This window comes from Gemmatimonadaceae bacterium (genome assembly GCA_035633115.1).
Classification (GTDB): Bacteria; Gemmatimonadota; Gemmatimonadetes; order Gemmatimonadales; family Gemmatimonadaceae; genus UBA4720.
On record DASQFN010000073.1, the window covers coordinates 1 to 57,671 of the forward strand.

Consider the following 57,671-nt stretch of genomic DNA (forward strand, 5'->3'; position numbering starts at 1 on the left):
GACGAAGTGACCTGGATACTCGAGGGTCGGCATCCGCGATGGATAAAGGCGCGGCGATTCGGTGTAGTGTGATGCCGGCGTCTCCTGATTCAGCCTCTCGTGAGGACGGACGTCGTTGTATTCCTGACGGAATGAATCGAAGACCCTCTGCTGCGCGCAACAGTCTTCTTCACCGGGTGGACGGCCTGACGCTTCAGTGTGCGGTGCATTCGCTCGTGAGCGCCGTTCTGGTCGGGTCGTCCAGGCAGGATGCGCTGATGCTGAATGCCAAGACGCATCCACCACACGTTGAGATACGATAATCCGTGAATGGCCTGAGTTGCGAAAGGCACGCCATTGTCGGTGCGGATTGCGAGCGGTAGCCCATAGTCACGGAAGGCTCTTTCGAACACCGGCCGTGCGGTAACTGTCTGAGTTGATAGTAGACCGTGACAGGTGAGCAGAAACCGCGTGTGCTGGTCTGCGATGGTGAGCGGATAGCAGTAAATCCCATTGCCAGTTTTGAACTCGCCCTTGAAGTCTGCAGTCCAGAGATCGTTGGGAGCTCGAGTCGTGGGAGGTACAACTCCCGGATGTTGATGCGGCCGGCGGCGCCGCCGCTTCGCAACCAGACCGTGGCGGGCGAGCAAATCCGCGGTCGTACTCGGTGCCGGCCAGTTCTTCACTCTGGGATTCCTGGTAGCGAGAACACGCAGAAGCTTTCGCGCTCCCCAGAAGGGATGCTGACGCCGAAACTCGCAGATGATATCTGCGAGCTCACCATCGATGCGGTGCGGACAGTGGTGAGGAGCTCGGCTTCGATCGCCAAGCCCCCGTCGTCCTTCCTCTTCGTACCGCGCCAGCCACTTGTAGCCGATCCGGCGGCTGATGCCGTACCGAGCACAGAGCTCCGACATCGTGAAGCGATCGCTGAGTGCATCGCCAATAAACTGTATTCGCTCTTCCACAGGTGACGTCTCCAACCAAGGCATCGCTATCCTCGCAGAACAAGGCTTAGCCATGCAGTTTAGAAGGAGTGTTACCTATGTTCCCGGACTAGTCTGTTACCGATGTACCCGGTCTGTACCGTGCCGCCGCCTAACACTCGTTGAAGCTGACAAGCGATTTGCGGAAACGCGCTGCGCGCGCAATTGTGTGATTCGCTTGCAGCCGGTGTCGTTGCCGAGGTGCGGCGGTGCCCGTCTTGCTTGACACGCTGGGCGATTTCCTCGCGGTGCTCGCCGGGCCGGTGACAGGTGCGATGGAAGCGACGCTCTACTGGCAGCGGCTGCACGATCGCGCAAAGAATGGACGCGTTTTTATTCTTGACCAGCCGCGGTGAGATGTAGACGGAGACACCGTCGCCCGCCCTCCAAGCCTTTGCGGGAGCGTCGACGCGATCCGTCAAGACATTGACGAATCTGGACGCCGCAAGATAAAGTACTCGCACCACACCTCGACCCTCCTTCCGCGAGCCGCCATGCGCATTCGTGCCGTCGCTACCGCTCTCCTCTTCGTTACACCTGCGCCTCTATCACTAGGCGCGCAGCAGCCCTCCGTCGAAACACGGCTTCAGGGCTTCGACGGCTACATGGAGAAGATTCTCAAGGACTGGAATGTTCCTGGCATCGGCGTCGGGGTAGTCGTGAAGGACCGGCTCGTCTTCGCGAAGGGCTACGGCTATCGCGATTACGGAAAGAAGATCCCGTTCACACCGACGACGACGATGCCGATCGCGTCAAATACCAAACTGTTCACATCCATAGCTGCCGGGCTGCTTGTGGACGAAGGGAAGCTGGATTGGGACAAACCCATTCGTAAGTACGTACCGAGCATCGAGTTTTACAACGACGATCTGAATCGAACTGTGACGATTCGCGACATGCTGGCGCACCGTACCGGCATCACACGTCACGACAACATCTGGTACAAATCGGACTTCGGTCAGAAGGATTTATTCCAGCGGATCAAGTATCTCGAACCGACCGAGCCCATGCGCCAGACGTTCATCTACAACAACATGATGTACGTCGGCGCGGGATACGCGACCGAGCTGCTGAGCGGCAAGCCCTGGGACGTATTCGTGCGGGAGCGGCTGCTCATCCCACTCGGCATGACGAGCACAATCTTCAGCATCGCCGAGATGCGGAAGCAGCCTGATCACGGCGTTCCGTACACCGAGAGGCGCGACAACTTCGAACTGTATGCGGCGCCGTATTACGAGGAAGACGTCGGCGTTGCACCGGCTGGCGCGATGATCTCCAACATCCGCGATGTATCGCGCTGGCTCATCGCGCTCATGAACGGCGGGAAGCTGGAGGGCAAGCAGGTGATCCCCGCGAGCGTCATCAAGGCAACGCTCATGCCGTCGATCGCGTTGCCGAATACAGGACTCGAGGTGCGCGGCTGGGGCGAGTTGCTCAACGCGGCCTATGGGATGGGGCGCTGGATGACGTCGTATCGCGGCCATTTGCTCGCCAATCACGGCGGCGATCTGCCGGGCTTCCATTCGCAAGTCTCAATGATGCCCCAGGACAGCATTGGGGTCGTCGTGTTCGTGATTGGAGACCACGCCGCGCCGCTGTACAATGTCGTCTCATACAACGTGTACGAGCGCCTCCTTGGGATGAGTCTCACGCCGTGGAGTGAGCGACAGCTCGCGATTCGGCTGAAGAACAAGGAGGCCGGGAAGCTCGCGCGCACGAAGGCTGGCGGCGGCCGTGCCCTTGGTACGAAACCGTCGCACAAGATCACCGATTACGTCGGTGAGTTCGAGCATCCCGCCTACGGCGTCCTAACCGTGACGATGGCCGATACCTCGCTCATGTACGACTTCCACAAGGTCAGGCTGCCGTTGAGCCATTTCCACTATGACCGGTTTGATACGCCGGACGACGAGCGCGAGGGCAAGTCATCGGTGAATTTTCTGACGAACCCACAGGGTGAGATCGACAGGGCTGAGATGTCGCTCGACCAGGCAGCAGTCGTATTCACCCGTCGTGTTCCAGCGTCTCTGGCGAGCGCAGCGACATTGCGGCAGTATCTCGGGTCCTACGAAACGCCAAGCGGCAACAAGTTCGACGTGGTGCTGCGCACCGACGGCACGCTTGCCATTCAGTACGCGAACGGCTCCTTCCAGAACCTCATCCCGTGGCAGCCGCACCGCTTCCGAATCAAAGAATTCCCGGATGTCATCTTCGAGTTTGTCGTCGCTAACGGACGCGCAACAGCCTTGAAGCAGTCTGACCCGTCAGGAGAGTTCACCTTCGTTCGAAAGGGATCATAACGACCGCGTTAGACCGGCTGAAGGCAAGGCATACGGCGTACGGCAACGAGGTGACTCTTCCCCTCAACACAACTGAGGAAGCGAATGCAGTCGACACAATACGATGCGATCGTCGTCGGATCCGGAATCTCCGGCGGCTGGGCCGCCAAGGAGCTCGCCGAGAAGGGGCTTCGCGTGCTGATGCTCGAGCGCGGCCGCAACGTCGAGCACGTCAAGGACTACGTCAACGCGACGAAGGGCGCATGGGAGTACGCTCATCGCGGCGGCCGCACTCAGTCGATGGAAGAGCTGTATCCGGTGCTCAAGCGTGACTACCCGCTGAACGAGACGAACCTCGCATTCTGGGCTTCCGACAAGGACTCACCGTACACGGAAGTGAAGCGCTTCGACTGGTATCGCGGCTACCAGGTAGGCGGCCGCTCGCTTATGTGGGGACGCCAGAGCTACCGGCACGGTGACCTCGACTTTGCTGCCAACGCGCGCGAAGGAATCGCCATCGACTGGCCGATTCGCTACGCCGAGATCGCGCCGTGGTACGACCTTGTCGAGAAACACGCCGGCATCTCGGGATCAACTGAAGGTTTGCCGCAATTGCCGGACGGACAATTCCAGCCGGCAATGCCTCTCAACTGCGGCGAGGAATTGGTGGCCGGACGTTTGTCGAAATTGTACAACGGACGCCGCCGCATCATCCCTGGACGGTGCGCCAACCTCAGCCAGGCACTTCCCGGACGTGCAGCATGCCAGTACAGGAACGCGTGCTGGCTCGGCTGTCCATACGGCGCCTATTTCAGCACACAGTCCTCTACGCTTCCCGCAGCGGCGAAGACGGGACGTATGACACTCAAGCCGTGGGCGATCGTCAGCGAGGTGCTCTACGACCGCGACAAGAAACGCTCGACGGGTGTGCGGGTCCTCGACGCCGTCAGCGAACAGACGACCGACTACACGGCGCGCGTCGTTTTCCTTTGCGCTTCGACGCTCAACTCCACCTGGCTCCTCATGCGCTCTGCAACCGACGTCTGGCCCGGCGGACTCGGCAGCAGCTCAGGCGAGCTGGGCCACAATCTCATGGACCACCATTTCCGATGCGGTGCGTCGGGAAAGCTCGACGGCTTGGAGGACAAATATTACTACGGCCGCCGCCCCACCGGGTTCTACATTCCACGATACCGCAATCTGTTTGGCGACAAGCGCGACTACCTCCGGGGGTTTGGGTATCAGGGCAGCGCTGGGCGAGCGGGCTGGTCACGCGCGGTCGCGGAGCTTGGCGTTGGCGGCGGATTCAAGGACGCGATGTCGGAGCCCGGCCGGTGGGATATTGGCGCGACAGCGTTCGGCGAGATGCTTCCAAGTCACGGCAATCAGATCGCGCTCGATCAGGCGAAGAAGGACAAATGGGGACTTCCGGTTCTCAAGATCGACTGCGCCACCGGTGAGAATGAGCGCCTCATGCGCAAAGACATGATCAACGACATGGCGGACATGCTCGAGCAGTGCGGCGTGAAGAACGTGAACGCATACGACAACGAGTACTTCCCGGGCATGGGCATCCATGAGATGGGCACGGCACGCATGGGGAGTGATCCGAAGTCGTCGGTCCTCAACAAGTGGAACCAGGTTTGGGATGCACCAAACGTCTTTGTCACCGACGGCTCAGGCATGGTATCCGGCTCGTGCGTGAATCCTTCACTGACTTACATGGCGCTAACCGCCCGCGCGGCAGACCACGCGGTGAGCGAGCTGAATCGCCGCAACCTCTGATCGGAGATTCATCGATGGCCCAGTATCAGGACGAAAGCGATCGTCTCGGAGGGATTGCGTTGATCGACCGGCGCGAGGCAATTCGGCGCGTCGCGCTATTCCTCGGAGGCACCACACTCGTGGGCGGCAGCGCGCTTCTTACTGCATGCGAGCGAGAGCGTCCGCAGGCTCCGGCGACAGGTCCCGTTGGTGAGTTTACTTCCGCCGACATCGCATATCTCGACGAGATTGCAGAGACGATTCTTCCGGAGACGAAAACTCCGGGCGCCAAGGCTGCGAAGACTGGCGCATTCATGGCTCTCATGGTCACGGACAGCTACAGCGCGCCCGACCAGAAGATCTTCCGTGACGGCATGCTCAAGCTGGACGAAGCGAGCCGTAAGGAGACCAACGCGACGTTCATGGCCGCGACGCCGGAACAGCGGCTCGCGGTGCTATCGAAGCTCGATCGCGAGCAGAGGATCCAAAGTGACTCGAGAGCCGCTGCGAGTCGTAAGGCGCGCGGTCTCCCGCCCGCGAAACAAGAGGAACAGGCGGAACAGGCGGAGCCCGAGAAGCATCTTCCCGACCAGCGTCGGGAGCTCGCTCCGGGCTCGGACGTCGGCGCAGCAACGGCGATCACTGCAGACACGCCGTCGCACTACTTCCGGATGATGAAAGAGCTCGCGCTGCTCGGCTACTTCACGTCGGAGATCGGCTGCACGCAAGCGCAGCGGTACATGGAGTCGCCGGGCCGCTTCGATCCGTGCACCGAGTATCGTCCCGGGGAGAAGGCCTGGGCGCCGCACGCCTGACCTGACTCATCGAAGGCCGCAACACCGCAGCGTCAGCTGGTGATTAGATGCAAGTCGCCGAACTCGTGCCACAGATAGTGGTGATGTAACGCCGCTTCGTACGCGAGAGCGAGATGCTCGCTTCCCGCCAGCGCCTCCAGCATCGAGAGATGCGAAGCTTTTGGCTCGTGCAGCCCCGTGAGAATCGCATCGACCACGAGAAGTCCGCGTTCAGGAGTGATGACGAGATCGGTCCAGCCTTGACCGCTCTTCAGGCGACCGTCGGCATCGGCAACAGTCTCCAGCGCTCGCACGACGGTCGTTCCAACGGCGACGACTCGCGCGCCACGTGAGCGCGCCGAGTTGATCGCCAACGCCGTCGAATTCGGCACACGATAGCGTTCGGGATACGGCGGCTCGTCCACTTCGAGGCTCGACACGCCAGTGTGCAGCACGAGCGGCGCAATTCGCACTCCTTTCCGAGCAAGGCGCTCGACGATCTCGTGGGTGAATCCTCGCCCGGCCGATGGCATTTCGGCGCTTCCGGATTCCGCCGAGAAGATCGTCTGGTAATACGATAGCGGCCACGACTTTCGCACATATGAGTACCGGATCGGCATCCCGTACTGCGCAGTGTATGTAGTTGAATGGTCAGGCAGGGTCAGCTCAGCGATCCAGAGTCTCACCCGCCCAGCTGGATACGCATCGGGATCAGCCAGATACGGAGCGACGAGCCTGGCCGTCGCGCCGGCGGGAAGATGAACGAGCTCACCAGGCTCGGCATCGAAGAGCGGAGTCGTTCCCTTCTCCGCGTGCTGCCGCAATTCCACGACCCACCGGTTTTCAGAGAGCGGTGTTGAAAGATGCAGCACGATGTCTCTCGTGCGTCCGTCGCCCGCCGCGCGCTCCGCGTCAAGCGCTGCGTTGATGGTCGCGCTCGCGTTGACCACGACCACATCGCCCGAGTTCATGAAATCCGGGAAGTCGAAGAAGCGCGTGTGAGTGATGGCGTCGTCACTCGTGCGCGATACCATCAGGCGCACCTGATCGCGCGCCAGCCCGCGCACTTCCGGTGGCTCGCGCGCCGCGAGCTCATCGGAGACCTGAAACTCGAGGCGCGCCTCCAGCGCGATCACGCTGCTACCGCATCAGCGGCACCGAGCGCCGCCGCAAGGTACCGCCCGCTCGGCAGGTTGCCCTCAAGAAGCGTGATGAACGCCGGCACACGCGCCTCGGGAAGCGGACGATCGCTGATGTCCTCGCCGGGAAACGCAGCCTGCTGCATGTCGGTGCGCAAATCGCCGGGATCGACCCAGTAGACTTTTACCGAGGGGTTTTCCGCGGCGAGCACGGCGGACAGCTGCTCCAGTGCGGCCTTGCTCGAGCCATACCCTCCCCAACCGGGGTAGGCGTTGACTCCGGCGTCGCTCGTCACGTTGATGACACGAGCGTCCGGCTTGAGCGCGTTCCGCACCGCCTGCAGGATGCCAAGCGGGGCGACGACATTGGCTTCGAATACAGCGGTGAGCACGTCGAGTGGATAATCGAGCAGCTCCGGCTGAGGACTGGGACCCAATGCGCCAGCGTTGTTGATGACCGCATCGAGCCCGGCGTGTCCGCGGGCGAGAACTGCGAGCGCCTCTCGGTGCGCCGGCTCGGTGACGTCACCGGCGAGCGCGGCGACGTGCGTTCGTGCCGCGAGCTCGTCACGCACGGAGCGAAGGCGTTCGGTGTCGCGCGCCGTAAGGATGAGATTCCAGCCGCGGGTCGCGAGGCCGCGAGCGAGCGCGAGTCCGAGGCCTCGCGACGCGCCGGTGATCAGTGCGGTCTTTTCTCTGGAGCGGTCTTTCACGGTGTCTCCCTGCAGAAGTTGGTGGTAGAGAGGCAATCTACAAGTTCAAGTGAACTTGAAGTCAAGACCCTGCAGGCATAGATTGTCACGAATGGACGATCTTCTTCTGATTGGCGAGGTCGCGCGCCGCAGCGGCGTTGCAGCTTCGGCGCTCCGCTTCTACGAGGAGCGAGGGCTCATCACATCAGACCGCACCATCGGCGGACAACGGCGCTATCAGCGGGCAGTCCTGCGACGGATTGCATTCATTGTCTTTGCGCAGCGAGTGGGACTCACGCTGGAGGAGATCCGCACGGAGCTCGCGAAGCTTCCGCCGCATCGCGCGCCAACGGGCCGCGACTGGTCCCGACTCTCAAAAACGTGGACATCGCGAATCGATGAGCGCATCGAAGAGCTCGAGCGCCTCAGAGCCGGACTCACTCAATGCATCGGCTGCGGCTGTCTTTCACTCGACCGTTGCCAGCTCTCGAACCCCGGCGACTGGGCCGGTCGCCTTGGACCGGGTCCACGCTACTGGATCGGGGACCGGCCGAGTCGATGAGGTAGACCTTACGCCCCGCCTTCTCGTTTTCTTTGCGATCACGTTTGCGGCGTCGTGGCTCTGCTGGATCGCTTTCCTTGCAATATCCGGTGGAACCCCGGCGAGCAACCCAGCTGTTGCGGTGGCCGCTACGGCAATATTCCTTCTTGGCGTTTTCGCGCCCGGGCTGACCGCCATCGCTCTAACCGCACGAAATGAGGGACGCGCCGCAGTCGAAGCTCTGCTCGGCCGGATTCTCAAGTGGGACGTCGGCGCGCGATGGTACGTCTTCGCGATCGGCTACATCCCAGTGATCAAGCTTCTGGCCGCAGCGGTGCATCGCGTGGCGACCGGTCAATGGCCGCGCTTCGGTCAGGAGCCGCTTTACCTGATGCTGGCTGCGATTCTGATCTCGACGTGGGTACAGGCCGGCGAAGAAATCGGATGGCGAGGCTATGCCCTTCCCCGCCTGTCCGAGCACTTCGGTCTTCCGATCTCCAGCATCACCCTTGGCATCATCTGGGCGACGTGGCACCTGCCGCTGTTTTTCTTTCCCGAGAGCAGCACTCTGGGCCAGTCGTTCCCGCTCTATCTGCTGCAGGTGACCGCCATCTCCGTCACAATGGCCTGGCTCTACTGGCGCACCGGCGGAAGTCTGCTTCTTGTCATGCTATTCCATGCAGCCGCGAACAACCTCAAGGATATCGTTCCATCTACTGCACCTGCTGCGGCCGGTATTTTCGCCTTCAGCGGCTCGCTCGTTGGCTGGCTGACCGTCACGTTCCTGTGGATTGGAGCAGCGTTCTTTCTCATTCAGATGTCCGGAACTGCGAGCCTCAGAAGCTTATCCAAGTGAAATTCGGGCCGTAATTTTATGCTTCAACCTCAGAGACAGGCATCGCATGCTACTCGGTCTGCGCACAGTGATCTACAAGGTCTCCGACCTCGACCGCGCGAAGGAATGGTACAGTGCCACCTTCGGCGTCGCCCCCTACTTCGACGAGTCCTTTTACGTGGGATTCAATATTGGCGGCTTCGAACTGGGGTTGGATCCCAGCATCGCGAAACAGGGACCGGGCCCGGGCGGTGCATTGGCCTACTGGGGTGTGCGTGACCTGAAGGGTCTGCTCGCCGATTTGACAGCGAAGGGCGTGAGGGTTCGCGGCAAGCTCCAGAACGTGGGTGACGGGATTCTGGTGGCGAGCATAGAAGATCCATTCGGCAACCTCATAGGTCTCATCGAGAATCCCCACTTCACACTCGCACAGGAATCACACGATGCCTGAGATCAAGACGCGCGATTGGCGTGTGACGGCGCATGACAATTCATGCGACTGGAAACGTTCGGCGCGAGCCCGATTCCGCGGACGGGTGATTCGAGTTCGAGCGAAAAACCCGGGATGGAATAGGTGATGCGTCGGGACGGCAGGCATGTCGATCCTGCCCGAGGTTTTTCTCACGGCCGAGTGGTGTTACCTGGCCCTTCTGAACTACCGGGTGAATCCCGAGCTTCTCGCGGAGCACGTACCCTCCGGAACTGAGCTCGATGAGTGGCGCGGCGGTACCTACGTGAGCCTCGTGGGATTTCATTTCAGAAACACGCGCATCTTTGGAATTCCCGTTCCGCTGCACCAGGCGTTCGAGGAAGTGAACCTTCGCCTGTATGTACGCCGCCGTGTGGGTGCGGAATTGCGCCGCGGTGTCAGGTTCATCAAGGAGATGGTGCCGGTGCCCGTGGTGACGGCCGCTGCGCGACTCTCCTACAACGAGCCGTATGAAACACGCGCGATGCGCCACCGTATCGAAGCTCCGCACGGCTCGGCTCCGCTGATGGCCGAGTATTCGTGGCAGCAGAAGGATGGTTGGAGCAAGCTTATGGTGATCGGAAAGGGCGAAGCCGAGCATGCAGCGCCGAGCTCCGAGGAAGAGTTCTTCACTGATCGCCCGTGGGGCTACGGCACACACCGGGACGGGAGCACGATCGAGTACCGAGTAGAGCATCCGAGGTGGCGCATCTGGCAGGCGGAAAGTCATCTGCTGGAGAGCGAGCCGGCTGAGCTATTCGGCTCGGCTCTCGGTGAGATACTGAAGAGACCGCCGGCGTCGGCGTTCCTCGCTGACGGATCATCGGTGAAGGTTCATCTGCCGGCGCGACTGGCTTCTCCGACATGAACTAAGCGCGAGTAAAAACAACCGCCGCATGATCGCGGCGGGCCTTTTTTTTCAACACGCTCGAGCTGGATGGACAGCTCCTGACACTTGTCTATTGGTAGATTTCCCCGGTTGCGAGGATTATAGAGGTCACGACCGACCCATAGGGGTTTTCGCAGAAATCTGCGCGGGGGGAGTTGTTCAGTCCGAGTTTTACCAGCTCCGACGCACCGCCATCAAGGACATCTCGGCGTACTGCGCCTTCCTCCTCGGGTTCATCGGCTCCGCCCCTTTCGCGTGGCAGTTTCTGAGCGCGCAGCTCGAGAGCGGCGAATTCGTGCGCGGGCTCTGGTACTTCTTTGCGCTCGTTACGGTGACAGGCCTGCTCTGCGGGAGTATCGGGCTCGCCCTCGGTGTGATTGCCGGGTGGCTCTGGGAGCAAAATCACAGACGTCGGCGCCGTCGCAACCAGGCGCGGCCAGCTCGAGCGGCGCTTCCGGGATCGCCCGAGGGTGACGAGCCAGCGGCACCGCCGGCATACAAAACCCGCCCGAAAACAGAGGATCCCGCTGACGCGCCCGGCCTTCGCCTGGTTCCGGAGGATGCGCCTTCGACTCCTGATTTGTCCGGGAGAAAACTGGCGTCGATACGATTTCTCTCGGACCGGGTCGAGCTTGATTTCGGCGGAGTGACCATACAGACGACCGATAGTCCGGTCATCGTAAGCGGCCTGCAGCGTTATCGCTATCCGGATTCGGGATCTCGCGATGCTCTGTGCGGTCTGATCGGCGCATCGGTCGAAGCGATGCGTGCAGTATCGGGTGAGAAGATCGAGATTCGATTCAGCGCGGAGCGCCAGCTGTTCATGTCCCGCGTGCGCACCCACGATTGACAACGATTCGCAACCGCTCTTGACGCCGCGTCGGTTTACCGTAGCATCTGTTCGACCTCAGTCTTCGCTCCTGCACCCTGGCTTCCTGTCCCGGTGGCGAGCGCAGCTCGGGCTTCGCTACTTGTTCAACTAGTCTGCGCGGTCGCTGATACAGTAAACGGGCGCCGAACTCCGGCGCCCGTTTGCTTGCCGCGTGTGTATCAGATCAATAGAACTGTCTCAGCTCCACGCGGGAGTTGTTCAGGTAAATCCCGTAGAAGCGCACGTAATCGCCCTGACGAAGATTCTGGAACGTCGTGATGTCCTGCCGACGCGCGTTGTACGGCATCGATACCGTCAGAATGCCGTTGCCGGAGTTCACTGTGAACAGCCCGTTGGCGTAATCCACCTGGCGTACGTTCCCCTGCACCTGCTGCACGTTTCCAGATGAGCCGCCTGTCGTGTTGCTGACTGACTGGTCGACTTGTATGTAGTCGGTGTAGTACGCGTTATTGTTGGTGCTCGCGACGCGCGCTGTTACCTGGTCGCCGTACTCCAGTGAGCTGACGGAGTAGCTCTGGTTCTGATATACGACCTGCGTCCGGTTGTCGTACTCGAGCGCTACGGTCTGGCCGTTCGACTGCCGAATCGAGATCTGGTGCGATCGTGTGTCCAGGCCGCGGACTGAGCCGCTCACCTGGCCGCCCTGCTGATTGCCCTGCTGATTGCCCTGCTGATTGCCGCCGAGCACGCTGCCGAGGATGTTGCCCAAGCCTCCAGTGTTGGCGCACGCACCGGTAGCAACAAGAAGCAGTGCCGCTGCGCCCCTGCGCGCGACTCGCTGATATTTCGTCATCCTTCCCTCCCGAATTGAACCCATGACTAATAAGGCAAGCATGGTGCCGTTCCGGGGAATTTCAGAGGCGTTAAGCGCTGTTTTTCCGCAACGATTCAAGCGTCGTACGGAGCGTCTGAGCGACGCTAACCCAGTCGTGGCGATCCCGCGCGATCCGGGCGAGCGTGGCCTTGTAGAGTGGGCTGAGCTCGACCGCCTTCGGTACACTGTCCGCGATCGTGGACACCGTGTGCTCCAGATCCAGCTTCATCGCGCTCGCAGCGTGAGGAGGTACTTCCGCAGCCACTGCGTCGATGCTTGCGGCCATTCCACCAAAGTACGTTCCGAGAGGGAAACATCCCGACGCCAGCGCCTCCAGGAAGACGAGAGGACCAGCTTCACGCACAACCGACGGAAATACGCCGACATCGCAGCACGGAAACAGGAATTTCAGCTCGCGGTGCGTCAAGTAGCCCGTGAATACGACCGAATCCGCCGCGAGTCGGCGCTCGGCGGCAGCGAAATAGCTTTCCAGACTTTCCCGCCCTTCGAGGTCACCCAGAAAATTCTGCACTTCCGCTAATCCGCCGCCTGATGAATCAGCATCAGGAGATCTTTCCACGAATCGTCCCCATGCGGCGATGTTCCCGACAAGCTGCCGATCGCCGCGATAGAGCGCCCAGACCAGGGCCTCCATTGCTTCGCGAAGCGGGCCATGTCCAACGACAATCAGCCGAAGATCCGGGACTGACTCGAGAATGAGCGGGAGCGCGGCGATCACACTCTGGATACCCTTCATTGAAATGATTCGGCCGGTGAAGAGAAGAACCGGCGCATTAATCCAGTCGACCGAAGCCAGCTTCGCTTCGACGTCTCCATCGGGTTTCTTTCCATCGTAATCGCCACATGCATCCAGTAACGCAGACAACGCTTCCCTGCTCATCTCGCCAGACGCGCGTTCGCGCAGAAGCTTCGTCTGCTGATTCGTCTTTCCGCGCGGCATCTGCGAGAGCGCAGCGCCCAGAGCGCGAATGTTCGATTCTCGACCCTCCCGACCAACCGGCTCGAACTGCCCGGTATCAACGCCCAGATGGAGCTCGGTGAATTTCTTCTCCAACTCCGGCACGGTGTCGAAGACGGTCGTGACCCGGTCCCTCATCTCGCGGCCGATGACGAAAATGCGTTCCGCGTCTTCCAGTGCCGACGATGCGTAGCGCTTGAAGCGCGCGTCCTTTTTGACCGCGTACTCGATGCCGCTCCCGTGCGGCATCACCGCGTAGGGCACACCGCTGGCCCTGCTGACCCGTTGAGCGACGACGGCCATCAGTACGACATGGTTGGCGTGCATTGCCGAGATCGGATGAGATTCGACGATTCGCTGCACGACGCGGACGTTGCGCTCGACGTACAGCTCTATCTCCTCGTTCGATAGCTCGATCATCGGCACGACGCGCTCGTACTCCTCGTAATGATCCCACACGAATACAGGCAACGTGGCACCGATCTCCGGCTGGTGAAGAATGCATTTGCCCGGGTAGGGCGACTCACGCGCGAGGGTCTGCTCGACCTCTCCGGAAAGGCGGTGGCGATAGGCTTCTGCAATCGCCTCGTACCGTTCGGGGTGGTTTTCCTGACACACCAGATGCACCGTTTCGCCACTGCGGCAGAGCGCGGTGATGATGGATCGCGTCCAGAGGTTGCTTCCCGATCCTTCCAGCAGCCAGCCGTGCAGTAGACAGATCATTCGTTCTCAGGGGAAAGACAGCGCGTCTCGTGTGCGGCGACCCTGCAAAGTTGCATCCATTGGAAGGCGGCCGGGCGCCCTTCCCCGCTGCTCGACCGGGTCACCATTTTCCGGCTTGCATCGGATCTCGCTGCCTGGTACAGCGACGGGTTCGATTTTTGAGCGAACAGGTGTATCAAACCTGAGCGTGGCACGAGGTTGGCAAGCCAGCATGCCGCGCGTCATTCGGTGAACCGCTGAGAGAGGCCACCAATGCAAGCCTCAATACAATTGAAGACTCTGCTTGTCCTGGCGCTCAGCGTCTGCGTCGCATGTTCCCAATCCGGGGAAAAGCCGGCGGACGCGGAGGCCTGGTCACTTCCGCGCGACATCCATTCCTTCGCACAGCCCGAGAAGGCGCGCGTAACGAACATATCTCTCGATCTCACGCCGGATTTTGCCACGCATCAGCTGCGTGGCACCGCGCGCCTGGCGATCGAGCGTGGCCAGAATCCTGACAGCATCGTTCTGGACACACGCGACCTGACGATCAAGAGCGTCAGGGACGCCGGCGGGAACGCACTCGGCTACAAGGTCGGCGCCACGCAAAAGCTGCTCGGCGCTCCGCTCGCAATCGCTCTTCCTGCACAGGGCGATACGATCGTGATCGAGTACGAGACGTCAGCCGGGGCGGCCGCCGTTCAGTGGCTGGCTCCGCAGCAAACCTCCGGCGGCAAGCTTCCTTTCCTGTTCACGCAGGGCCAGGCCATTCTCACACGTTCGTGGGTTCCAACGCAGGATAGCCCGGGAATCAGGCAGACCTACGATGCGACAATTCACGTACCCACCGGGATGCGCGCGGTAATGAGCGCCGAGCACGTCGGCACGGAGGGCGAGAAGGATTCACAGGGACTTTCCCGGTACCGCTTCCGAATGGACAAGCCCATTCCCCCTTATCTGCTCGCGCTCGCAGTGGGAGACCTCGCATTCCGTCCAATCGGAAAAATTACCGGGGTCTACGCAGAGCCCGCGGTTGTAGACAAGGCGGCCAGTGAATTTGCCGATGTTGATCAGATGATCGCTGCGGCCGAGAAGCTTTACGGACCGTACCGCTGGGGTCGTTACGACATTATCGTTCTGCCGCCTTCGTTCCCGTTTGGCGGGATGGAGAATCCGCGCCTCACGTTTGCCACTCCGACAATTCTTGCAGGGGATCGCTCGCTGGTGAGTCTCGTCGCACACGAGCTGGCGCATTCGTGGTCCGGGAATCTCGTGACCAACGCAACCTGGGACGACTTCTGGCTGAACGAGGGATTCACCGTGTACCTCGAGTCCCGAATCATGGAAGAGCTGCGCGGCAAACCCTACGCCGACATGCTGCGCGTGCTGGGACGCCAGGACATGCAGGGGGCTGTCGATGAAGCGGGTGGTCCACAGTCGCCTGACACGCGCCTCCACCTCGATCTCACCGGGAAGGACCCGGACGCAGCAATGACGGACATAGCTTACGAGAAGGGAGCGGCTTTCCTGCAAACGGTGGAGTCTGTCGTTGGGCGACAGCGGCTGGACACGTTCCTGCGCGACTACTTTGACCGTTTCTCGTTTCAGCCGATGAGCGCGGACCGGATGGTGACTTACATGAAAGTGAAGCTTCTCACTCCCGCGGAGGTCGAGCGAGTGAACGTGCAGGCCTGGATTTACGAGCCTGGCATACCGCCCAACATCCCCCCGGTTCGATCGGATGCCCTCGCTGCGGTGGACAGGCAGGTCGAGCTGTGGAAGAGCGGCAGTCCCGCGTCCGCTCTGAATACGGACAAGTGGACCAGCCACGAGTGGCTTCATTTCCTGCGCGCGCTGCCCGATACGATTCCGGCAAGCCGCCTCACCGAGCTCGACAAAACATTCAATCTGTCTTCGAGCGGCAACAGCGAGATACTCTTCGCGTGGCTCGAGATTGCGATTCGGAACCGATATCAACCCGCATTTGCCGCTCTTGAACGCTTTCTCACATCGCAGGGCCGGAGAAAGTTCGTCCGACCTTTGTATGCCGAGCTGGCGAAGTCTGACTGGGGACGTGACATGGCGATGAGGATCTATCGTCGGGCGCGCCCGACGTATCACTCCGTTACCAGTACATTGGTGGATCAGATTCTCAACTGGCCCGCGGCACAATCGTCACCCGCCGCGCGGTGACGGCCGCGGGCCAGGACTCTCAAACATCGTGGCGGGAGACTTCGCTCCGGCAGATTCTGCTGCTGCTGGTGCTCGTTGGTGTAGCCGGCCTCGTTGCAGAGCTGCTGCTGCTCGAGCACACGGAATCGTTCAATCAATGGATTCCGCTCATCGTACTCATTGTCGGGACTTTCAGCACGCTCGCTGTAATGTTTCGGCCCAACTATCGCTCGATCAGACTTTTTCAGTGGGTCATGGCATCGTTCGTGATGGCTGGAATTCTCGGGTTGTATCTGCATTATCGTGGCAACGTCGAATTTGCTCTCGAGCGTTATCCGGATGCGGGCGGCTTGAGTCTGGTGTGGAAGGCGCTTCGAGGAGCGACGCCCACGCTCGCTCCGGGCGCGCTCGCGCAGATCGGTCTGCTCGGCCTTATCTATACGTACAGGCATCCGGCGCTGAGAAATGAAGCCGCAGACGAAACGGAAGGTTAGGACGAGGTCAGCCGCAAATGGCTCGGACACTTAATCCACCGCATCCTCGGGTGCATTGCAGCTCGGAGGGATTGGATCAATGAACTGGCTCGACACTTCCCGCGCGTACATCGCATTGCTGGCTCTTGTTGCGACGACTGCGTGCACGGCGGATACCGCAAAAACGGCGGACACCGCCGCTGCTGGCATGGATACCGCGGCTTCGGCTGCCGCAGTACCGGCTGCGATTGACACTGCTGCGTCAGGCTCGACGGCGACAGGCGCGCGAGCGTCTGGTACCAGCTCCTCGGGCGGAATGCTCGATCCGAATTCGGCGAGCAACGCGGATCTGGCCGCAATCCCGGGAATGACAGAACCGGTGATCACGGCAGTGATCGCTGCGCGCCCCTACAACAGCATGGTCGCGTTCGACAAGGTGCTCGCGGCCAATCTGAGTGAGAGGCAGCGGGATTCAGTGTACACTCGCGTCTGGCGGCCCATCAATCTTAACACAGCAACCGGAGAAGAGATCCTTCTAATTCCGGGAGTGGGGCCTCGCATGCGTCACGAGTTCGAAGAGTACCGCCCATACACTTCGATCGAGCAATTTCGCCGCGAGATCGGGAAGTACGTCGACAAGAACGAGGTCGCGCGGCTGGAGCGCTACGTCACGATCCGTTAGAGCGGTTTCGACGAATAGAATGCAAGGTTCGGCGCCGGCGCTTGCGCTGCGAGCTGTCACGCCCGCCGACGCCGATTGGATAAGACAACACGTTACCGATCGCTGGCATGCGGAGACGGTCGTCGCGCACGGTGAGGTGTTCCGTCCTCATGAGCTGCCTGGGTTTATCGCGCTGTGGGACGGAGAGCCGGTTGGTCTGGTCACCTATCGCATCGATGGTGACGGTTGCGAGATCGTCACCATCGACACCACCCGGCCCGGCTCAGGTATCGGCACAAGGTTGATCGACAGTGTGAAGGAAGTCGCCGAGCAAGCGCGTTGTCGCAGACTCTGGCTCCTGACGACGAATGACAATCTTCACGCACTGGGCTTTTACCAGAAGCGCGGCTTTTCTCTTGTGCGTGTACATGTCGGAGCAGCGAACGATGCCAGGCGGCTCAAGCCAAGCATTCCATTGATAGGGTTTCAGGGCATCCCGGTCAGGGACGACATCGAGCTCGAGATGCAGCTCGGCCGATGATTGCTCGCACGTCTGGCTTAGTGGTCGTGGCAACGATCGCATCCTGCACTCAATCGACTCACGAAGCTTCGTCATCCGTGCTCAGGCGGCGCTTGACTAGCTTTACAATGCAAAGTACTTTAGGGGAGATTCCTACACGGAGATTCAGATGTCGATGAAAGCCTTGCACGCCCTCGTCACCCTCGTCCTCGGATTCGCCGTCGGCATCGTATGGCTCAGGACATTCTGGAGCGACACGCACCGGGTGCCCCCGGCCATCCTCGCTGCGCCTGTTGCGGCTGGCGTCCTCGGCCTGGCGCACTGGATCGCATACGACTTCTCCCTCGCGCACTGGGCCGGCGACTTCAGCCTGCTGCAGGCGCTGTTCAACATTTCGGTCGCGGCCGCTCTGCTCATGAGGCGGACGCAGCGCGCGTGACTTCGACCTAAACGCGCGACCTGACGTGCTCCTCTATCCGGCGGTCAGGGACCAGCCAGATCAAAGCCACTGTGACATAAAGAACGTGATCCGCTCCGTGGCCTGCGAGACGGGCGTGCTCATGCTTCGATTTCTCCATGACGGGCTGGAGGCTTGAATATGCGAATGCCACACGACGAAGGGGAAATCAGAGTGACCGATGAATCGACCGAACTCGGCGCAGGCATCGAAGGCAACGATGGAATTTTCGTTCTCCGTGCCAGCGAGGCTACGCGAAGCTGGAATGGAATTCGTTACAAGACAGGCCTCTCGGCGAAGAACGTGGGCGCGCGCCAGTTATCGATGAACGTGGCGACCATCCCGCCTGGAGGCGTCGCGTACGCCCACATTCATGTGGGTTTCGAGGTGATGCTCTACATCCTGGAGGGTCGCGTTCGACACGACTTCGGCGATCGCCTGGCGCAGAGCATCGAGAATTCAGCGGGTGACTTCATCTTCATCGAGCCGGGCATTCCGCACGAGGTCTGCAATCTGAGCTCAACCGAGCCGGTGGTCGCGGTGGTTGCGCGGTCCGACGCCAGTGAGTGGGAGCACATCGTCGACTACCCGAGCGAGCGCCGGCCGCGCGCGTGACGATCCTCGACGAATTTCTTCCGAAGCATCATTTCAACGAGTTCCATTCCACGCGAGTCCACGCGCCGCCAGAGGCCGTGTACGCCGCTGCAAGGCAGGTTACCGCGCGCGAGATCAGGCTTTTTCGAGTTCTCACCTGGATACGCTCCCCGCACATCGACAAGGCACCCGAAAGCATTCTCGCTCCGCCGCCTGATTCACCCGTGATCGACGTTGCGTTGCGGTCGGGCTTTCAGCTCCTTGGCGAATCGCCTCCGCAGGAAATTGTTTTCGGCATGGTCCAGGGTCGCGAGCCGTACGCCACCACCCATCCTACTCCGCAGGATTTCAACGACCTGCGTCGGCCGGGCTACGCCAAGATCGCGATGAACTTCCACGTTTCTCCGGCGTCGAACGGATGGTCCACCCTGAGCACGGAGACTCGCATCTTCTGCACCGATGCGACTGCGCGCCGCCGCTTCGGCCGCTATTGGCGCATGATTCATCCGGGGAGTGCATTGATCAGACTCATGTGGCTCAGGGCAATCAAGTCGAGAGCAGAACGCCGTTAGCGAGTTTATCTTGGTAAGACCTCCTCGACTGCAATGACTGGAACATCGGAATCGACCGCCGTCGGCTTGCTCGACCAATACGCCATCGAGCGTGAGCTCGGAAGCGGCGGCATGGCGGTCGTGCATCTTGCCGAAGAGAGAAAGCATGCTCGCAAGGTCGCGATAAAAATCCTGCGGGCGGAGTTCACGGCATCCGTAGGAGCCGAGCGCTTCCTGCGCGAGATCGGAATCGCCGCGCGGCTTTCGCATCCACATATCGTTCCACTCATCGATTCCGGCGAGACTGAAGGGCAGCTCTACTACGTGTCGCCGTACGTGCCCGGCGGCTCGCTCCGAGACAGGCTTCGCCGCGAGAAGAAGCTTTCGCTGCGCGAGACACAGCGAATCACGCAGCAGATTGCGACGGCACTCGATTACGCTCATCGGAATGGTTTCGTCCATCGCGACGTGAAGCCTGAGAACATCCTGTTCGCCGACGGGCACGCGCTGCTCGCCGACTTCGGCATCGCTCACGCCCGGCGGGTGGCCGGCGGCGACGCGATCAGTGAAAGTGGGTTGGCAGTGGGCACGCCCGCTTACATGAGTCCCGAACAGGCAACGGCGGAAGAAAATCTCGATGGTTCGTCCGACATTTACAGTCTGGCGTGCGTGGTTTATGAGATGCTCACCGGCGAGCCGCCATTTCACGGCTACAGCGCACGGGCCGTAATGGTCCGGCACGTGATGGAGACTCCCAGGCCCGCTCGCGCTCTGCAGCCCGACGTCCCGCCGGGAGTGGAACGGGCGCTTGCGCGCGCGTTGGCCAAGCGTCCCGAGGAGAGATTCGCGGGCGTGCTGGATTTCGCCGCCGCCATCGAGGGAGTTGGGCCGGACGGCGGCGTCGGTTTTTCCGCCGCGGTGCGCACTGTTGCCGTGCTGCCCTTCGTGAACGCGAGCTCCGATCCCGAGAACGAATACCTCAGCGACGGGATCACGGATGAGCTGATCAACGCTCTGGCGAAGGTCGAGGGTCTTCGCGTTGCGTCGCGAACGTCGGTTTTCGCACTAAAGGGTAAACCGCAGGACGTGCGTGCCATCGGCGCGCTGCTCGGCGCGTCGGTTGTGCTCGAGGGCACGGTGAGAAAGTCGCTCGAGCGGCTGCGGGTCACGGCACAGCTCACATCAGCCGACGATGGAAGGCTGCTGTGGTCCGAGCGATTCGATCGCACCGTCAGCGATATGTTCGACATTCAGGATGAGCTCGCCGACATCATCGTGACGACGCTGCGCGGGACCTGGCTCGCCGAGCTCGACCAGCCTCTCCCCAAGCGCTATACCGAGAGCATCTCCGCTTACGGACTCTACCTCAAAGGTCGCTACGCCTGGAACAAGCGCACACAGGAGGGAGTGGCTGAGGGAATCGAGTACTTCGAGAAGGCGATCGCCGAAGATCCGGGCTACGCGCTCGCTTACACCGGGCTTGCAGATTCCTACGCGCTGCACGTGGACTACCGCAACGTTCACGTGAGCAGTGGCTTCGAGCGAGCGAAGGAATACGCGAAAAAAGCTCTCGAGCTGGATGATTCACTGGCTGAGGCTCACGCCTCGCTCGCGTGGACGCTTTTCATCTACGACTGGGACTGGGAAGGCGCGACGCGTGAGTTCCGGCGCGCGATCGAGCTCGATACCCGCTACGCAACCGCGCACCAATGGTATGCCTTCCTTCTCGCATCTCAGCAGCGGCTGGATGAGGCGCTCGTCGAGGCGCACACGTCGCAGGAGCTCGACCCCGCCTCGGTGTCCATTCGCCGGTCACTCGGCTACGCGTATCTCTACGCCCGCCGCTACGAGCAGGCGTGCTACCACGAGACGCGCGCGATCGCGATGAACCCCGCGGGCGAGGAGAGCTACCGTGTGCTCGGGCTGGCGCTGACGCTGGGCGGGCAGCATGAGGAAGCGGAGCGCGTGCTGCGCGAGGCAACGACCCTTGCCGCTGCGGGGACGTATACGAAAGCGACTCTGGCTTACGCGCTGGCGCGAAACGGAAAGCGTGAATACGGCGAGGCCCTGGCTATAGAACTGGCTGAAAAGCGCGAGCTCGATTACGTGTCGCCCGTCGAGCTGGCGACGCTCCACATCGCTCTCGGGAACACGGAGAGTGCTCTGGACTGGATGCAGCGCGCCTATGACGAGCGAAGGGGTTGGATGGCCTATCTCAAGGTGCATCCGATCCTCGACCCCTTGCGTGATGAGCCCCGCTTTCAGGCGCTCGTGGCGAGGATGCGACTGTAGCTCGAGTTGTCTGAGCGATTCAAAGCTTCAGGTCCCACGTCTGACCCACGAGGCCGCTTCCAAACAGGGTGTGCGGCTCCTCTTTGGCGAGCTTGAAGCCTCTGCTCTCGTAGATGCGGCGCGCCGCATGAAGGACGTCGTTCGTCCACAGTGTCAGCTTCCGGTAGCCGGCACGTCCGGCGAACGCGATGCACTCGTCGACCAGGCGACTTCCGAGACCCACGCTTCGCGCTTCAGGCTCGACGAGAAGGAGACGCAGCTTCGCCGTGGTGTCGGATTTTCGGACGACGAAGACCGAACCGACACGTCTGGCATCGAGCTCGGCGATCCAGCAGCGATCACTCACGGGGTCGAAGTTGCGTATGAAATCTGAGACGATTCCTGCGACAATTCCCTCGAATCGCTCGTCCCAGCCGTATTCGCTCGAATAGAGTGCACCATGTCGTTCCACGACCCAGCCCATGTCGCCGGGACGGTGTGAGCGAAGCTTGATCCGTCCGGCATCCGGGGTCCCAACGCCAGGCGAGAGCAAGCCTTCGATCGCGCCCATTGCATCGGCGAGCTGCTGCTGGGCCGCACCGGACAAGACCGCTAGGATTTTGCCGATCTGATCGCTCGATCGGTAATCGAGGCTCCTGAATGCGGCGCGACCGGATGGAGTGAGATCCAGAATCTGCTGCCGTCCGTCATTCGACGAGCGTGAACGCCGGATCAGGTGCCGTCGCTCGAGTGAGCGCAGGCTTCGGCTGAGGTACCCGAAATCCATGTCCAGCTTTCGGCTGAGCTCGACGGCGATGATCCGCTTTCCCGTGCCCAGCTCGTACAGAATGCGCGCCTCGGCGAGCGAGAACGGCGTTCGAAGGCGGCGCTCTTGGAGAAGGCCGACGTGTCTCGTGTAGAACCGGTTGAACTTTCGCACGGATCGTATCGTCGTGCGCGACGGTCGTGCCATGCCCGCTCCCCGTCCGATCTTTCTTCAAGGGGAGCAGAATTAGTTGACTTTGTCAAGTATCTCGCCTACGCGACAAATCGACGCGTGAATGCCCCGAATGGTGAAGCGAGGCGAGCGGATGAGCCTTACAGCGCTGGAACAAGCTGGCGATAGCACTCCGAAATTCCAGCCTACGCCATCATCCGCCAGCCCCCTTCAGGGAGCGCGAAACTAGTCGCGCTCCCTCCGCCGCATCATGAGCATCGGTTCGGATTGCATTTCACCCGTCTCGTCGCGGTCGACTGGCTCCACGTAGGCGTTGTGGTGAGCCTCACGGTGTAGGTCCACCTCGCCCTGAACGTATGCGACGTGGTCACACCGGTGGCTGTTGCCCCGTTGCCGAAATCCCAGCTGTACGACAACGCGCCGGTCGACGTGCTCGCGTTGAACGAGCACGTCAGGCCTGAGCAGCTCGTGGTGAAGAGCGCAACCGATGGCTCCGGCGGCGGTGGGGGCGGCGGCGGTGGAGGTGCGACAGTGTAGCTCAGCTTGTAAATCGTTCCGCTCTGATCGTCCGAGATGTAGATGGCCCCGTCCGGTGCAACAGCCGCATCGACGGGGCGGCCCCAGTTCGTCCCACCGGTCAACCATCCCGTGACGAGATCCATCTGTGCAGCAGGAAGCTGCGTCGTCGGATCCCAGGGGAAATAGACAACCTTGTAGCCGGTCTTCGCCGCGCGGTTCCACGAGCCGTGCAATGGAACGACCGCGCCGTTCTGGTAATCGCTCGGCGCATTTGTCCCTTGCAGGAAGATCAGTCCCAGCGGCGCCGAGTGCGCCTGGATTCCCTTGTCGATGCGGTCGGCGGCGCTGCAGTCGAGGCGCGAGCCATCGGCGTTCTGCTCGACATCGCGGTCGAACGGCATGCTGTTCATGCCGCTCGGCGAATCCGGATTCGGGTTGCAGAACGGCCAGCCGTAATTTCCGCCATCACGAATTCGGGTGAACTCGTCCGGCGGATGGTTGTCCACGTACGACTGCATCACTTTGCCGTAGTCGTCCGTGCCGTCGCCGCTCCAGTCGTTATGGAACGGGTAGGCGATGTTGTCGCGGTTGTTGATGACTACCCAGAGGGTGCTTGTTCCCGGGACATGGGCGAGTCCTTCCGCGTTACGAACGCCGCGCGCGAAGATCCGGCCGCCGGTCCCGTCGGCGTTGTACAGGTAGATCGAGGCGCGTACCGGATTGCTCTGAGTATCGGAGAGGCACGCGTTGCACGATGACGCAATGGAGACGTAAAGCGAGTTTCCGTTGAGGGCGATGTTCTTCAGCGCGTGACCACCACCACCGGGAAGACTGGGGATGACGACCTGTCGCCCCTGTCCTGTGAGGTCGCCGCTCGTGTACGTGTAGCGCGCAACCTTGTCGGTCTCGGCCACATATAGGTAGGTAGTCCCGTTCAATGTGTGAAATACGATGTCGTGCGGCTGATTCAGTCCCGACGCCCACGTGGAGACCGTGGGATCAGCGCCGTTCACCCCGGGACGCACGATGCGGACGCTGCCTGCGCCGGGGTTCGACACGAGAACATCTCCGTTTGGCGCAACAGCCATGAAGCGCGCTCCACCGATACGAGCAAAGACCGAGATGGAGAAGTTCGGCGGGATGGTGAGATAGCGATCGACGTCGAAAGGCGCCGTGCGCATACTCGCCGGCACCTGCACCAGCACAGTCAGCGAAGCGGCCGGAGGAGCCACGGTAGTGGATGCGATGCGCTGATTGTCTGCGCCGGGTCCGGTGACGGGGGGCGCGACGTCTTTCGAGCAAGCGGCAAGGACCAGCAGCGGCCAAACGGCTCTGCGTGCCGACAGAAGCTTCGACGAGATGTGTAGCGGCATTTGCATCCTCGAGGCGCGGTGAAGCTTGTTATTCAAGCCGCAACAACTGCGCCCTTTTCACCTGGGGGCGATCGCTTGCAGCGAGCGCCCGTGACCGCCATGTTCATCGGCTGGCTCATGTCGGTATCGCGATTCGATCTCTTTCCCGGAGGATTTTGATGCGCCTAATTACCCTGCTCTGCTCCGCCGCTCTTCTCATCGCGTGCGCGAAGACCGAGGATGCGCCGCCAGTGGATACGGGAATGGCGGTTGCGCCGGCAACTGTCCCCGAAGCAGCGCCCGCTGCTGCTCCCATCGATCTCAAGACTGTCGCGGGGAAATACGCTTTCACAGGAAAGAATGAAGCGGGTGACACCACGCTCGTGACCTACGAGCTCGATGCGACCGCCGACACAACCGGCTGGATGCTCACCTTTCCAAAGCGGAAGCCGATCGCGCAGCGCGTCATCTCTGTTGCAGGCGACAGCATTGTCCTCGAGTCAGGTCCTTACGCCAGCGAGATCTACAAGGGCGTTCAGGTCCGAACGCACACGGTCTACCGGCTCAAGGATGGAAAACTCGTCGGGCGAACTGTTGCCCGGTACGAAGGGGGGCCCGACTCAGTCCGCATCGTGATGAGCGAAGGAATCCGGAAGTAGGCTCTGCCACGCACTCACCGAACCCGTAAACTGATTTCAGCTCGAGGATCGGAAGGGCGCGCGACAACGTCGCGCGCCCTTCCGTACATCAGCGAGGGCTCGGCGCGGCGCCGTTCTGCTGGAATATGATATCCACTGGAATCCTCTTCGCCTTCAGCCGGTCCAGATCGCGCTGCAGCTCCGGCGAGATCTTCCCGTACTGTTCCTGGAAAACGCCGAGTCCCTCGTAGTCTCCGTTGCCTTGCATCGTGAGGATGCGGTTAGACAGTGAATCCGTCCCCGCTCGGAATTTTGGGAAATCAACGCGATACCTGCCGCTCGCCGAGTCGCGCGTGAACGCCCCCATCTGCTGGAGGTAGTTGAATGCCGCGACGTTCGCTCGCCCGTGCGCGCCGGCACCGCCGAATCTCGCTGATCGGAACAAGCCCGCCATGAAGCTCACGTAGTTACCGCGAATGTCCTCCCCGGGCAGGTCACCCCGCGCGTTCAGAACCTGCACCATGTGAAGCCCGAGAATGTCTGCCTTCCCTTCCTCGACCGCGCCGTAGCGCTCCTTGAGTGCCGTTCGCACGGGCCCCTTGCCGTTGATCGTATTCTTGATGCCAAGCCCGTGCGCAACTTCGTGGAACATCGTGTTCTCGAAGAACGCGTTGAAGCTGAGGAACGCGAGCTGAGTCTCGTCTATCAGCTCCTGCGCAATCGGCAGAAGGATCTTGTCGAATTTTGCCTGCATCACGTTCTTCAGCTGAAGCCGGCGGGTTCCCTTCCTCAGCTGAACTTCTTCATCGTTCGGAAGATTGATGGCGATCGTCTTCGCCCCTGAGTTCGCCTGCCCCGAGTAGTAGATCGCATCGTAGGCGTTGAGATCGGAATCCGTTCCCGGCGTTTCTCTCTTGTATTCGGCGGCGACCGGCAGACCCCTCTGAAGTGCAGGAAGCATTGCTGCGTATCTCGAGAGGCGCTGGCTCCAGCTCTTGTCCTTGATCAGTACGAGTCCCTCGTTTGCCGCCTTGTAGCCGTAGAGCTCGTCCTCGTACGTCTCGATCGGACCGATGACGATGTCGATGCCGTTCGACTTCATGTCCATCCACGCGAGATCGCTCGGCTGATAGTTGTCGGTGACCAGCGCATCCGCTCGCATTGCGAGATACCGCCGGAGCCCTGCGTCCTCCGCGAGAACAGCGGCCTCCCGCAGCTTTGCGGCTGCGACCTCATTGTGCGCCTTGAACGCGACCTTGTAGGGGACCGCTTCGAGCCCGCCTCCCGCGGCTCGCCGCACCACGGTGTAAAGACTCTTCAGCGAATCCGCGCGCGCAGCCGGCCCCTTCGCAACGGCGGAATCCAACTCTGCTTTCGTGATGTCATGTGGATAGAGGTTCGCTCCGGGCGGGCGCGCACCCACGCCGGGAACGAAGGGCGCGTTGTCGTCGAGCCGGTCCCACGGGCCGTAGTTGATGTCGACGAACTGTTTCATCTGGGCATCGCTTATGGAAGCGATCAGCGAATCGCGGTTCCCATAAGACTGAATCCAGTAGATGGAATCCATCGCCTGTGCCGCCTGGATGAGGAGCGGGATCATCTGCCGCTCCTTGACAGTGAGCGGCGTCGTATCCGCAACGAGCGCGACCGTCGTGTACTTCCCCATGCGGTCGGCAACCGATTGCGCGACACTGCTGGAATCACGCGCAGAATCCGCGGACCCCGTTGACGCGCCCTGCTCGAGACAGCCTGCCGAGACCGCGACAAAGGCGAATGCTGCTGCGGTGCGGATCTGATGCGACATGGTTTCTCTCTCCGATGTAACTGCGCGAGAAAGCGAGAACACCCGACACCGATTTCTGCGTGGATACGTCGATCGAGAATCGGCTGCGGCCAGGTTGACACGCGCATGTTCCGCGCCGTACCCTAAGGCTCAACCGGAGCCACTCGAGCCATGTCTACGACCCGCCGCGACTTCCTCAAATCCTCAGCGGCTGCAGCCGCCATACTCGGCTCACGCGCTGCCCTCGGACAGCCGTTGATAGCCACTTCGCTCGCGCCGCCAAGTACCGACGCGTACATCGAAGACCTCGCAATGGAGGCGCTGAATGCCGCCAAAGCCGCGGGCGCCACTTACGCCGACGTCCGCATCGGACGGTACAGGCGCCAGTCTATCAACACGCGCGAGCAGCAGATCACGAGCGTGAGCGACAGCGAGTCATATGGTATAGGAGTTCGCACCCTCGTAGGTGGAGCATGGGGCTTCGCGGCAACCGCAACCATGACTCCCGCCGGCGCACAACAGGCGGCGCAGCAGGCAGCGCGTCTTTCACGCGCGGCAAAGTCCGTCCAGAAGAAACCCGTCGAACTCGCGCCGACTCCGGCGGTGAAAGGAACGTGGCGCACGCCGGTCACACGTGATCCGGTGGACGTTCCAATCGAGGAGAAGGTCGCACTGCTTCTTGCCGCCAACGCAGCGGCGATGAAGGTGCCGAAGATTCGCTTCGCCACTTCCGGATTGCAGGCGCTTCGTGAAGAGAAGACTCTCGCAACTACCGACGGAACGCTCATCACACAGACGTACGTGCGCGTCAATCCATCGTTCACTGCAACAGCTGTTGGCGACGGTGACTTCCAGAGCTACACCGAGGAGCTGGCTCCGCGGTCGTCGGGCTGGGAGTACATCCAGTCACTCAACATGCCGGGCAACGGAGAGCGATGGGGATCGCTTGCCGCGGAGAAGCTCACCGCGCGCTCGGTCGAGGTTGGCCGCTACGATCTCATTCTCGACCCGACGAATCTCTGGCTCACGATCCATGAATCCATCGGGCATCCGACGGAGCTCGACCGCGCTGTCGGCCAGGAGGCGAATTACGCGGGCACGAGCTTCGTCGCTCCTCCGGAGAAGATGATCAACAAGCTCAAGTACGGCTCGCCCATCATGAACGTGCAGGCAGATCGTACGCAGGAGGGCTCGCTCTCGCGCACGATGTGGGACGACGAAGGCGTTCCGGCGGACAAGTGGCTGCTGATCGAGAAAGGAATCTTCAAGGACTATCAGACGACGAGAGAGCAGGCTGCGTGGATCGCCGCGCTCACTGGAGTCAAAAGGTCGCATGGATGTTCATTCGCGGACTCGTGGTCCAGCGTTCAGTTCCAGCGGATGCCCAACGTCTCGCTGTTGCCGGGTGACAAGGACATCGGACTCGACGACATCGTCGCCGCAACCGAGCGCGGCATCGTCGTGAAAAACCGCGGCTCGTGGTCCATCGATCACCAGCGGTACAACTTCCAGTTCTCGGGCCAGGCGTTCTACGAGGTGAGGAACGGCAAGATCACGGGGATGCTCAAGGACGTGGCGTATCAGGCGCGCACGCCGGATTTCTGGAACAGCATGGACATGATCGGCGGGCCGAAGAGCTACTGGCTCGGCGGGTCGTTCAACGATGGAAAGGGTGAGCCGGGCCAGTCGAATTCCGTGTCGCACGGATGCGTGCCCGCGCGCTTCAAGCAGGTGAACATCGTGAACACCGGGAGGACTGCATGAGCCCGCGCAGTCTTTACGGTCGCGCGTCGACTCCGGCCGCGGCTGCCCTGCTTTCACGCGATCAGGCGAAGTCGCTCGCCGACCGGATCCTCGCGATGGGGAAAGCCCACGAAACGCGCGTCAACATCTCGAGCGACTGGACCGGCAATACGCGGTTCGCCGGCGGAGAGATTACGACGTCTGGAGAGACGAACGATGCGACGGTAACGGTAACGAGCACGGTCGGAAAGCGGCGCGCCTCGGTCACCACGAATGTCGTTGACGACGCGTCATTGAAGCGAACAGTGGACCTTGCCGAGCGGCTTGCGAAGCTGGCGCCTGACGACCCTGAAGTGATGCCTGAGCTGGGGCCGCAAACTTATTCTCCGGTAACCGGTTACATCGATCGAACAGCTGACCTCGGACCGGAAGCCCGGGCGGCCGCAACAAAGCGTGTGATCGATCATGCAACGTCGGCTGGGACTGCTCTCGGAGGCCTGTTCGTCGCCGGCTATCTCGAAGCCAACGCGCTGTCGCGGGCAGTCGCGACAACGAAAGGATTGTTCGCCTATCACCGCTCGACCGACGCGAATCTGTCCGCAACGGTGAGGACACCCGACGGGACCGGATCCGGTTGGGCATCAGCTGGCGCGCGCGACTGGCAGAACATCAACGCGGCAGCACTCGGCTCACGCGCTGCGCAGAAAGCTGTCGCATCGCGAAATCCAACAGCGATAGAGCCCGGCGCGTATACGGTCGTGCTCGAGCCTCAGGCAGTCGCCGATCTCGTACCGCTGCTGGGCGCCGCATTCAACGCCCGCACCGCCGACGAGGGACGAAGTCCGTTCTCCAAGCGAGGAGGTGGGACGAAGATCGGTGAGAAAATTGTCGATGAGCGCGTGACGATTTATTCCGATCCGACTGACGCGGATCTCCTGGCGCAGCCGTTCGACGCCGAGGGTCTTCCCATCAAGCGCAACGTGTGGATCGAGAACGGCGTGCTGAAGAATCTCTCGTACTCCAGATTCTGGGCGCAGAGGCAGGGCAAGCAGCCAACCGGCGGAGGCGGAGGAGGCGGCGGCGGGGGCGGCGGCTTCGGCGGATTTCCCGGCGGGCTCAAGATGGTCGGCGGAAGCAAGTCCACGGACGATCTGATTGCGGGTACGGATCGCGGAATTCTGGTCACGCACTTTTTCTACATTCGCTCTCTCGATCCACGCACGGTGCTGCTCACTGGCCTGACTCGCGACGGGACGTTCCTGATCGAGAACGGAAAGATCACCCGCAGTCTCAAGAATTTCAGGTGGAACGAGAGCCCGCTGTTCATGCTGAACAAGCTCGATGAGATCGGGCGCGCCGAACCGACCGCGGCTGGTCAGGTAATGCCGAGCATCAAGGCAAGGGATTTCACGTTTACGTCACTCTCCGACGCGGTGTAACGGATAACAGAACGAGGACAGAATGGAAAACGACGATCGTCAGATTGGACATGTAGTCACGAGACGCGAGGCAATCATTCTGCTCGGCGCAGCAGGGGCTTCGCTCATCGCGGGATGCTCGAGCGGGCAGTCATCGGCGGCCACGTCGAACGAGACTCTGGACGCATCGAATCCTCGGACCGCGAATGCCACCGCGGGCGGGCCCCCCCAGGGGTGTGTCGTGAGACCGGCACAGACGGAAGGACCGTATTTCGTCGACGAAAAGCTCAATCGCTCCGACATTCGCTCAGATCCGTCGGACGGATCCGTGAGGCCGGGAACGCCGCTCGAGGTGACGTTCGTCGTGTCGCAGCTCGGCAAGGGTGCCTGCACGCCGGTGGCGGGAGCGGTTGTCGACGTGTGGCACTGCGACGCGGCGGGGGTCTACTCAGACGTAGAGGACCCGAGCTTCGATACACGCGGCAAGAAGTACCTGCGCGGATATCAGGTGACCGACGCCGCCGGGCGTGCAAAATTCGCAACGATCTACCCTGGCTGGTATCAAGGCCGCGCGGTGCATATTCATTTCACCGTCCGCACCAACCCCGGGGCGGCGACAGCGCATCAGTTCACGTCGCAGATTTATTTCGAAGACGCCGTCAACGACAAGGTCTTCTCGCGGCCACCGTATGTCCCAGCACAGGACAGGATGAAGAATGAGCGCGACGGAATCTTTCGCCGTGGCGGCTCCCAGCTGATTCTGCCGGTGAACGCGGCAGGAAGCGGCTATTCCGGGACGTTCGACATTGCGCTCGACGTGGCGTAAGAATCCTTCCGCCTCCGGGCCCGCTTGCTTCGCGAGATTACGAAACAGCGTGGATGAAACTGACGTAGATTCGGGATACGCGTATCTTCTGACGTTCACGAGACCCGCACCTCTCGAAAGGTGATGATCCAGCAACAGGCACCGTCCCACCCCACGATCCCGAATGCACCTCTTCTGGCGCCCTCGCAAATCACGATCACGGGGCTGCCTTCCGGCCCGTCAGCCATCTATCGCGGATTTCGCGCGCAGCGGGAGGAGCTCGGGGATCAGCTGAGCAATCTTCAGGAGACGCGCGATGAGCTGGCCCGCGAGCTGTTGCAGGTACCGGCGGGCACACCGGGTCGAACCGGCATCGAGCAGCGGATCACGTCACTCGACGAGCGGATCGCGGTGATGGACAAGCAGATCGCCGAAGCCGACGCTCAGGTGGCGAAAGCCGCATCGGTGCCCGGCGCGATCGTCGAGCCTCCGCGCATTGTGAGGGAGGGCCCGCCCGAAGAAGCATTCATCATGGGCATGGTATTCATCTTTGTCGTGATGCTTCCACTCACGATAGCTTACTCCCGCCGCATCTGGCGCCGTAGCGGAACAGTGATCGCCGCCTTTCCGAAGGAGATCGCCGAGAGACTCGGACGACTCGAGCAGGCCGCCGAGGCGACAGCTCTGGAAGTCGAGCGCATCGGTGAGGGGCAGCGATTTTTAACGCGCCTCTTCACCGAGGGACCCCAGGCACACGCTCTGAGCGCCGGAGCTTCCGGGCGCGGAAGCATGGTCGAGCACAAACCAAGTGATGCGGGGCCGGCTGTCCGGTAATAGACTGGAGCGCTCCTGAGGCGCGTCAGACCTGCAGTGCCCCTCTCGTCCGAGGGTCGCGAATGAGCGAAGTCACCACGCGGCTGTTCCGCACTGGCCGATCGCTACCGCATCGGGCGCCGCTGATGGGTTCCTGTATTACGTCATGCCGTTCGTTCGCGGCGAATCGCTTCGCGACCGTCTCAGCCGCGAGAAACAGCTAGGCGTAGGTTCTTTCACAACGTCATCACCGCCGAAACGCGGGACCGGCTCGTCTCGATAATTGCCACACTCCTGGATCGCGACGGAATCGACGGCATCATCCTCGGCGGCACGGAGCTGTCGCTCATTCTTACCGACCCCAGCTACGCCGGCCTTCCCGTCCTCGACACGACGCAGATACACGTGCAGCGGATTGTAGACGAAGCTCTCGCATAGTATTTTCGCAGCCCTTAACAACCGAAAATCATGGCAACAGCTCGTGAGCTCGCCGCCGCCGGCATCATCGCCGCGGGCCTTGCAATAGGCGGCCTCTTCATCGGAGGCGGGGTCGCGCGAATGCGAACCGGCGACCGCTACGTCACGGTCAAGGGAATCTCGGAGCGCGAGGTCCGGGCCGATCTCGCAATCTGGCCGCTCCGGATCGTGGCTGCGGATAACGACCTCGGCCGCGCGCACGCGCAGATTCAGGAAAGCGTCGGGAAGATCCGAACGTTCCTCGTGGCGCATCAGCTCGATACCGCGCAGGCCGAGCTCCAGGAGTTCTCCGTCTCTGATGCCGCTACGAATCAGTACGGGCCGCGCGATGGCGCAGGCTCGCGATACGTGATTCGACAAACCGTCGTAGTCCGGTCGCTCAAGCCTGACCTGGTACTCGCTGCGAGCCAGCGGGTCGGCGAGCTCGTCAGCGCGGGAGTGGTGTTGTCATCAGGCGGCGAGTACGGCAGCGGCGGGCCCACGTTTGTGTTCACCGGCCTCAACAAGCTCAAGCCGCAGATGATCGGTGAGGCGACTGCGCGCGCGCGTGAAGCGGCGGAGCAATTCGCGCGCGATTCGCAAAGCGGGATTGGCGGGATCCGACGAGCGACCCAGGGAGTATTCGAGATCCTTCCGCGAGACCAGGCGCAGGGCATTTCGGAAGCGAGCCAGATCGTCAAGACAGTTCGAGTTGTATCGACGATCGACTACGCTCTCGACAATTAAGACAGGGACTCTGCGCCGAGAAACACCTTTAGCTTGATCTGGAAAGCTATTGTTAGATAACGATTTAACTGCGCATGCCTAATGCTTCACGTTGTTGCGCACGCGTCTCATTTTTCGCAGGAATGCCGCACGTACACGAATTCGATCCTCCTGTTCTTACCGCCGATATTCCCATCGGTGCGGGCATAGAGTGAATCCGTTCCGCGGCGGGCATAGCTGACACTCTGCGGGTAGTCGTGCGCCGGATTCGAGAACGTAACGGAGCTATCGGTCAGGGTCTCTTCATTAAACTCCGCGAGCTTCTGCCCCGACGGCTGAGCCACGAACACAAGCTTGCCGCTGCGCTCCAGGATCCGGGTGAACTCGTAGTTCGTGGTGGTGTCACCGCTCGGACGATGGCGAATCGTTCGGCCAAGGCCCATCATCGCGACGCCAAGTGTCAGGGCTAGCAGCCAGCGAGACAATCTGATTCTGCACCACGCCTCCAGTATTCGGCGGATTGATTTCGATCGGTCCTGAGCGCCATCTTCAATCTCGCATGACTTCGTTCATCTGGCATCGTAGCTACGACGAAGGCATCCCCACGACGCTCGAGCCGTATCCCGAGCGCACCATGGTGGACTACCTGGCCGAGGCCGCGCGGAAGTGGCCGCGCCGTCCTGCGCTCCTCTTCAAGGGCGCGAAGATGAGCTACGCGCACCTCGACGAGCTCAGCCGCAACTTTGCCGGCGGGCTGCTGCAGCTCGGCGTAAAACGCGGCGACCGCGTTGGCATCTGCCTCCCGAATTCCCCGCAGTTCCTGATCGCCGAGTTCGCCGCGTGGAAGATCGGCGCGATCGCGTCGCCGTTCAATCCCACCTACAGCGAGCGCGAGATGGAAAGTGCGCTCAATGCCACAGGTGCGGAGACGCTCATCGTCCTCAACAGAAGCTACGCGCTTCTCAAGTCGATTCAGCCGCGCACGTCGGTGAAACGAATCATTGCGACCAATATCAAGGAGTATCTGCCCTTCAAGCTTCGAGTGGCTTACACGCTGATGAAGGAAAAGAAGGAGGGCGACCGAATCACGCTCGAGCCGGGCGACTGCCGCTTCGCCTCGCTGCTGGCGATGGGTCGGGGGTCGCGACCCTCACTGAAACCGGCTGGCCTGGACGAGCCCGCCGTCATTCTCATGAGCGGCGGCACGACTGGTACTCCCAAGGGAGTTGTCGGTACACACCGGGGAATGACGATCGCCGGCCTTCAATTGCAAACCTGGCTGCGCTCGGCGATTGAAGAATGGAAGGACACCATCATGCTTCCCCTGCCTCTCTTTCACGTCTATGGAAACACCGGCGTGCAGAGCCTCGCTCTGATCAATCACAATCCGGTCGCCCTTATTCCAAACCCGCGCGAGCTGCGCGACGTGCTGAACGAGATCAACGAGGTGAAGCCCGCGTTCATCTGCGCCGTGCCGACTCTTCTCATCGGCCTGATGAGCCACGCCCTGACGCGGTCCGGAAAAGTCGACTGGAGCTCGATCAAGCTGTGCTTTTCGGGCGCGGCTCCGCTGATGGCTGACACTCAAAAGCGCTTCGAGGATCTGACCGGCGGCGTGATTGTCGAGGGCTACTCTCTCACTGAAGCGCAGATGGCCGTGGTAGCAAACCCTGTTCGCGGTGAGAAGAAAATCGGGTCAGTGGGCATGCCGCTGCCGGACGTCGAAGTGCGAATCATCGATCCTGAGAACGGCCTCACGCCAATGCCGCAGGGTGAGATTGGCGAGATAGTGATCAAGGCGCCGCAGCTGATGCAGGGGTACTGGGAGCGTCCGGAAGAGACACAGGAGATGTTGCGCGTGGACGATGACGGTGAGCGTCTCCTTTTCACCGGCGATCTCGGATATCTCGACAGCGACGGCTATCTCTTCATCGTCGACAGGAAGAAGGATCTCATCAAGGTGAGTGGCTACCAGGTATGGCCGCGCGAGATCGAAGAAGTGATCTCGGCGCACCCTGCAGTGGCCGAGGTGGGAGTGGCCGGCCTGCCCGACAAGATGAGAGGCGAAAAAGCAAAGGCGTGGATTGTCCTTCACCCTGGCGAGGAGATCACGTCCGCCCAGATCAAGGCGTACTGTCGCGAGCGCCTCGTGGCGTACAAGGTTCCGTCGCACTTCGAGTTCGTCCCCGAGCTTCCCAAGTCCGGGGCCGGCAAAGTCCTTCGCCGAATTCTGCAGCAGCGCGAGACCGAATCAGATCCGGGTGCCGGCAAGGAACGGTCCTCCTAGTAACCAGCGGAAGCGACGAATTTCCGGTTGTGGCGCGGCCCGTTCCCCGCGACTACCTTGTCTTCCCTCTCAATATCTGCCGCAGTAGCGGCGTGTCCGTTCACTCTCCTTCGAGATCCCGTATGCGCCTGCCTCTCCGTCTTTTCCCGATTACCCTCGCCTTCCTCGCCACTCCTCTCCTCGGGTCTGCGCAGCTCACTCTAGCCGGCAGAGTGACCGACCAGCGCGGCCGTGGCCTCCCCAGCTCCCAGGTGCTGATCGAAGGGACCACGATCGGTACTGCCGCCGACAACGACGGCGCTTACAGGCTGGTCATCGCCGCCCCACGGCCAGGCATGGTGCTGCTTGTCCGTTCGCTGGGTTATCGACCGGTGCGCCAGCCGCTCACGCAGACGACCGGCAGTCTGACCCAGGATTTTCGTCTGACGCCGGACGTCCTTCGGCTCGGCGAGGTGGTCGTGACGTCGTCGCGATCGGAGACCGAGCGGAGCACGCTCGGTACGACTATCGCAACGGTCAGCGGCAGCGAGATTGCACAGGCGAACACTCCGCAGCTCGACGCAGCTCTCGCCGGCAAAGTGTCGGGCGCGCTCGTTCAGCAGATGTCCGGAACTCCGGGTGGCGGAACGAGCATCCGCATCCGCGGTCTTTCGACTTTGAGCCGTAGCGCGGAGCCGCTCTACATAATCGACGGCGTGATCGTCGACAACAGCTCCAACCAGCTCATCGACCTTGGCGGCTACTCCTCGAATCGTATCGCCGACATCGATCCCAACGAGATAGACCATATCGAGATCGTGAAAGGCGCCGCAGCGGCAGCGCTCTATGGTTCGCGCGCGAACGATGGAGTGGTGCAGATATTCACGAAGAAGGGCCGGTCGGGTGAGCTCCGCACATCGTTCCGGACGACGTTTCAAAACGACAACGTCGAGCGCCGCCTCGAGGTGAATCGAGCGCCCATCGACGCACTCGGAAATCCTGTCACGCGCTACGACTATCAGGACCAGATCTTTCAGAGCGCACCGAGGTTCTCGAACACGCTCTCATTCTCGGGCGGAGACGACAAGACGAGATTCTTCCTCTCCGGCACGTCCGAGAATCAGAAAGGCGTCATCAGGAGCACCGACTACCGGCGGCAGAACATTCGATTGAATCTCGACCGCGCGCTGAGCGAGCGGCTGAGGATCGGCGTGACCACCGCGTACATCACGAGCAAGGCGAACGTTCTTCCCAACTCCGGACTCACTGCCGGTCTTGGCGTTCTCACGAGCTTTCTGTTCCACCCGAACACGATCAACTTCAACCGAGACCCCGTGACGGGCCTCTTTCCGGTTGGACCAATGCTCGCGAATCCGCTGGAGATGATCGCCAACTGGCAGGCCCCGCAGACCATCGATCGCTTCATCGGCGGGCTCAATGTCACGGCGTTCCCATTCACGGGACTCACCGCGTCCTACCGGTTGGGGTTCGACGGCTACACACAGAATGCGCAGCTGTTCATTCCCCGAGGCAACTCGGCGCCCTCGGTTCCAACGGGACGGTCGGTATCGACGACTGATCGCGCCCGTCTGTTGAATTCCGATCTCGATCTGAGCCTTATTACGAATCACGGCACGTGGCTCACGCTTACGCACGGCGCGGGCATGAACTGGCAGCAGCAGCAGGTGCAGATCGTCGCCTCGCGTGCAGAAAACCTCGCTCTGCTTACGAGAACCGTCACGGGCAGCGAGCAGTTCATCTCCGAAGGCCGCGATGATCGCCGCACGCTGGGCTTCTACGGCCAGGAGCAGATCGGCATCAGGGACCGACTGTTCCTCAACGCATCACTACGGACAGACGCTTCGTCCGTCTTCGGATCGGACGTGAGGCAGCAATGGTTCCCGAAAGTTGGCGCGGCTCTCAATGTTTCCGATTACGGTTTCTGGAATGCATTCTCGGGTCTCGTGAGCACGGCTCGGCTCCGCGCCGCATACGGTTATTCCGGTGGCCAGCCGGCTGGCGCGTTCGACCGGCTTTCGAATTACGTCTTCGAGCCCAACGGCGCGCGATCGGGAATTGTGAACGCAACGCAACAGGGCAACCAGCAGCTCAAGCCCGAGCGGGCGCGCGAGCTCGAGCTCGGTACCGACCTCGCCCTGCTCCGCGGACGCGTTGGCGTCGAGTTCACGTACTTCGACAAGAAAGTGTCCGATCTGATTCTGCCGAAGAGCGTCGATCCGACGAGCGGATTCCTTTCACAGCTTTCGAATATCGGGGAGCTCGAGAACAAGGGAATCGAGCTGCTGCTCAGGACAACGAACCTGAGTGGACCGTCGTTCACATGGAATTCCACGGTGACGTATGCGACGAACGATCCAAAGGTGACGAAGGTCAGCACCGGCGGCGCGTTCTTCATTCCCGAAAGCTTCAACATCATCCGGGTCGACTCCGGCCAGGCACCCGGCCACTACTTCGGCTCGTCGTATGTGCGTGACGCGCAGGGAAACATCCTCACGACTGCCGGGGTGCCGATCACTGACGCGTCAGGTAAAGTCACCGGAATTCCAGCGATTGGCCCGCGCATAGTCATCGGGGACCCTAACCCGGATGCTTACTGGTCTGTGATAAACGAATTTGGAGTCGGGAGAATGCTTTCGTTCCGCGCCCAGGTTGACGGGGTGCAGGGTGGTCACATCTTCAATTTCGACCGCCGCCTGCTCGAGACTCCGGCTTTCGGAGCCGGCAAGGCGTACGAGGCCGAGCTCCTCGGAGAAGTGCCGAGGGGATACTTCCAGGCACGCCGGGGCATCTTCCAGGAGTACATCGAGAATGGAACCTGGGCAAAGCTCCGTGAGCTCTCCGCGACGGTCTCGTTTCCGCCAGGCATGCTCGGCCGCCTCGGAACGCACGGCGCGTCAGTCACTCTCGCCGGACGTAACCTGAAGACCTGGACCGATTACACGGGATGGGACCCCGAAACGAACGCCGGAGCACAGCGAACGCTCGTGCGCGGATTCAGTTTCGCGGCCACGCCGATTCCGCGCTCGGTCTCGCTCACTTTCACGACCAACTTCTAACCGGAGGCGAGACGACAATGAAGCTCAATACTCGTATCACCTCCGCCATTACTGGCGCGGCTGCGGCGATTGTCGCCCTGGCGACGATGAGTGCCTGCAAGCTCGACATCACCAATCCGAACGCGGCAACCGAAGAAGGAGTTCTCACGTCGGTGGCCGGAATTCGCGCTCTGACGATCGGGCTGCAGGGGCGCTACGGCAATGCGATGGAAGAAAACATCTACGTCCCGGGCATAGTCTCCGGGGAGCTTGGAAATACGAGCGCGACGCAGTCCACGACGCGCGAGTTCCAGAACTTCCCGGCCGGCGCGAACTCCGCCATCGACGTGACGAATGTCGACCTGCTCGACATCTGGGCGAAGAACTACGCTGTGGTCAAATCCGCAAACGACATTCTCGACAACATCGACAATCTCACGTTCGCTCCCGGCACGCGCGCGGGCATCCTGGCAGTCGCCAAGCTCTACAAGGCGATGGCATTCGGAACGCTCATCGAGGCATTCGAGCAGATTCCGATCGAGACGGGGCCGGAGCCGGCGTTCGCCGACCGGGCCACAGTGCTCGCGGAAGTCCTGTCGCTGCTCGCAAGCGCCAGAGCAGACGCGACCGGCACAACACTCACCACAGACTTTACGGGCTCCCTGCTTGCGCCGAACTTCGATCTGCTGAATACGATTCGGGCAATGCAGGCTCGCTACTCCCTCGCGGCCGGGAGCTACGATGCTGCGCTTGGTTTCGCCAATGAAGTTCCGGCCACTGCCAGCGCGGTGATCACTTTCGCGGGAAGCGATCTGAACCCAATGTTCGTCCACTACCACAGCGCGAGGTTTTTCGGCGCGATTTCCGGATACCGGACCAACGCCGAGCCGGGCGATGCGAGAGTGGCGCTCAACACCCTGGCAACTCCGTTCGCCGCGCTTGGCGGCGCGGCGACATTCGAGACGAACCTCTTCACCACGAACGTATCGCCGATTCCGCTTTTCTCTCAGGATGAGCTGAGCCTCATTCGTGCCGAGGCGCTTGCGCGCACGAGCCGGCTGCCTGAAGCGATTGCGCAGATCAACATCGTGCGGGCACGCGCGGGACTCGGTGGAAAGACGTCTGCCGATCTTCCGACGCAGGCCGCCGTGCTCGATGAAATTTTTCTGCAGCGAACGTATTCGCTGTTATCGACTGGCTTGCACTGGGCCGATGAGCGGCGCTTTGGAAAGATCTCGCTTGCAAAAGTGCGGTGGCTGCCTTACCCCGCAAGCGTTCGGGCTACCAACCCGAATACGCCTGCGAATCCAACGTAGTCGAACCGAATGTACCTTTGAGCTCGATGCAGGACGATCGAGGCACGATGATAGAAAAACTGTTGCAGTGGATCGCCGGCCCCGCCGATAGCAAGTCACTCGGCGGGAGTGCTGAGACGCACGAAGTTCGCGGGTTTCGCGTTCTCGTCGAGAACAGCCGCCCGGATATCTCGACGAGTGAAGTGCTCGCCAGACTCGACGATTCGCTGGCGCTTATCGAGCGCTACCAGCCATGGCGCCTGCGTCATCTGGAGCGCGATCTGAAACAATTCCTTGTCGCCCGCTTCCCTTGCCGCGGTGCGTATTTCCCCGACGAGCGCACTTGCATGACGGAGCTCACGTTCCTCGCGCGGCGCGACGTGTCGCCCGCAACGGTCGCTTCCTCGATCGTCCACGAAGGAATTCACGCGCGCGTCGACCTGATGGGAGTCAAGCGTGCGGAGCGCGACCGGGCGAAAGAGGAGCGCCTGTGCCGGCGCGCCGAGCTGGAATTCGGGCGGGCGTTACCGGACGAGCTCGGCCGCCCGGTAATCGAGCGCGCTCTCGGGACTCTTTCGCTCGCCGACGATGAGGTCGCGCCCGAGATCGACTGGAACGAGGCGTTCGACCGGCAGCAGACAGTCGACCGAGTCGCGCGAGCGTAAATGTTGGTGAAGCGTCGTCCTCGCCGCCGTGCTCGTTTAACACGGCGGCGATAGTCTTTCAGCGTTAATTCTGCTGGACCAGCCTGAAGTCGTACTCCAGCTTGATCGTATCGGCGACGCTCAGCACGATCGGCACGCGAGGCTGCTCGATGTTGAAATCGGAGAACGTGAAAGCCGTCGATGCGCTCCCCGTGACCTGTCCATTCTTTGCCTCCGCATTCACACGCCAGGTCGTAGGCCTGGTCACTCCCTTCACCGTCAGGTTTCCTACGACGTCGAACGTGTGCGAGCCGGAGGTCGGAAGGGACTTCGGAAGTCCCCGAAATGCCGTCGGGCTGAACTCGACGGTAGGATATTGATCTGTCACGAGAACATTTCTGCGGACAAACCCGTCGCGTCTGTCGCGATCGCTCTTCAGCGAGCCGACCCTGGCAACGAATTTCGATTCAGATGGGATGATGTCACCGGTGGTTGTAAGTGCGATGCCGCCTGTGATCTCCGAAGTCTTGCCGATTGCGTCATTGGGCAGATCCACCCTCACCAGCTGCTCACGAATCCGATATCTGACTTCGTTACCCATCGGCGCGACGACAAAGCGAAGCCCGGCAACGCTCGACCCCTTCGCCTGAGCGGGAGCAGCTACCGAGCTGCGCGCCGTTTTTTCACTCGCCGTCGTCGCGGCGTCGGTATCGGACGGCGAGCACTGAAGAGCGATCGCGCCGAAAACAGCGGGGAGCATCACGGCGGCGATATGGCGACGTTTAGACATCGAGTGCTCCATTAGGGTCATTGTTGGGTCCATCGGGCGGCTCAGGCAGCAATTCGCCTGAAATCGGGTCGTCAATCTGTTCTACGTACACCGGCTCCTGATTGCTGTCCCCCGCGCAGCGGGGGCCCGAATCTCGCATCTAGCTTTCTACACAGATGGCGTGGTGAGTGTACCCGCTGTCGCCCCGCGGTGTACCAATGGAAAGAACCGTTTGCGCATGAGCGGCGTTCAATAGGTACACGCCACAGACGAGGTATCGATGGTCGGAAATATCACCCGCGCTCTTTTCGCTCTTCTCATTGTAACAGGAATCGTTCTCGTCCTCGACAACCGGGCAACCGCCGCCGGCGCTGAGCGTCCCGGGCCATTGCCACGTCCCCTCGTGGATGAGCCGCTTACGTCCGCGAAGGGCGAGCAGACCGCAGTTTTTGCGGGCGGCTGCTTCTGGGGCATCGAGGCGGTGTTTCAGCATGTAAAAGGAGTCAAGTCGGCAGTGTCGGGTTATACCGGCGGCAGCGTGGTGTCACCCTCGTACGAGCAGGTGACCACTGGAAAGACGGGACATGCAGAAGCGGTGCGTGTCGTCTATGACCCGTCGCAAGTGACCTACGGTCAGCTGCTGCGCGTGTTTTTCTCCGTTGCCCACGATCCGACTCAGCTCAATCGTCAGGGCCCTGATGTCGGAACTCAGTATCGCTCAGCGATTTATTACGCTACCGACTCGCAAAAACGCGTCGCCAAGGCGTACATCGATCAGCTGACAAAGGCAAAGGCGTTCCAACGGCCGATCGTGACGGAGGTTGCCGCTCTCGGCCGCTTCAATGTCGCCGAAGCATACCATCAGGACTACGCGGCGCAGCATCCCTACCAACCGTACATCATGATCCACGACGCGCCGAAAGTTGCGAATCTGAAGCGCGAGTTCGCAAACCTCTACGTCGAGCCAGTTAAGCGCTGATCGGGCCATTAGAGCGGGCGGACATGGAATTCTTCGCGTCCGGTGCGCACATTCCGCCAGCGAGGTTCTGACGGCTGGACCAAAAACCATTCTTTTAATTCTTCCGGAGGTTGCATGAAGGTTCTGATAGCAGCGATTGCGGGTCTCTGTTTGACTGCCGGCGCCCTTGGCGCCCAGGCGAAGGATCCTGACAAGACGGTAGCGGACGGCGGCGTGAAGATGGCGGGATGGACCGGGCGAATCGATCCGCAGGCGGCAAAGGCCGGGAAGAACATTTCAGAAGCCAAGTTTGTCGGGATGGGCCCGGGATTCCATGTTACCTCCGGACCGGCGGCCATTTACTGGAATCCTGCAAACACAGCCAAGGGGAACTACACGGTCACGTCGACGTTCACGCAGACGAAAGCAGCCGCGCATCCGGAGGGGTACGGGATTATTACTTCGGGGCAGAACCTCACAGCGCCGAACCAGAGCTATCTCTACTTCGTCGTTCGGCAGGATGGGAAATATCTCATCAACCACCGCGCAAATGATTCGACGGTGCACAAGATCATCGACTGGACGGCAAACCCGGCGGTCAAGGCAATCGACGCGAGTGGAAAGTCGACGAACACGCTTTCGGTCGTCGTGGGCGCCGACAAGCTCTCGTTCCTTGTGAACGGCGTTGAAGTGAACAGCCTGCCTCGGTCGCAGATCGATTCGGGCGGGCCGCACTCGGGTACGTCGGGTATCGTTGGACTTCGCGTGAACCACAACCTCGACCTGCACATCGACGGATTCTCCATTACTCCCGGAACGTAATCGGGCTGGGACAGACGGTCCCCCGCCTGGCCTGAAAACAAGGAGTCCCTTCATATCGAGCGCCCGACGACCGATGTGAAGAAACAAGCCGCGTTCGCCGCCGAGATTCTCGTGCTTGCGGCGCTCTACGTTGTCGCAGCGCGAGCAGGCCTCAAGCTCGACGCGGTGGGCGGCTTCGCCAGTCTCATCTGGCCGCCGACGGGAATCGCGTTGGCGGCTCTTCTCATCCGTGGGTATCGCCTCTGGCCCGGTGTAGCCATCGGAGCGTTCGTCGCCAACGTGCTGACGGGCGCTCCGATACCCGTCGCCCTTGGCATCACGCTCGGAAATACCCTGGAAGCGCTTGCTGGAGCGTACGCGCTCCGGCAGATACCGGAGTTCCACCGGACGCTCGACAGACTGATAGATGCGTTCGCCCTGCTGGTCGTCGCAGCGGTGATGAGCACGGCCATCAGCGCAACGATAGGCGTGCTCAGCCTTCATTTAGGCGGGATCATCTCCGCGAGCGAGCTGCTCGAGACCTGGCGCGCGTGGTGGCTGGGGGATCTGATCGGCAATCTGCTCGTCGCGCCAGTGATACTCGTGTGGTCGGCGCGGGTTGTCACCGCGGATCGAGAGCAGTGGCTCGAGGCCGGTGCGCTTGGAATCTCGATAGTGGCCGTGAGCTTCGTGGTGTTCAGATCGTCCGCCGCTGCGAGCCAGGGTGTGTTCAGTGACGCATACCTTTTCTTCCCTCTATTGATGTGGGCAGCAGTGCGATTCGGGCAGCGCGGCTCCGTCACGACTGCCTTCATTATTTCAGCCATCGCCGTGTGGGGGACAGTTCTTGGTCGCGGTCCGTTCGTCGAGGCGGACCTGCATCGCAGCCTGTTCGCGCTCCAGACATTCGTGGCGGTGACGGCGGCGACGTTCCTCATTCTCGGAGCTACGGTATCCGAGCGACGTGAAGCGGTCGAACGCCTCAATGCAGCCATTGAGGGCGAGGAACAGATCGTCGCCGAGCGCGATGCGGCACATCGGCGGTTACTCGCTATTCTGGAGCAGTCGCCGCTGGCAATCGGAATCGCTGAGGCGCCAAGCGGCCGCTTCCTCTTCCTCAATGACGAGTTCGAGCGAATAACTGGCATGCGACCTTCGCTCAGCAGGGCGGCGGATCCCGATAGCGGCGAATGGGACAGTTACCGCGCCGACGGCAGTAACGTTGGCGCCGAGGACTTGCCGCTCGTGCGCGCGCTGAGGCATGGCGAAGTCGTCCGCAACGAAGTGGTCCGCCTTAAACGGCACGATGGAAGGACGGTCGAGCTCATGACCAATGCGGCGCCGGTGAAGGATGCCGGCGGCAATATCGTCGCGGCGGTCATGATCTTCTGGGACGTCACTGCTCAGCGCAAAGCGGAGGAAGAGCTGCGTCGGGCACACGAGGCAGAGGCGCATGCGAATCGCGCGAAGTCGGAGTTCCTGACCGTGATGAGCCATGAGCTGAGAACACCCCTCAACGCAATTGGCGGCCACATTCAGCTGATAGAAATGGGGGTACACGGCCCGATCAGCGAGGCCCAGCGCGACGCGCTCGAGCGCGCGCAGCGAAGCCAGCGTCATCTGCTGGCGCTGATAAACGACGTGCTGAATCTCGCGAGGATCGAGACGGGCCACGTCGACTACCAGCTGAGCGAAGTCCCTTTGGAGACCGCCGTTGCCGAGGTGAAGGCAATGGTCGAGCCGCTGCTCTCTGCAAATCGCCTGCACTGCGAGCTCGCAGGATCGCCGTATGCGCCAGATCCACCAATTGTCGTCCGCGCAGATCGGGAAAAACTGCAGCAGATTCTCTTCAACCTTCTCAGCAACGCGATCAAATTCACTCCGGCCGGCGGGCGAATAACGGTCGAGGCCGTGGCTGCCGACGGAGAGCCAATGGCTTCGGTGAAAGTGACCGACAGCGGCGACGGCATTCCCGCCGCAAAGCTCGAGAGCATCTTCGAGCCATTCGTGCAGCTCGGTGGTCGCCCGGCCACCTCCGCGGGCGGTCTCGGCCTCGGACTCTCGATCAGCCGCGATCTTGCGCGCGGAATGGGAGGAGACCTCAAGGCGACGAGCGTCCCCGGCGGCGGAGCCACCTTTACCCTCTCGCTTCCGCGTGCGTGACGAATCCCGCAGGGAAGACGACAATCATCGTCGACGTTCACAATCACTTCTATCCGCCGGAGTACCTCGACGCGCTCCGCAGTGGCGACAGCGTCGTCAGGATCACCATCGATGCGGAAGGAAATCCGTGCCTGCACTACCCCGGCGACTACAACGTCGCCGTTGCCGGCCATAGGGACATCGTCTATCGCCAGCGCGTGCTCGAGCGACAGGGTATCGACACGCAGGTAATCACCCTCACCACGCCGGGTACACACGTCGAGCCTCCCGACCGCGCCGTGCGGCTCGCCCGACTGGTGAATGATTCTTTCGCGAAGATTGCGCGTGAGCGGAGGTCGCGCTTTTCTGCGCTCGCAACGCTGCCGCTTTGCGACCCGGCTGCGTCAGTACTCGAGCTCCGGCGGGCGATGACGGAGCTCGCTCTGCCGGGTGCAATGCTCTTCAGCAACGTCAACGGTGTTGCACTGACCGATGGGCGATTCGAGCCGCTCTTCGAAGAAGCGGATCACCTGGGCGCCGTGCTTCACATTCATCCTACAGATCCGGTCGGAGTCGAAGCGATGAGCGACTATTGGCTGATGCCGCTCGTCGGGTTCCTCTTCGAAACGACGCTCACGGCCGCGAAGCTTGTCTTTGCCGGCGTGCCGGAGCGCTACCCGCGCATCAGATGGGTCCTGAGCCATCTTGGCGGAGCGATTCCGTATCTGGCCGAGCGTCTCGACCGCGGCTGGAGCGCATTCCCCGATTGTCGCGCGCACATTTCCGAGCCGCCGAGCTCTTATCTGCGCCGGTTCTATTTCGACACGGTGAACTTCGATGTGAATGCTTTACGGCTCGCAGTCGACTTTGCCGGCGCGAGTCAGATTCTCGCGGGCAGCGATTACCCGCACCAGATCGGGAGCATCCCCTCGATGAAGGAGAGTCTCGCCGCGCTTCGTGTGTCCGCTGAGGAGCGAGCGCTTATTCTTGGCGGGAACGCTCGGGCGTTGTACCGGCTTCAGTGAACCGCACCTGAGGCGGTCAGCTGGCCTCAGCCTGCGAAGGTGTCACACGCCTTCGGATCCCCGGAATCGAAGCCCCGACGGAACCACTGGGCGCGCTGCGCCGCCGAGCCGTGCGTGAAGTCGTCGACGTTAATCCGGCCACTCGTGCGCTGCTGAATTCGATCGTCGCCCACCGCTGACGCAGCTGTCAACGCCTCGTTCACGTCGCCTTCCTCGAGCAGCTGCCGCCGATTCGTCGAGTGTGCCCAGATACCGGCGAAGCAATCGGCCTGGAGCTCCATTCTCACCGAGAGCTGGTTCGCAATGTCCGGCCTCGACTGCTGCTCCTGACGCACCTGCTGGTCGACACCCATCAGATGCTGAACATGATGGCCTAGCTCGTGGGCAAGGACGTACGCCTGCGCAAAATCGCCCGACGCGCCGAATCGCTTCTGCAGCTCGTCATAAAAGCCCAGGTCTACGTACACCTTCTCATCGAGCGGACAGTAGAACGGCCCCATCGCCGATTGAGCCATTCCGCATCCCGATGAAGTCGAGTTCCTGAACAGCACGAGATTCGCCGGACGGAACTGAGCGTTGTATTTCGGGAGTATCTGCGACCATGTCGTCTGCACATCGTCGAGAACCACTGAGACGAATTGAACCTGCGGCTCTTCGCGTGCCGAATCCTCGGCGCTCATCGGCGTGTTGGGGGCCACTCCCGGCTCGACCCCGAGGTCCTGAAAGAGGTTCCTGCCGGTGAGGAGGCTGAGAGCGAGGACAACCACCGTCCCGCCGATCCCAAGCCCGCGCCCGAGTCCACCGCCGGATCTGCGGTCTTCAAGGTTTCCACTCCGTCCGCTCGGCGTCCATTTCATCGTCAGGGCCCTCGGTAATTGACGCGATCGTACAACCGCAGAGAGAAAGCAAGAATCTCGCCTATGTTTCCCGATCGGCGTACGGATGCCGCGCCCTAGCCCGGCCGCGGCTCATTTCACACCTTATCGATGGCTCGAGAACGGGGATGCATGTCCAAGCAGGAGCCGCAGTTCAGCTATGACGAGATCGCGGAAGCCTACGCTTCCGGTGTAGACAGCGCTCCCTACAACGCGTTCTACGAGCGGCCCGCAACTCTCGCCCTCGTGCCCGACGTCGCAGGCTCACACATCCTCGACGCCGGCTGCGGCTCGGGTTTTTACACCGAGGAGCTTCTCAAACGCGGCGCTCGCGTTTCGGCGATCGACGGAAGCGTGGAAATGACAAAGCACGCCGAGCAGAGGTTGAAGGATCTGGGTCTGCTCGATATGACCTCGCAACCTCCGCATCCCGGACAGGCTTCGGTTCGGGTCGCCGACCTGACGAAGCCCTTCGAGTTTCTCGAAGACGCAAGCGTGGATGGCGTCCTGTCGGCGCTGGTGCTCCACTATCTGCGTGACTGGGGTCCTACGCTCGGTGAATTCCGCCGCATTCTCAAGCCGTGTGGTTGGCTGCTCTTTTCCACTCACCACCCGGCGACCGAAGCGTTGACCTTCGACGTCGCCAACTACTTCGAGACAGAGCAGCTGGAAGATTACTGGAGCTGGGTGGGCAGCGTGCGTTTCTACCGCCGGCCTCTGACCGCGATCGTTGGCGCGTTTACCGACGCAGGTTTTGTCATCGACCGCGTTGTAGAGCCGCGTCCGACCGAATGGTTTCGCGAGGAGAAACCGGACGCGTACGCGCGCCTGCTCAAGCACCCGCAGTTCCTGATCATCCGGGCCAAGCCGAACGGCGGTATCCCTGCCGGCAGTGCCCCCCGGCTGCGGCGTGAGCCGTAAAATTTCGACCGAATCAATACGTCAACCGGAGATACGATGCCGATCTCGATCCTTGTCCTTCTTCTGCTGGTAGTGGCGGTTGTCGTCGTCGCCGTTTCGGTGCAGCGCCGTGGCGGTCAGACTTCGACTGGAATGCAGACAACGGTCATCGTGGTGCTGCTTCTAATCGTGGTCGCGTTTCTCCTCTATCGCTTCGTTGGAGTGGGATAAGCAGCCCGTAGCATCGAGGACAATCGGTCAGGCTCACGATCAGGGAGTTCCGGCGAGCCACTGGTCGCGAAGCCGCCGCTGCCGCTCCGTGACGCGCGGAATTGGAATCAGCTCCCGGTGTGTGCCTCCGCGTTCAGCTTCGCGAGAGGCGGCGGCTCGAAAGTCGAAACACGCGCGCCGAAGAGGCACGCGTCGACATACGCGGGCTCGGACGGGGCGCACAAATTCCGGCGACCTTCGCTGTCGTTTCTCAGTGTCCCTATCTGTTCCCCAACCGCGTCGTAACACTTCACCTTGTTTGCTTCGGCGGTAATCTTGCGGCAGAACGAGAGGCCGTCGCTCGACCTGGCATTGAGGTCGACAAAATTTTTCACCACGCCTACGTAGCACCACGGCTGGTATTTTTTCGTCCCCAGGGAGCACATCTCGATTGCTTTGTCGTGATCCTGCAGCGAGTACGAGCTGATGTCGCGTCCCAGACTCTGGTAGCACACATAAACCATTTTTCCCGGCGCGCGGTCGCAGGTTTTTGCCGCGTCACCCATGTCGCCTCGGTTCAGATGCAGCATCACCGACGTCTGCATCTCATAACACGACGTCAGATACTTTCCCGGCATGATAGCGCATGGATACAGGGGATCCTTGGGATCCATGGCCTTGAACTTCGAGTGCGATCCGTGATCCATGCCCGCCATCTGACCGTCGTGCTTCGATCCGAGATCCTTCGCGGGATGATGCGGATTGGTGACATTCACGATGTTTTCCATGAATGCTCCGCCGTAGCATGAGCGGCGGTCCCACAGGTCGAGCAGCTGGTCGCAGCCCTCCAACGCCTTGGGCAGGTCGTGGTCATAGATCATCGTCAATCCATGGCCCTCTCCGTGGACACATTGAAAGAGAAGCCACCTGTCTGCGTTCGGACCGCGAAACGCGTTGCAGAGGTCGTTCACTTCTTTCGGCCCGATGGCTTTCGCCTCGTCGAAGTACGCCTGAATGACGCCGTGGTAGCAACCCGACTGGTTGCTCTCGTCGCACATCGCGAACGTTTTCGCGACGTCGTCGCCACGCTTGCCCGCTGTGATTCCAATGCCGTGCGCGAAGACGTGACCATCGCGCTTTACGTCCACATCGAGCGTCCCGAGCCGCGCCAGGGCGCCCATCGCAACGCGAACCTCTCCGCGCGCGGCAAGCGAGTCGAGGATCTTCGAGTAGCAGTCGACCTTCTTGTCAGCGCTGAGGGAGCCGCACCGCTGGTGACTGGAAAGGGCTATCGCCGTCGAGTCCATGGGACCTGCCACGGCTGTCGCAACACGGAGCGGGTTGACGCCGCTTCGCCCGAGCGCCCAGCCGCCGCCGAGGCTGACAAGGGCGACCAGCGCGACCGCCGGCCACATTATCCTGCTGTTGATATTACTCATCGGGGTGAAATCTCCGGCTCGATGTGGTGCGCGTCAGAGCGTCGGCCAAGTCCATTTGACATTGTCCGAATTTTAACCTCGTGACCAGCGTGAAGTCAGACGAGTGACGACTGTGGAGCACCATCTATTGTAGCTGGGGAGGCAGCTGGCGCGACATCATGAGAAGCCCCATTCATCGCCATCGCGCGCAGCTCCATGGACTCGATTATCCGGCGGCCGGCTGCATCGGCTACTGCGTGCTGGATGAGTACGCGCGCCACGTCTGTCGCGTGGATGGGACGGTAACGCGCAGGGAAAAGCGCGCGCAGGCCGCCGACTACCCGCTCGCCCAGACGGGGGCGCTCACGCTTGCCAACGAGCAGCGACGGTCGCGCAATGGTCAGCGACCGATATGGAAGCTCCGCAACCGCGTACTCCAGCTCGCCCTTCATGCGATTGTAGAAGAAGCGCGAGCCCGGATTGGCGCCGAGCGCGCTCACCAGCAGAAAATGGGAGACTCTCTTCTCGACTCCGAGGTGGGCGGCGGTCAACGGATAGAGGAGGTCAACAGCGCGGAAACGGGCGCGCGAGCCGGCGGCCTTCATCGTCGTCCCGAGGGCACAGATTATCTGGTCGACTGCAAACCACGAAGCCGCCGAAGTCAGGCGGTCGAAATCAACGAGATGGGTCTTGAGCTTGGGATGCGACGATGCTCCACTCAACGGCCTTCGCGAAAGGACCACGACCCGGCTGAAGGCATCGTTCTCCAGAAGAAGGCGAAGACATTCGCTGCCCACGAGGCCAGTGGCTCCAATCAGTAGAACCGAGCGATGCTCCCCCATACCAATGTGACGCGCATGACAGCACGGGGTTACATCTCCGCGAACGCCGAACGCCAGGGTCCTCTGACTTCCGGGGAAGGCTCCCGAAACCGCCGGCTCAGGCCCGCCCAGGGCAAGCCCGGCAGGCCGGGCTTCAACACTGTATTTTAGCCCCAAAAGGAGGCTCGACATGCACCCACTCGGTCACGCTCGTTGCAGGACTCTGGTTCTCTTCGCTGTGCTTTCTCTCGTGGCTACAAGCACTGCCTCAGGCCAGCGCCGGCGCACCGCCCTCGACGCCGTCGCGACTGCGATGGGAGGCAGGGCCCGCGTTTTGGCGGTCAAGTCTCTCTCGATGGTCGGTCGGGGCTCGACCTACAATCTTGGCCAGAACCCCGCTCCATTCGACTCGCTCCCCATGTTCGAGGTGACCGAGTTCCGGCGGATCTCGGATTTCGCGAACGGCCGATGGAGACTCGAGATCGCTCGCACTCCACGGTTCGTTACCGGCAATACCGCGTCGCAGCGCCTGACCAGTGCCGGTGACAAACAGCTTGGATTCGACGTGCTTGCCGATGGAAGCTCACGGATTGCTACAGGTCGCCTGCTGAGTGACCCGCGGAATGAGCTGGTGCACCACCCGATCGGCTTCCTGCAGACCGCTTTTTCGCCGAACTCGGTGGTCATTGATGCAGGGCGGCAGCAGGGGTTCCGGTATGTGCGAATGAACGCGTTGGGCAAGCGGTTCGGAATGCTCATCGATCCAACAACGAATCTGCCCGTCCGCATTCAGCAAATCGTCTATCACCCAATGCTGGGTGATGTGCTTCTCGAAACCGACCTCCATGACTGGCAGGACTTCGACGGACTCAAGCTTCCAGCGCGGCTCGTTCAGCGGCTGGACGAACGATGGACTCTCACCGACATCCGCCTTGCCAGCATACAGGTGAATCCCACCGACATCCCGGACCTTGCGGCACCGGCGGAATTGCGCGCGGCGCCGGCTCCGGCGCCGGTCGCACCGACTATTGTGGTCACCGAGCCTGCGCCCGGTGTGTGGCTGCTGGCGGGCCAGTCGCATCACAGCGTGGCGATCGAGATGGCGGACCATCTGCTGCTCGTCGAGGCACCACAGAACGAGGCGCGCACTCTCGCGGTGATTCAGCGAGCCCGGACGCTCGCACCGGGCAAGCCTGTTCGCGCGGTGATCAACACTCATCATCATTTCGATCATGCAGGCGGGCTGCGCGCGGCAATCTCGGAGGGGCTGACTGTAATCACGCACGAGCTGAACAAGCCGTTGTTCGATTCACTGGCTCTTCGGCGACATACGATCGTTCAGGACGCGCTGTCGAGGAACCAGCGTGCGCCGCGCATCGAGGGAGTCGGGGCAAAGCGAGTGATCACCGATGGCACCCGCACGGTGGAGCTGCATCACCTCACCCGAAACCTGCACTCCAAATCGATGCTCGTCGTGTACCTGCCCAAGGAGAGGATGTTGATCGAGGCGGATGTGTACAGCCCGCCGGCAACGCCGCCTGCGGCAGGAGCGCCGCCGCCTGTCTTCCCGCATGCATCGAACCTCGTTCAAAACATCGAGACGCTGGGGCTGGCAGTGGACACGATTGTCCCGATTCATGGGCGAGTCGTTCCGATGAGTGATTTGCGTGCGGCGGCTCAGACAGCACCTCCACGAGAGTAGGAAAGAGGATCCTGTCGGTGAACATTGTCCTGGAGGTCTACTGATGGTCGCCGCGATGCCGCAGGACAACAGCCTTGGAGATGCGCTGGTTCAGCACTCTCGGCGCGCTTCGATCCGGCGACTCACTCTCGATGCCACGGGAGGGCTACTTACGGTCGCGTTAGCGGCTGCGTGGAGACCGCCAGGCTGGATAGTGTTGGTAAGTGCCGCTTTATGCTTTGCAGCTTTCGGCGCCTGGGCTCTGGCCGACCGCGTGCTCGAGCCTCCGGGTCGGGTCAGCAATAGCGCAATTGCAGCGTCACTCGTGATTCTCCGAACAGTCGCAATCGCCGTTGGCATTGCGGCATTTCTCATTCTTGTCTTCGGTAGCTTAGAGATCGCGATGGGAACCTTCATCCACTAAGAGACTGTAACTGCCAACCGCTGCGAGAATTTCCCTTTGATCACGGGAGCCTCCGATACGCCGCAAAACAGAACGGCTCACCCGATATAGGTGAGCCGTTTTCACGTTTTGTTGGCTGTCGATCCGCTAGATCCGCCTAATCGTCGTTCAGCCTTCGACTTCCTCGAACGTCGCTGGAACCGGCACAGGAATCGGATCGGAGAGATTGTAGTCGTCGGTCTCCATTGGTATGACCTTCGACGGAGTCTCCGGACGCTCCTGACCCTCGGGAATGTTCGTCACAGCGAGCACGATGCGGCGCTGAATGGGATCGACCTCGAGGACACGAACACCCAGCTTCATCCCTTCCCACACGATGTCCGCGGGACTGCTCACCGGCTCACCGAAGTTGAGCTGGCTCACCGGAACAAAACCTTCGATGTCGTTGCCGATGTCGACGACAACACCTTTGTCCATGAGACGCACGACCGTTCCGTCGAGCTCGGTTCCGACCGGATATGTCTCACCGATCTTGAGCCACGGATCTTCCTGCGCCTGCTTGAGGCCAAGCGAGATGCGCTTGTTGTCGCCGTCGATATTCAGAATCACGACGTCCACACTGTCGCCCTTCTTCACCACCTCCGACGGATGCTGCACGCGCTTGGTCCACGACATGTCCGAGATGTGAATCAGACCGTCGATTCCCGGCTCGATCTCGACGAATGCACCGAAGCTCGTGAGGTTCCGAACCTTTCCGCTGAGCCGCGTGCCGATTGGATACTTCTGCGGCAGCATCATCCATGGATCCTGCTCGGTCTGCTTCATCCCCAGCGAGATCTTCTCTTCGCTGGGATCGACCTTGAGCACGACTGCCTCGATGGTCTCACCAATCGAGACAAGCTTCGACGGATGACGAACGTTGCGAGTCCAGCTCATCTCGCTGATGTGCACCAGACCTTCGATGCCCGGCTCGAGCTCGATGAACGCGCCGTAGTTCGTGATCGACACAACTTTGCCCGACACGCGCGTGCCGACAGGATACTTCTCCGCGACGTCCTTCCACGGATAGCTCTGCAGCTGCTTCAAGCCGAGTGAGATTCGCTCGCGTTCCCAGTCGATATCGAGAACCTTGACCTCGAGCTCCTGACCGATATGAACCATCTCGGAAGGATGTTGAATGCGCCCGTACGACATGTCGGTGATGTGGAGCAGTCCGTCAACACCGCCAAGATCGATGAATGCGCCGAAGTCGGTGATGTTCTTGACGACGCCTTTCCGGACCTGATCCTTCTGCAGGTCCTTCATGAGCTTGTCGCGCTTCCCCGCTCTCTCCTGCTCCAGGATCACCCGGCGCGAGACGACGATGTTCCGCCGGCGCTTGTTGAGCTTGATGATCTTGAACTCGAACGACTGCCCGAGAAGCTCGTCGACATTGGGGACGCGGCGGAGTGCGATCTGCGATCCGGGAAGGAATGCGTCCACTCCCATGAGATCGACGACGACTCCACCCTTGATTTTCTTGACGAGCGTTCCCGCGACAGGCTGATCGTTTTCGTACGCGACGCGGATGCGCTCCCAAACGCGCATGAAATCGGCTTTCTTCTTGGAGAGGACGACGGAGCCTTCCATGTCCTCCAGGTGCTCGAGGAGAACTTCGACTTCGTCGCCTGGCTTCAGGTCGGGGAGGTCCTTGAACTCTTCGAGCGGGATCGTGCCCTCTGACTTGAATCCGATGTCGAGGACCACGAGGTTGTCGCGGATATCCAGCACACGGGATTTGACGATCTCGCCTTCTTCGATCGAGGCCATCGTCCCGTTGTACATCGCCATCATTGATTCGAGCTCGTCGGGCGAGTAGTCGTCTTCGTCGTAGAGCTCGGGTCTGAGGTTGGCAAGCGGGCGGAGCTGAGCTCTCTGCAGATCGCGCTTTTCTCGCGCGGTCAGCGCCGTGCCGGTAGGGGTTGTGGTTTCGGTGTCCAGATCTGGCATTCTACTGGGAAAAGGGTTGAGGGATTGACGTTCTTGTACAGCCTTGAAGTATAGACGTTCGAGAGGGCAAATACAACATTTGCACGCAGTTAAGCCCTGCTCCCGCCGCCTTGGACCGCAGTAGGTCAACGGAGAAAATCACGTGAGAGGCACGAGGATTCCAGAACATCGCAGCTTCACGGGCGTCTCTCTGGAAGACGTCAGGGCGGCGCGCGATCGCGTGGCCGGCGTGGCGCTGCGGACGCCACTGATACGCCTGCCCATCGATGCAGACAACCGTGAGGTATTTCTCAAGCTCGAGAACCTTCAGCCGATCGGTTCGTTCAAGATCCGCGGTGCTGCAAATGCAATGGCACTTGCCGACGATTCAGCACTCGCGAACGGCGTGTACACAGCGAGCGCAGGCAACATGGCACAGGGTGTTGCGTGGTGCGCGCGTGAGCGAGGTGTCCGCTGCCGGGTAATCGTGCCTGACCACGCGCCCAGGACGAAAACCGACGCAATCGAGCGGCTGGGCGGCGAGGTCATCAAGGTTCCGTTCGAACAATGGTGGGAGACGCTCGTCAATCACGGATCGCCCGGGATGGATGGGCTTTTCATTCATCCATTCGCCGACGAAGGGGTGATGGCGGGCAATGGTACGATCGCGCTCGAGATTTTCGACGATCTCGATCATGTCGACGCGATCGTCGCTCCTTACGGCGGGGGCGGGCTGTCGTGCGGAATTGCGTCGGTCTCACGCGTCGTTAGTCCTCACACGAAGGTCTACGCCGTTGAAGTCGAGACGGCAGCTCCTCTCACAGCCTCGTTCGCGGCAGGCAGGCCGACGCCCGTGAACTACACGCGAACGTTCATAGACGGCATGGGGAGCGGCGCCGTGTCGGAGGAGATGTGGCCACTGGTGAAATCGCTCCTGGCCGGAACGATTGTCGTGACGGTCGCACAGGTCGCCGCAGCGGTGAAGCTGCTGGCCGAGCGTTGTCGCGTGATCGCCGAAGGTGCTGGCGCGGCGCCCGTCGCCGCCACGCTGTCCGGAATGCTCGAAGCCAAGCGCATTGTTTGCATCGTCAGCGGCGGCAATATCGACACAGAAAAGCTGAGGGTAATTCTGCGAGGCGACGTACCATGACAAATTCCCGTGATCCCACACCGGAGTTTCGTCAATGTCAGCTGCTGCATCCGAAGTCGAGTACTACCCCTTTCCTGCAAAAACATCGCTCCCCTTCTCGGCGGCGGTCCGCGTCGGGAACCTGCTGTTCCTCTCGGGACAGATGGGCACAAACGACAGGACTGAGATAGTTCCAGGTGGAATCGAAGCGGAAACGCGACAGACGTTCGCCAATATGAAAGCGATTCTGGAGCGACACGGCTCGTCGCTCGACCGCGCAGTGAAATGCACGGTGATGCTGGCCGACATGGCCGAATGGCCGGCAATGAACGCTGTATACGTCAAGCATTTCCCCAATCATCTCCCGGCGCGCAGCGCTTTTGGCGCCTCAGCGCTCGCACTCGGCGGCCGCGTAGAGATCGAGTGTATCGCGACGGTGGACGCGTAAGTCCAATAGATGCAGATCGAGATTCGCCAGGAACCGCGCTGGCCGAAAGACGAGATTCAATTTCTCTGGTACAAGGATCTCGGGAACAGTCCCGACAGACCGAACAGCTAGCCGCGGATGTCGACCGGAACTCCCAGGAACTCGCCGTAGCGCGTGGCTGCGGCGATTACTTCCTTCCGCTCAGCACGCGTGACTTGCATAACGAGATTCAATGCAACGGAGACGCGGTCCTTCGTGACGCTGCGTGTCCACCCGCCAACCAGTTGCCCATCGATCATGATAAGATTTGCGATGAACGATTGGCTCGGCGGCTTCACACGCGACTTTCTCAGTCGCTCTCCGATTGCGCTGCGATCCTTGAAGCCGATGAAATACTCGTCGTAGTTCGGCAACAGATGCGCGATCGGAGCCCGCTTCACCTTTTCAGATACCGACTCGCCGAACCAGTAAGTCTGATTGCCTTCGGCATGCCGCTCGAGATTCTCGCCGGCCAGCTGAATAGCTCGCTTCACATCGGCTGCTGCAAGCCCTGACCACCACGAGAAGTCTTTCGACGTCGCCGGACCGCGCGTCGTAAAATAGATCTTTGCAAGCCTGAGGAGTGCTTCGTCGCGATCAATCACCGGCGTCGCCGGGGCACGCTCATCGAGAAGCGCGTAGGTGAACTGCTTGCCGCGCCGGGCACCGCTGCAAATGACCGCATCCAGCTCAGCCTGCATCATCAGATGCGCCAGACGCTGGGTCCCGGTTACGTCGATTCCCGCCTTGCGCAAAACCTGCGAGAGCTCCGTGCGCGTAAACTGTCTGCCTCCCTCCAGAGCTCTGGCGATCGCGCGATTGCTGCGGCGAAACACGGTGGAATCGAGCTCCAGCTTGCGATGTACGACGCCATCGCTGCGCTGACGCGTGGCGCTGTCAGCGTGAGCATCCAGCGAATGTCCTTCGGAACGACAAAATGCCACGTCGGACGAAGAACGTGCGTGCGCAGAATCGATCCTCGCGTCATTTCCTTCTCGACGGTCTCGTCGACAGCGCCAAGGGTGCGTTGAGCGAGCGCCCATTTCGCACCCGGATAATCCTGCGCCTGAACAGCGCCAAGCGTCGCCACCACCGCGCTGGGCGTCGCAAGGCGAGGTCCGGTCAGATGCTGATTTGCCAGTCGCTGTCTCGCGATGTCCGTCAGCTTCAAGCGAGTGCGCCTTCGAACCGCAGCCTTCGTCCGAATTCACGCCGGAGCAGCAACATGCTGACCGTCAGCTGCACAAGCACTGCGCCGACCGAGAGATACCAGATCCAGTTGAGCTCGAATCCGGGTTGCCGCGACAGAATTACTGCAGGAATCGCAACGAGAACGATTCGCACGGCAGATGAGACCAGTGATGGCACCGTGTTGCCCATCGCCTGGAACATGCTCGAGGCGACGAAGAGGAGGCCCGACGGCACGAACGTCAACGATACGATGCGAAGATATTCTTCGCCCACCGCGATCACGGATGGGTCCTTCGAGAATAACCCAACGAGTGAAGCAGCAACGACGTTACAGACAATCGCCCAGAACAGCATCCACACTCCGGCCATCAGCGCCCCGTCGCGGAACGTTGCCTTTACACGCTCGGCCTCTCGGGCGCCGAAGTTTTGTCCCGCTACCGGCGCAACGGAGAATCCCAGCGCGACCACCGGCATGAATCCGGCCTGCACGATGCGCATTCCTATTCCGAAAGCCGCTTGCGCCGCGGCGCCAAACTGCCGCGTGAGGGAGTAAACGATGAACAGATACACCGCCATGAGACCGAACTCGAAGCCGGCAGGAAGCCCGATACCGAGCATCTTCCTCCAGAGATCGAATCGCGGCTTCCAGTCGGCGACGACGAATTGCAGAAACGCGTCCTTGGGAAGGAAGTACATCGCCAGCCAGACGACACCGATGGCAATCGCGATCAGCGACGCTATCGCCGCGCCGGCAACGCCGAGCGCGTAGCCGGTTCCCCATCCGAAGATCAGGAAGGGAGCGAGGATCATGTTGATCACAACCGTCGCCGACGAGACCACCATGCCCGGCTTGAAGTTGCCCGCGGCGCGAAGGGCCGAGCTCATCGCTACCAGAGCGAACTGCAGGGCCATCGCCGGAATGAACCAGAGTAGATAATCGCCGGCCAGTGACGCCGTCGTGGCGTCGGCGCTCATGGCTATCGAGTAAG

The 57,671-nt window shown here is 61.2% G+C and carries 54 protein-coding genes (1 of these 54 running past the window's edge); 37 read left to right on the plus strand and 17 right to left on the minus strand.

Annotation, left to right across the window (positions count from 1 at the left end; genetic code table 11):
* Positions 1-89 precede the first annotated feature (89 nt).
* Complete coding sequence (locus tag VES88_08970; protein ID HYN81618.1) at positions 90-971, minus strand: leucine zipper domain-containing protein; 882 nt, start codon at positions 969-971, stop codon at positions 90-92.
* A gap of 203 nt (positions 972-1,174) precedes the next feature.
* On the opposite strand from VES88_08970, the gene VES88_08975 reads away from it, so the two are divergent.
* The 4 genes from VES88_08975 (at position 1,175) to VES88_08990 (ending at position 5,823) form a co-directional block, all read left to right on the plus strand.
* A complete protein-coding gene (locus VES88_08975; protein ID HYN81619.1) occupies positions 1,175-1,321 on the plus strand; it encodes a hypothetical protein in 147 nt (48 codons plus the stop codon).
* 138 nt (positions 1,322-1,459) lie between these two features.
* Entirely contained in the window at positions 1,460-3,265 is a 1,806-nt protein-coding gene (locus tag VES88_08980; GenBank protein HYN81620.1) for a serine hydrolase, read from the plus strand.
* 84 nt (positions 3,266-3,349) lie between these two features.
* The gene (locus VES88_08985) at positions 3,350-5,029 is read left to right on the plus strand and encodes a GMC family oxidoreductase (GenBank protein ID HYN81621.1); all 1,680 of its coding nucleotides are present in this window, start codon (positions 3,350-3,352) and stop codon (positions 5,027-5,029) included.
* Positions 5,030-5,043: 14 nt separating this feature from the next.
* On the plus strand, positions 5,044-5,823 hold the full coding sequence (locus VES88_08990) for a gluconate 2-dehydrogenase subunit 3 family protein (protein HYN81622.1): 780 nt from the start codon (positions 5,044-5,046) through the stop codon (positions 5,821-5,823).
* A gap of 32 nt (positions 5,824-5,855) precedes the next feature.
* Here the strand turns inward: VES88_08990 and VES88_08995 are convergent, their stop codons facing one another.
* Together VES88_08995 and VES88_09000 are read right to left on the minus strand one after the other, a co-directional pair.
* Positions 5,856-6,938: an S-adenosylmethionine:tRNA ribosyltransferase-isomerase gene (locus VES88_08995; protein HYN81623.1), complete on the minus strand. Its 1,083-nt coding sequence runs from the start codon at positions 6,936-6,938 to the stop codon at positions 5,856-5,858.
* A complete protein-coding gene (locus tag VES88_09000) occupies positions 6,935-7,654 on the minus strand; it encodes an SDR family oxidoreductase (protein HYN81624.1) in 720 nt (239 codons plus the stop codon). The genes VES88_08995 and VES88_09000 overlap by 4 nt, the downstream gene beginning before the upstream one ends.
* 91 nt (positions 7,655-7,745) lie before the next feature.
* Between VES88_09000 and soxR the strand changes: the two genes are divergently transcribed.
* From soxR to VES88_09025, 5 genes are all read left to right on the plus strand, one after another.
* Positions 7,746-8,195, plus strand: coding sequence for a redox-sensitive transcriptional activator SoxR (soxR, locus tag VES88_09005; GenBank protein ID HYN81625.1), 450 nt, complete (start codon positions 7,746-7,748; stop codon positions 8,193-8,195).
* On the plus strand, positions 8,149-9,030 hold the full coding sequence (locus VES88_09010; protein ID HYN81626.1) for a CPBP family intramembrane glutamic endopeptidase: 882 nt from the start codon (positions 8,149-8,151) through the stop codon (positions 9,028-9,030). The genes soxR and VES88_09010 overlap by 47 nt, the downstream gene beginning before the upstream one ends.
* Positions 9,031-9,076: 46 nt before the next feature.
* Positions 9,077-9,460, plus strand: a complete 384-nt coding sequence (locus tag VES88_09015; protein HYN81627.1) for a VOC family protein — start codon at positions 9,077-9,079, stop codon at positions 9,458-9,460.
* Positions 9,461-9,605: 145 nt separating this feature from the next.
* On the plus strand, positions 9,606-10,346 hold the full coding sequence (locus VES88_09020; GenBank protein HYN81628.1) for a DUF2071 domain-containing protein: 741 nt from the start codon (positions 9,606-9,608) through the stop codon (positions 10,344-10,346).
* Between the two features lie 94 nt (positions 10,347-10,440).
* Positions 10,441-11,217 carry a hypothetical protein gene (locus tag VES88_09025; protein ID HYN81629.1) on the plus strand — a complete coding sequence of 259 codons (777 nt, stop codon included), beginning with the start codon at positions 10,441-10,443 and terminating at the stop codon, positions 11,215-11,217.
* 205 nt (positions 11,218-11,422) lie between these two features.
* On the opposite strand, the gene VES88_09030 is transcribed toward VES88_09025, so the two are convergent.
* Positions 11,423-12,052, minus strand: a complete 630-nt coding sequence (locus VES88_09030) for a hypothetical protein (GenBank protein ID HYN81630.1) — start codon at positions 12,050-12,052, stop codon at positions 11,423-11,425.
* A gap of 70 nt (positions 12,053-12,122) precedes the next feature.
* Entirely contained in the window at positions 12,123-13,775 is a 1,653-nt protein-coding gene (locus VES88_09035; protein HYN81631.1) for a glycosyltransferase, read from the minus strand.
* 252 nt (positions 13,776-14,027) lie between these two features.
* Between VES88_09035 and VES88_09040 the strand changes: the two genes are divergently transcribed.
* The 8 genes from VES88_09040 to VES88_09075 all read left to right on the plus strand — a co-directional run bounded on the left by VES88_09040 (position 14,028) and on the right by VES88_09075 (position 21,474).
* A complete protein-coding gene (locus VES88_09040; protein HYN81632.1) occupies positions 14,028-15,947 on the plus strand; it encodes a M1 family metallopeptidase in 1,920 nt (639 codons plus the stop codon).
* Positions 15,944-16,420 (plus strand): hypothetical protein, encoded by a 477-nt coding sequence (locus VES88_09045; GenBank protein ID HYN81633.1) that lies wholly within the window; start codon positions 15,944-15,946, stop codon positions 16,418-16,420. Before VES88_09040 ends, VES88_09045 begins: the two co-directional genes overlap by 4 nt.
* A 79-nt stretch (positions 16,421-16,499) precedes the next feature.
* Positions 16,500-17,081, plus strand: a complete 582-nt coding sequence (locus VES88_09050) for a hypothetical protein (protein ID HYN81634.1) — start codon at positions 16,500-16,502, stop codon at positions 17,079-17,081.
* A 19-nt stretch (positions 17,082-17,100) separates the two neighbouring features.
* The gene (locus tag VES88_09055; GenBank protein ID HYN81635.1) at positions 17,101-17,601 is read left to right on the plus strand and encodes a GNAT family N-acetyltransferase; all 501 of its coding nucleotides are present in this window, start codon (positions 17,101-17,103) and stop codon (positions 17,599-17,601) included.
* Between the two features lie 148 nt (positions 17,602-17,749).
* Positions 17,750-18,019 carry a hypothetical protein gene (locus tag VES88_09060; GenBank protein ID HYN81636.1) on the plus strand — a complete coding sequence of 90 codons (270 nt, stop codon included), beginning with the start codon at positions 17,750-17,752 and terminating at the stop codon, positions 18,017-18,019.
* A 159-nt stretch (positions 18,020-18,178) separates the two neighbouring features.
* Positions 18,179-18,652 carry a cupin domain-containing protein gene (locus VES88_09065; GenBank protein ID HYN81637.1) on the plus strand — a complete coding sequence of 158 codons (474 nt, stop codon included), beginning with the start codon at positions 18,179-18,181 and terminating at the stop codon, positions 18,650-18,652.
* A complete protein-coding gene (locus tag VES88_09070; GenBank protein HYN81638.1) occupies positions 18,649-19,203 on the plus strand; it encodes a hypothetical protein in 555 nt (184 codons plus the stop codon). Before VES88_09065 ends, VES88_09070 begins: the two co-directional genes overlap by 4 nt.
* 33 nt (positions 19,204-19,236) lie before the next feature.
* Positions 19,237-21,474, plus strand: coding sequence for a protein kinase (locus VES88_09075; GenBank protein ID HYN81639.1), 2,238 nt, complete (start codon positions 19,237-19,239; stop codon positions 21,472-21,474).
* 19 nt (positions 21,475-21,493) lie between these two features.
* Here VES88_09075 and VES88_09080 read toward each other — a convergent pair whose 3' ends face one another.
* Both VES88_09080 and VES88_09085 read right to left on the minus strand, forming a co-directional pair.
* A complete protein-coding gene (locus tag VES88_09080) occupies positions 21,494-22,426 on the minus strand; it encodes a bifunctional helix-turn-helix transcriptional regulator/GNAT family N-acetyltransferase (GenBank protein HYN81640.1) in 933 nt (310 codons plus the stop codon).
* A 233-nt stretch (positions 22,427-22,659) separates the two neighbouring features.
* The gene (locus VES88_09085) at positions 22,660-24,303 is read right to left on the minus strand and encodes a PKD domain-containing protein (protein HYN81641.1); all 1,644 of its coding nucleotides are present in this window, start codon (positions 24,301-24,303) and stop codon (positions 22,660-22,662) included.
* Positions 24,304-24,461: 158 nt separating this feature from the next.
* Here VES88_09085 and VES88_09090 point away from each other — a divergent pair, with 158 nt between their 5' ends.
* The gene (locus VES88_09090) at positions 24,462-24,941 is read left to right on the plus strand and encodes a hypothetical protein (protein HYN81642.1); all 480 of its coding nucleotides are present in this window, start codon (positions 24,462-24,464) and stop codon (positions 24,939-24,941) included.
* 88 nt (positions 24,942-25,029) lie between these two features.
* Here the strand turns inward: VES88_09090 and VES88_09095 are convergent, their stop codons facing one another.
* On the minus strand, positions 25,030-26,724 hold the full coding sequence (locus VES88_09095; GenBank protein ID HYN81643.1) for a hypothetical protein: 1,695 nt from the start codon (positions 26,722-26,724) through the stop codon (positions 25,030-25,032).
* A 150-nt stretch (positions 26,725-26,874) separates the two neighbouring features.
* On the opposite strand from VES88_09095, the gene VES88_09100 reads away from it, so the two are divergent.
* The 5 genes from VES88_09100 (at position 26,875) to VES88_09120 (ending at position 32,685) form a co-directional block, all read left to right on the plus strand.
* Positions 26,875-28,467: a metallopeptidase TldD-related protein gene (locus VES88_09100; protein ID HYN81644.1), complete on the plus strand. Its 1,593-nt coding sequence runs from the start codon at positions 26,875-26,877 to the stop codon at positions 28,465-28,467.
* Positions 28,464-29,885 carry a TldD/PmbA family protein gene (locus VES88_09105; GenBank protein ID HYN81645.1) on the plus strand — a complete coding sequence of 474 codons (1,422 nt, stop codon included), beginning with the start codon at positions 28,464-28,466 and terminating at the stop codon, positions 29,883-29,885. The genes VES88_09100 and VES88_09105 overlap by 4 nt, the downstream gene beginning before the upstream one ends.
* 22 nt (positions 29,886-29,907) lie before the next feature.
* A complete protein-coding gene (locus tag VES88_09110; protein HYN81646.1) occupies positions 29,908-30,690 on the plus strand; it encodes an intradiol ring-cleavage dioxygenase in 783 nt (260 codons plus the stop codon).
* 123 nt (positions 30,691-30,813) lie between these two features.
* The gene (locus VES88_09115; GenBank protein HYN81647.1) at positions 30,814-31,503 is read left to right on the plus strand and encodes a hypothetical protein; all 690 of its coding nucleotides are present in this window, start codon (positions 30,814-30,816) and stop codon (positions 31,501-31,503) included.
* A 447-nt stretch (positions 31,504-31,950) separates the two neighbouring features.
* On the plus strand, positions 31,951-32,685 hold the full coding sequence (locus VES88_09120) for an SIMPL domain-containing protein (protein HYN81648.1): 735 nt from the start codon (positions 31,951-31,953) through the stop codon (positions 32,683-32,685).
* A gap of 107 nt (positions 32,686-32,792) precedes the next feature.
* Here the strand turns inward: VES88_09120 and VES88_09125 are convergent, their stop codons facing one another.
* A complete protein-coding gene (locus VES88_09125; GenBank protein ID HYN81649.1) occupies positions 32,793-33,149 on the minus strand; it encodes a DUF6265 family protein in 357 nt (118 codons plus the stop codon).
* A 74-nt stretch (positions 33,150-33,223) separates the two neighbouring features.
* Here VES88_09125 and VES88_09130 point away from each other — a divergent pair, with 74 nt between their 5' ends.
* The 4 genes from VES88_09130 (at position 33,224) to VES88_09145 (ending at position 39,946) form a co-directional block, all read left to right on the plus strand.
* On the plus strand, positions 33,224-34,951 hold the full coding sequence (locus tag VES88_09130) for an AMP-binding protein (GenBank protein ID HYN81650.1): 1,728 nt from the start codon (positions 33,224-33,226) through the stop codon (positions 34,949-34,951).
* Positions 34,952-35,073: 122 nt separating this feature from the next.
* Positions 35,074-38,007, plus strand: coding sequence for a TonB-dependent receptor (locus tag VES88_09135; GenBank protein HYN81651.1), 2,934 nt, complete (start codon positions 35,074-35,076; stop codon positions 38,005-38,007).
* A gap of 17 nt (positions 38,008-38,024) precedes the next feature.
* Positions 38,025-39,302, plus strand: a complete 1,278-nt coding sequence (locus VES88_09140) for a RagB/SusD family nutrient uptake outer membrane protein (protein HYN81652.1) — start codon at positions 38,025-38,027, stop codon at positions 39,300-39,302.
* A 47-nt stretch (positions 39,303-39,349) separates the two neighbouring features.
* Positions 39,350-39,946 (plus strand): hypothetical protein, encoded by a 597-nt coding sequence (locus tag VES88_09145; protein HYN81653.1) that lies wholly within the window; start codon positions 39,350-39,352, stop codon positions 39,944-39,946.
* Between the two features lie 64 nt (positions 39,947-40,010).
* Here VES88_09145 and VES88_09150 read toward each other — a convergent pair whose 3' ends face one another.
* Positions 40,011-40,715 carry a YceI family protein gene (locus VES88_09150; protein ID HYN81654.1) on the minus strand — a complete coding sequence of 235 codons (705 nt, stop codon included), beginning with the start codon at positions 40,713-40,715 and terminating at the stop codon, positions 40,011-40,013.
* Between the two features lie 259 nt (positions 40,716-40,974).
* Between VES88_09150 and msrA the strand changes: the two genes are divergently transcribed.
* The 4 genes from msrA to VES88_09170 all read left to right on the plus strand — a co-directional run bounded on the left by msrA (position 40,975) and on the right by VES88_09170 (position 45,620).
* Positions 40,975-41,673, plus strand: coding sequence for a peptide-methionine (S)-S-oxide reductase MsrA (gene msrA, locus VES88_09155; protein ID HYN81655.1), 699 nt, complete (start codon positions 40,975-40,977; stop codon positions 41,671-41,673).
* A 114-nt stretch (positions 41,674-41,787) separates the two neighbouring features.
* Positions 41,788-42,474 (plus strand): hypothetical protein, encoded by a 687-nt coding sequence (locus VES88_09160; protein ID HYN81656.1) that lies wholly within the window; start codon positions 41,788-41,790, stop codon positions 42,472-42,474.
* A gap of 75 nt (positions 42,475-42,549) precedes the next feature.
* Positions 42,550-44,616 (plus strand): MASE1 domain-containing protein, encoded by a 2,067-nt coding sequence (locus VES88_09165; protein ID HYN81657.1) that lies wholly within the window; start codon positions 42,550-42,552, stop codon positions 44,614-44,616.
* On the plus strand, positions 44,613-45,620 hold the full coding sequence (locus VES88_09170) for an amidohydrolase family protein (GenBank protein ID HYN81658.1): 1,008 nt from the start codon (positions 44,613-44,615) through the stop codon (positions 45,618-45,620). Before VES88_09165 ends, VES88_09170 begins: the two co-directional genes overlap by 4 nt.
* A 26-nt stretch (positions 45,621-45,646) precedes the next feature.
* Here the strand turns inward: VES88_09170 and VES88_09175 are convergent, their stop codons facing one another.
* Positions 45,647-46,477, minus strand: coding sequence for a neutral zinc metallopeptidase (locus tag VES88_09175; protein ID HYN81659.1), 831 nt, complete (start codon positions 46,475-46,477; stop codon positions 45,647-45,649).
* A 150-nt stretch (positions 46,478-46,627) separates the two neighbouring features.
* On the opposite strand from VES88_09175, the gene VES88_09180 reads away from it, so the two are divergent.
* Positions 46,628-47,416, plus strand: a complete 789-nt coding sequence (locus tag VES88_09180) for a class I SAM-dependent methyltransferase (GenBank protein ID HYN81660.1) — start codon at positions 46,628-46,630, stop codon at positions 47,414-47,416.
* 36 nt (positions 47,417-47,452) lie between these two features.
* Positions 47,453-47,626, plus strand: a complete 174-nt coding sequence (locus tag VES88_09185) for a hypothetical protein (protein HYN81661.1) — start codon at positions 47,453-47,455, stop codon at positions 47,624-47,626.
* Positions 47,627-47,733: 107 nt separating this feature from the next.
* On the opposite strand, the gene VES88_09190 is transcribed toward VES88_09185, so the two are convergent.
* Together VES88_09190 and VES88_09195 are read right to left on the minus strand one after the other, a co-directional pair.
* Complete coding sequence (locus tag VES88_09190) at positions 47,734-49,044, minus strand: hypothetical protein (protein HYN81662.1); 1,311 nt, start codon at positions 49,042-49,044, stop codon at positions 47,734-47,736.
* Positions 49,045-49,139: 95 nt separating this feature from the next.
* Positions 49,140-50,036, minus strand: coding sequence for an NAD-dependent epimerase/dehydratase family protein (locus VES88_09195; protein HYN81663.1), 897 nt, complete (start codon positions 50,034-50,036; stop codon positions 49,140-49,142).
* 58 nt (positions 50,037-50,094) lie between these two features.
* On the opposite strand from VES88_09195, the gene VES88_09200 reads away from it, so the two are divergent.
* Positions 50,095-51,546, plus strand: coding sequence for an MBL fold metallo-hydrolase (locus VES88_09200; protein HYN81664.1), 1,452 nt, complete (start codon positions 50,095-50,097; stop codon positions 51,544-51,546).
* A gap of 43 nt (positions 51,547-51,589) precedes the next feature.
* Positions 51,590-51,949 (plus strand): hypothetical protein, encoded by a 360-nt coding sequence (locus VES88_09205; protein ID HYN81665.1) that lies wholly within the window; start codon positions 51,590-51,592, stop codon positions 51,947-51,949.
* A gap of 147 nt (positions 51,950-52,096) precedes the next feature.
* Here the strand turns inward: VES88_09205 and VES88_09210 are convergent, their stop codons facing one another.
* On the minus strand, positions 52,097-53,917 hold the full coding sequence (locus tag VES88_09210) for a 30S ribosomal protein S1 (protein ID HYN81666.1): 1,821 nt from the start codon (positions 53,915-53,917) through the stop codon (positions 52,097-52,099).
* Between the two features lie 142 nt (positions 53,918-54,059).
* Between VES88_09210 and VES88_09215 the strand changes: the two genes are divergently transcribed.
* Together VES88_09215 and VES88_09220 are read left to right on the plus strand one after the other, a co-directional pair.
* Entirely contained in the window at positions 54,060-55,046 is a 987-nt protein-coding gene (locus VES88_09215) for a threonine/serine dehydratase (GenBank protein ID HYN81667.1), read from the plus strand.
* A 34-nt stretch (positions 55,047-55,080) separates the two neighbouring features.
* On the plus strand, positions 55,081-55,473 hold the full coding sequence (locus VES88_09220) for a RidA family protein (protein ID HYN81668.1): 393 nt from the start codon (positions 55,081-55,083) through the stop codon (positions 55,471-55,473).
* A 107-nt stretch (positions 55,474-55,580) separates the two neighbouring features.
* Here VES88_09220 and VES88_09225 read toward each other — a convergent pair whose 3' ends face one another.
* The 3 genes in view from VES88_09225 to VES88_09235 are tightly spaced (each overlapping or abutting the next) and all read right to left on the minus strand, a layout consistent with a single transcriptional unit that may run on beyond the window.
* Positions 55,581-56,327 (minus strand): winged helix DNA-binding domain-containing protein, encoded by a 747-nt coding sequence (locus VES88_09225; protein ID HYN81669.1) that lies wholly within the window; start codon positions 56,325-56,327, stop codon positions 55,581-55,583.
* Positions 56,222-56,662 (minus strand): crosslink repair DNA glycosylase YcaQ family protein, encoded by a 441-nt coding sequence (locus VES88_09230; GenBank protein ID HYN81670.1) that lies wholly within the window; start codon positions 56,660-56,662, stop codon positions 56,222-56,224. The genes VES88_09225 and VES88_09230 overlap by 106 nt, the downstream gene beginning before the upstream one ends.
* A protein-coding gene (locus VES88_09235; GenBank protein ID HYN81671.1) for an MATE family efflux transporter crosses the window boundary here: on the minus strand, positions 56,659-57,671 show its 3' portion. 433 nt of this gene lie beyond the right edge of the window; only the last 1,013 of its 1,446 coding nucleotides appear in the window; the start codon falls outside the window, past its right edge — the gene reads right to left on this strand; the stop codon is at positions 56,659-56,661. The genes VES88_09230 and VES88_09235 overlap by 4 nt, the downstream gene beginning before the upstream one ends.

Coding starts and splice junctions, on each gene's coding strand:
- VES88_08970 (HYN81618.1), bottom strand. CDS start 971: ATGCCTTGGTTGGAGACGTCACCTGTGGAAGAGCGAATACAGTTTATT.
- VES88_08980 (HYN81620.1), top strand. CDS start 1,460: ATGCGCATTCGTGCCGTCGCTACCGCTCTCCTCTTCGTTACACCTGCG.
- VES88_08985 (HYN81621.1), top strand. CDS start 3,350: ATGCAGTCGACACAATACGATGCGATCGTCGTCGGATCCGGAATCTCC.
- VES88_08990 (HYN81622.1), top strand. CDS start 5,044: ATGGCCCAGTATCAGGACGAAAGCGATCGTCTCGGAGGGATTGCGTTG.
- soxR (HYN81625.1), top strand. CDS start 7,746: ATGGACGATCTTCTTCTGATTGGCGAGGTCGCGCGCCGCAGCGGCGTT.
- VES88_09015 (HYN81627.1), top strand. CDS start 9,077: ATGCTACTCGGTCTGCGCACAGTGATCTACAAGGTCTCCGACCTCGAC.
- VES88_09020 (HYN81628.1), top strand. CDS start 9,606: ATGTCGATCCTGCCCGAGGTTTTTCTCACGGCCGAGTGGTGTTACCTG.
- VES88_09030 (HYN81630.1), bottom strand. CDS start 12,052: ATGACGAAATATCAGCGAGTCGCGCGCAGGGGCGCAGCGGCACTGCTT.
- VES88_09035 (HYN81631.1), bottom strand. CDS start 13,775: ATGATCTGTCTACTGCACGGCTGGCTGCTGGAAGGATCGGGAAGCAAC.
- VES88_09040 (HYN81632.1), top strand. CDS start 14,028: ATGCAAGCCTCAATACAATTGAAGACTCTGCTTGTCCTGGCGCTCAGC.
- VES88_09050 (HYN81634.1), top strand. CDS start 16,500: ATGAACTGGCTCGACACTTCCCGCGCGTACATCGCATTGCTGGCTCTT.
- VES88_09055 (HYN81635.1), top strand. CDS start 17,101: ATGCAAGGTTCGGCGCCGGCGCTTGCGCTGCGAGCTGTCACGCCCGCC.
- VES88_09060 (HYN81636.1), top strand. CDS start 17,750: ATGTCGATGAAAGCCTTGCACGCCCTCGTCACCCTCGTCCTCGGATTC.
- VES88_09065 (HYN81637.1), top strand. CDS start 18,179: ATGCGAATGCCACACGACGAAGGGGAAATCAGAGTGACCGATGAATCG.
- VES88_09075 (HYN81639.1), top strand. CDS start 19,237: ATGACTGGAACATCGGAATCGACCGCCGTCGGCTTGCTCGACCAATAC.
- VES88_09080 (HYN81640.1), bottom strand. CDS start 22,426: ATGGCACGACCGTCGCGCACGACGATACGATCCGTGCGAAAGTTCAAC.
- VES88_09085 (HYN81641.1), bottom strand. CDS start 24,303: ATGCCGCTACACATCTCGTCGAAGCTTCTGTCGGCACGCAGAGCCGTT.
- VES88_09090 (HYN81642.1), top strand. CDS start 24,462: ATGCGCCTAATTACCCTGCTCTGCTCCGCCGCTCTTCTCATCGCGTGC.
- VES88_09095 (HYN81643.1), bottom strand. CDS start 26,724: ATGTCGCATCAGATCCGCACCGCAGCAGCATTCGCCTTTGTCGCGGTC.
- VES88_09100 (HYN81644.1), top strand. CDS start 26,875: ATGTCTACGACCCGCCGCGACTTCCTCAAATCCTCAGCGGCTGCAGCC.
- VES88_09105 (HYN81645.1), top strand. CDS start 28,464: ATGAGCCCGCGCAGTCTTTACGGTCGCGCGTCGACTCCGGCCGCGGCT.
- VES88_09110 (HYN81646.1), top strand. CDS start 29,908: ATGGAAAACGACGATCGTCAGATTGGACATGTAGTCACGAGACGCGAG.
- VES88_09115 (HYN81647.1), top strand. CDS start 30,814: ATGATCCAGCAACAGGCACCGTCCCACCCCACGATCCCGAATGCACCT.
- VES88_09120 (HYN81648.1), top strand. CDS start 31,951: ATGGCAACAGCTCGTGAGCTCGCCGCCGCCGGCATCATCGCCGCGGGC.
- VES88_09130 (HYN81650.1), top strand. CDS start 33,224: ATGACTTCGTTCATCTGGCATCGTAGCTACGACGAAGGCATCCCCACG.
- VES88_09135 (HYN81651.1), top strand. CDS start 35,074: ATGCGCCTGCCTCTCCGTCTTTTCCCGATTACCCTCGCCTTCCTCGCC.
- VES88_09140 (HYN81652.1), top strand. CDS start 38,025: ATGAAGCTCAATACTCGTATCACCTCCGCCATTACTGGCGCGGCTGCG.
- VES88_09145 (HYN81653.1), top strand. CDS start 39,350: ATGATAGAAAAACTGTTGCAGTGGATCGCCGGCCCCGCCGATAGCAAG.
- VES88_09150 (HYN81654.1), bottom strand. CDS start 40,715: ATGTCTAAACGTCGCCATATCGCCGCCGTGATGCTCCCCGCTGTTTTC.
- msrA (HYN81655.1), top strand. CDS start 40,975: ATGGTCGGAAATATCACCCGCGCTCTTTTCGCTCTTCTCATTGTAACA.
- VES88_09160 (HYN81656.1), top strand. CDS start 41,788: ATGAAGGTTCTGATAGCAGCGATTGCGGGTCTCTGTTTGACTGCCGGC.
- VES88_09175 (HYN81659.1), bottom strand. CDS start 46,477: ATGAAATGGACGCCGAGCGGACGGAGTGGAAACCTTGAAGACCGCAGA.
- VES88_09180 (HYN81660.1), top strand. CDS start 46,628: ATGTCCAAGCAGGAGCCGCAGTTCAGCTATGACGAGATCGCGGAAGCC.
- VES88_09185 (HYN81661.1), top strand. CDS start 47,453: ATGCCGATCTCGATCCTTGTCCTTCTTCTGCTGGTAGTGGCGGTTGTC.
- VES88_09190 (HYN81662.1), bottom strand. CDS start 49,044: ATGAGTAATATCAACAGCAGGATAATGTGGCCGGCGGTCGCGCTGGTC.
- VES88_09195 (HYN81663.1), bottom strand. CDS start 50,036: ATGTCGAGCCTCCTTTTGGGGCTAAAATACAGTGTTGAAGCCCGGCCT.
- VES88_09205 (HYN81665.1), top strand. CDS start 51,590: ATGGTCGCCGCGATGCCGCAGGACAACAGCCTTGGAGATGCGCTGGTT.
- VES88_09210 (HYN81666.1), bottom strand. CDS start 53,917: ATGCCAGATCTGGACACCGAAACCACAACCCCTACCGGCACGGCGCTG.
- VES88_09220 (HYN81668.1), top strand. CDS start 55,081: ATGTCAGCTGCTGCATCCGAAGTCGAGTACTACCCCTTTCCTGCAAAA.